The organism is Streptomyces sp. NPDC028298, from assembly GCF_055565895.1.
Window position 1 is genome coordinate 71256 of record NZ_JBVHTL010000011.1, and the last position, 57671, is coordinate 128926.

Here is a 57671-nt window from a genome sequence, read left to right on the forward strand (position 1 = left end):
CGTATACGACAGAGAGGGCCGGATCCGACGACGGATCCGGCCCTCTCCCGTTTCCCTCGGGGTCCGGCCGTACGTCCGGACCCCGCGGTCAGATCACCGAACCGCTCGACGACGTCGGCACCGGGCCGCTCGCGGAGTCGGAGGTGGCCGGGGTCGTCGAGGTGCTGGGCGACGGCGACGGGGACGCCGACGGGCTCGCCGGCTTCGTGGAGGACGTCGACGGCGAGGGGTGCGTCGTCCTCGTGGGGGTCGAGGACGGCCGGTGCGTGGGCGACTTCGTCGGCGTCGGCGTCGGCGACTTCGACGGCCTGCTCGTGCCGGTGCGCGTCCCGCTCGGGTCGGCGGACGGCTGCCGGGTCGCCGTGGCCGTCGGCGTCGGGTCGTCCGAGGTGCCGTACGTGCCGTCCGGGCCCGGGTCGGTGGGCTTGGCCGGGGCTCCGGAGGAGGAGTCGTCGCCCTTCTTCGGGGTGTCCGCCCCCAGGCTGTCGTCCTGGGTGTCCTGGGTGGCCGACGGGTTCACCCCGACCTTCTCGGACGGCGTGCCGTTGTCGTGGTCCGAGGTCGCGCCGAGGGTCACCACGGTCCCGAGGACGGCGACGAGGAGCGCGCCCGCGCCCGCGGCCACCAGGTTGCGCCGGGTGCCGGCGACGAGCCGGCCGGCGACGCTCCGCGGCTTGGCCGCGGGTATGCCGAGGCCGCCGGGCCGGGCGAGCACCGTGATGGTGTCGTCCGACGGGTCGGTGCGCGGGAAGGCGGCCGGCACGCCGCCGGGGGGCGACATCGACTCTTCGTGGCGCGCGTCGGGCACCTCTTCGCCCGACGCGCTGCCCCCGCTGGTGAGCTGGAGGGTTCCGGAGCGGTCGGCGACCAGGGCGAGCGCCCGCCGGCCGGCCGTGGTGCCGCGCTTGTCGGCGAGTTCGCCGCGCATGGCGACGGAGGCCTCCAGCTCGGCGCGGGCCCGGTCGAGCTGGAGCCCGCACAGCGCGAGGACACCCAGCTCGTGGTGGAAGTAGGCCTGTTCGCCCAGGTCGTCGGCGAGCTCGGAGGCCTCGACGCCGAGACGCAGGACGCGCTCCCAGGCGCTCCAGTGCAGTCCGGCCGCGAAGGCGGGCGCCGCCGTGCGGGCGAGCTGGACGGAGACGCTCTCCTCCTCCTCGTCCTGCGGGACGGTGGTGACGGGGACGAGCACGTCCAGCGCGGCGAGCACCGCGTCGGCCTCCGCGCACACCCGCTCCGGGGTGACCGAGGGGTGCCCGGCCCACCAGGTGTAGTGCCGGGCCGCGGCCAGCGCGCTCTCCTGGAGGGTGTCCGCGTAGCCGGAGGCCTCGAGCTGGGCCTGCACACCGGCGGCGAGCCGGTAGCGGGAGCCGACCGGGGAGACCAGCGCGGAGGCCGCGAGTTCGGCGAGCGCGGCATCCGCGTGGGTGTCGCCCACGAGCGCGGGCAGATGGGCCTGGTGGGGCACCTCGCCGCCGAGCGCGACGGCGAAGCGCAGGGTGGCGCGCGCCGATTCGCTGAGCCGGGAGGCGAGCAGCGCGGCGGGCGCGGCGCCCTCGGCGAGGGAGGGCAGCGGCACGTCGGCGCCGTCGCCGGTCTCGAAGGTCGCGTCGGCCGGGGCTTCCTGGAAGACGCCGTAGTCGTCGAAGGCCTCTTCGCTGGCCTGCATCCGGTCCCGCTGGCGCAGCAGCGCCCCGGCCTGGATGAAGCGCAGCGGCAGTCCCTCGGACTCGAACCAGAGGTCGCCGGCCCAGTTCGACTCGTCCTCGGTCAGGACGCGTCCGACGGCGCGCTCCAGCAGTTCGAGGCCGCCGCTGCGGTCGAGGCCGCCGAGGAGGACCTCGTCGAGCTGGGCGCGGGCGGACGGGGCCGGTATGTCGGGGGTGGCGGCGACGACGAAGGCGCACTCGGGGGTGGCGTCGAGCAGCACGTCGAGGTCGGCGCCGCCGATCTCCGCGTCGTCGAGGACGACGACCGCGCCGATCTCGCGGACGAGCCGGAGCAGTTCGTCGTGGTCCGGGCGGTGCAGGGGCGCTTCGTAGACGGCGGCGAAGAGGTCGTGCAGCACGTCGCTCGCGGTGCGTCCGTAGCCGGAGAGGCGGACGACGCCGTCGGGGGCGAGGTCCGCGCAGTCCTCGGCGACGGCGTCCAGCAGGACGGTGCGGCCCGACCCCGAGGGTCCGGTGAGCCGCACCGAGCGGCCGCGCGCGAGAAGGCGTACGACCTGTTCGCGCTCCTCGTGGCGCTCCAGGAGCGGCAGCCGGGGCTGTGCCGGGCCGGGCGGTACGGGCGGCTGGGCCGCGCGGGCCAGTTCGGCGCGTTCGGCGGCGGCGCGCTTGACGGGCGGTCGCGGCCGTTCGTACGGCGGACAGTTCTCCAGCTCGCTGCCGTCGACGGGGTTCACGGTGAGCGCGAACTCGCCCGTGACGAGCCTGACCGTGCGGACGAGTACGGGCTTGTGCTGTCCGAGATCCGCTGCGAGCGGGTCGCGCGGCGGGCGCGGACGGGTCACCTGGCTGTCGTCCTGACGGCCGTACTCGTCGGGTCCCCGGTTGATCGGGTCCATGTTCCAAGCCCCCCAAAAGCGTCGTGTGCCGATGCCCTCCCGGCCTGGCTGCACACCGCTTCGTCGCTTCTGGTCCGGTGCCCGCTCGTAGGGTTTCGGTCGGCGGGCAGCCGAACCCTAAACCTTCGCACAGTATCTACGAACAGGCGGGGTACCGCGCCGTCCGAACCGTCACGGCTTCGTGAGGATTGTGCACGGGGAGCGGAAAGGTGCGCCGGTCGGGACGCGTACGCGGTCGCGCGCGCGGAGCGACGGGGGCGCGTGCCCGGGTCACACCCGGGGCAGGGAGTCGACCCCGATTCCACCCTCGATCGCCAGGATCCGGTGCAGCCGGGTGGCCACCAGCAGGCGCTGCATCTGCGGCGGTACGCCGCGCAGCACGAGCCGCCGGCCGCACCGCCCGGCGCGCCGATGGGCCCCCATGATGACCCCGAGTCCGGTGGCGTCCCAGGAGTCCAGCTCGGACAGGTCGAGCACCAGGTCGCCGGCTCCGTCGTCGACGGCGGTGTGCAGGACCGTACGGGCGTCCGCCGCGCTGCGTACGTCGAGGCGGCCCCCGACGACCAGTTCGGCGTGGTCGCCCCTGATGTACATATGCGCTCCCCGAGAATGCGTCTCGTAACTCCGCGTGTGTCTGTTTCCGCGTCTTCGCGTCTGCATGTTGTGCATGGTCTGACTGCCTGAGGGCCGCGGAGGTTGCCGTCTGTAAGCGAACCGATACCGAATTCACCTCATGGAGTGACATCCGAGAGGCGTGCACGGCGTCCGTGGCACATGCGGCGACCGGTGTCCCGGTCGCCGCATGATCGTTCAGTGCTTGTAGAAGCCCTGCCCGCTCTTGCGCCCGATGTCACCGGCGTCAACCATCCGGCGCATCAGCTCCGGCGGGGCGAACTTCTCGTCCTGGGTCTCGGTGTAGATGTTGCCGGTGGCGTGGAGCAGGATGTCGACGCCCGTGAGGTCGGCGGTGGCCAGGGGGCCCATGGCGTGGCCGAAGCCGAGCCGGCAGGCGAGGTCGATGTCCTCGGCGGTGGCCACGCCCGACTCGTACAGCTTCGTCGCCTCGACGACGAGGGCCGAGATGAGACGGGTGGTCACGAAGCCGGCGACGTCGCGGTTGACGACGATGCAGGTCTTGCCGACGGACTCGCTGAACGCACGCGCGGCGGCGAGCGTTTCGTCGCTCGTCTTGTAGCCGCGCACCAGCTCGACGAGCTGCATCATCGGCACCGGCGAGAAGAAGTGCACGCCGACGACCCGCTCCGGGCGCTCCGTGGCCGCCGCGATCTTGGTGATCGGGATCGCGGAGGTGTTGGAGGCGAGCACGGTGTCGGGGCGCACGATCTTGTCCAGGGCCTGGAAGATCTCGTGCTTGACCTCGAGCTTCTCGAAGACCGCCTCGACGACGATGTCCGCGTCGGCGGCGGCGTCCAGGTCGGTGGTCGCCGTGATGCGCGCGAGGGCCGCGTCCGCGTCGGCGGCTTCCAGCTTGCCCTTGCTCACGAACTTGTCGTACGAGGCCCTGATGCCGTCGAGGCCGCGGTTCAGCGCCTCGTCGGTGACATCGCGCAGAACGACGTCCCAGCCCGCCTGTGCGGAGACCTGGGCGATACCGGACCCCATGAGTCCGGCTCCGATGACGGCGAGCTTCCCAGCCACTCAGACTCCCTTAACACGCTGCTTGTGTATGCCTCTTCGGCGGAGAGTAGCGTTCGGAAGGGGGCGCGAAACCCGTAAGTAACGCGTGTCACGGTCTCAGGGCGTGAGACACCCGTCACGTCGCGTCCGGCGGTCCCGGCGAACCCTCACCGGACGGGTCCGCGCCCTGTGATCCGCACGACGCGGGCACGGCGTCTCCCGGGCGCGCGGGGCCGTCTAGATTGACTCCATGGTCAATCTGACGCGCATCTACACCCGCACCGGCGACCAGGGCACCACCGCCCTCGGGGACATGAGCAGGGTCGCCAAGACCGATCTGCGGATCTCGGCGTACGCCGACGCCAACGAGGCGAACGCGGTGATCGGTACGGCGATCGCGCTGGGCGGCCTGGAGGACGAGATCGTCCAGGTCCTCACCCGCGTCCAGAACGACCTGTTCGACGTGGGCGCGGACCTGTCGACGCCCGTCGTCGAGGACCCGAAGTTCCCGCCGCTGCGGGTCGAGCAGTTCTACGTCGACAAGCTGGAGGCGGACTGCGACCTGTTCAACGAGCGGCTGGAGAAGCTCCGCTCCTTCATCCTGCCCGGCGGCACCGCCGGCGCCGCGCTCCTGCACCAGGCGTGCACGGTCGTACGCCGGGCCGAGCGCTCGACCTGGGCGGCGCTGGAGGTCCACGGCGAGGCGATGAACCCGCTCACCGCCACCTACCTCAACCGTCTCTCGGACCTCCTGTTCATCCTGGCGCGCACGGCGAACAAGGACGTGGGCGACGTGCTGTGGGTCCCGGGCGGGGAGCGCTGAGCGGCTCCCGGACTCTTCCGCCGAACACGGTCAGGGCGTCCGCGCCGGGCTCGAAGCGATCTTCGGGCCCGTCGCGCGGGCGCCCTTCGTCGTCCCCGCCGGGGGCTCCGGACCGATCACGCGGGCGGACGCGAAGGCCCACGTCAGCCGCCTGCCGGTCCGTCAGAGCGGTGCGACCGGCCGTCAAGGTGTGCCGCCCGTACGGGAGTTGAGGATCAAGAGGAGCAGGGAACTAGTGGTCCAGACCTATTGACCTGTGGTCCAGACCTTCCTATTCTCACGGCACCGTGGGTGTGAAGGCTCAGTCACGCCCCTCCCTCCCCAACTCCCCCCGAGGAGGCGCGGAATGCGCTTCAGACAAAGAGCGACGGCAGGGCTCGCCACGCTGCTGCTCCCCCTGGCCGGCCTGGTCGGTCTCGCGAGTCCGGCCCATGCCGCCGACAGCGCCACCGCCACCTACACGAAGACCCAGGACTGGGGCACGGGCTTCGAAGGCAAGTGGACCGTCAAGAACACCGGTACCACCGCGATCAGTTCGTGGACGATCCAGTGGGACTTCCCCTCCGGCACCGCCGTCACCTCGGCCTGGGACGCGGACGTCACCAGCTCGGGCAACCACTGGACCGCCAAGAACAAGTCCTACAACGGCAGCCTCGCCGCGGGCGCCTCCATCTCCTTCGGCTTCAACGGCTCGGGCAGCGGCTCCCCGTCGAACTGCACGCTCAACGGCGGCAGTTGTGACGGCGGTACCACCGTCCCCGGTGACAGCGCGCCCTCCGCGCCGGGCACCCCCACCGCCTCCTCCGTCACCGACACCTCGGTGAAGCTCTCCTGGAGCGCGGCGACCGACGACAAGGGCGTCAAGAACTACGACGTCCTGCGCGGCGGCAGCAAGGTCGCGACCGTGACGACGACCTCGTACACGGACACCGGCCTGACCGCCGGCACCGACTACTCGTACACCGTCCAGGCCCGTGACACCGCCGACCAGACCGGTCCGGTCAGCGGCTCCGTCGCCGTCCACACCACCGGCGGCACCACGGACCCGCCGCCCAGCGGCAAGAACGTCAAGCTCGGCTACTTCACCGAGTGGGGCATCTACGGCCGCAACTACAACGTCAAGAACCTCGTGACGTCGGGCTCGGCCGCCAAGATCACGCACATCAACTACGCCTTCGGCAACGTCACCAACGGCCAGTGCGCCATCGGCGACTCCTACGCCGACTACGACAAGGCCTTCACCGCCGACCAGTCGGTCAGCGGCGTCGCCGACACCTGGGACCAGCCGCTGCGCGGCAACTTCAACCAGCTCCGCGAGCTGAAGGCCAAGTACCCGAACATCAAGGTGCTGTGGTCCTTCGGCGGCTGGACCTGGTCCGGTGGCTTCGCCCAGGCGGCGGCCAACCCGACCGCCTTCGCCAACTCCTGCTACAACCTGGTCGAGGACCCGCGCTGGGCCGACGTCTTCGACGGCATCGACATCGACTGGGAGTACCCGAACGCCTGCGGTCTGTCCTGTGACAGCAGCGGTGCGGCGGCCTACAAGAACCTGATGCAGGCCCTGCGCGCCAAGTTCGGCTCGAACAACCTGGTCACCGCGGCCACCACCGCCGACGGCACCTCCGGCGGCAAGATCGACGCCGCGGACTACGCGGGCGCCTCGCAGTACGTCGACTGGTACAACGTGATGTCGTACGACTTCTTCGGAGCGTTCAACGCGCAGGGCCCGACCGCCCCGCACTCCCCGCTCACCTCGTACAGCGGCATCCCGACGCCGGGCTTCACCACCGCCGACGCGATCGCCAAGTTCAAGTCGAAGGGCGTGCCCGCGAGCAAGCTGCTCATCGGCATCGGCTTCTACGGCCGCGGCTGGACCGGGGTCACCCAGTCCGCGCCCGGCGGCACGGCGACCGGCCCCGCGGCCGGCACGTACGAGCAGGGCATCGAGGACTACAAGGTCCTCAAGACGTCCTGCCCCTCCACGGGCCTCGTCGCCGGCACGGCGTACGCCTACTGCGGCAACAACTGGTGGTCGTACGACACCCCGGCCACCATCGGGACGAAGATGGCGTGGGCCAAGAGCCAGGGCCTGGGCGGCGCCTTCTTCTGGGAGTTCAGCGGAGACACCAGCAACGGTGAACTCGTCAGCGCCATCAACAGCGGCCTGAGCTGATCTCCGGCCGGCACTGAGCACCGCTCCACCCCGCACCACGAAACGAACCGCGGGCAGACCTCCAGGGGTCTGCCCGCGGTTCGCTGTCCGGGTCCAGGAGAGCGCGAAGGGCACCCGTACGGCACACCGCAGCGCCCGTACGGCATGCAGAAGGGCCCGTACGGCATCAGGGAGCCGACGGGCTGGCAGAGGGAGCCTCAGGCGACGTTCACCCGCTGGCCGGGCGGTGCGGCCTCCAGCCAGGCCAGGAATCCCGTCAGCGCGTCCTCGCTCATCGCCAGTTCGAGGCGCGTCCCGCGGTGCAGACAGGCCAGGATGATCGCGTCGGAGAGCAGCGCGAGCTCCTCCTCGCCCTCGGCGGCGCGACGGCCGGCCACCTCGATCGCCGAGCGTTCGAGGACGCGGCGCGGGCGGGGCGCGTACGAGAAGACGCGGTACCACTCGACCCGGTCGCCGTTGTAGCGGGCCACGCCGTAGCTCCAGCCCTTGCCACTGGGGTCACCCTTCTCCTGGACGTCCCAGCGCAGGCTGCAGTCGAACGTTCCGCCGGAGCGCTGGATGAGCCGGCGACGGAGGCCGAAGACGAACAGCCCCACCACCACGAGCGCCACTACCACTCCGCACACAGTCAGAGCGAGGACCATCGACACCGACCTCCTCGTCTCCTAGGTAACGGAAAAGAAAAAACGTCCGGATTTGCCTCAGCCGCGGCCAGGGCCGGAGTGATCCGGTCCCAGCCGCGGCTGAGTCAAAGCCTTGCACAGTGCTCCCCCAGCGCCTGCAGGGCTGGGGTCGCACCAAGGGTCAGCGGGTCGCCACCGCACGCAGACGGACGTCCGCGCGACGCTCGGCGGACGCGTCGGCGTCCGACTTCGCGCGCTCGAGCGCCCGCTCCGCACGCTGGACGTCGATCTCGTCCGACAGCTCGGCGATCTCGGCCAGCAGCGACAGCTTGTTGTCGGCGAAGGAGATGAAACCGCCGTGCACCGCGGCGACGACCGTTCCACCATCACTCGTACGAATGGTCACCGGGCCCGACTCCAGCACACCGAGAAGCGGCTGGTGACCGGGCATGACGCCGATGTCGCCGGACGTGGTACGCGCGACGACCAGGGTGGCCTCGCCGGACCAGACACTGCGGTCCGCGGCGACGAGCTCGACGTGCAGCTCAGCAGCCAAGGTGGGCTCCTCGGGTCACCACCCGGCGTTGCTGCCGGGTGTTGGGTCAAAGTCTAGTAGGCGTACGGAGGGGGAAGGACCGCACCCCGCGAGGTGCGGCCCCGCCCCCTCCTCAAGAACACGAGGTTCAGGAGACGCCGAGCTCCTTGGCGTTGGCCTTGAGGTCCTCAATGCCACCGCAGAGGAAGAACGCCTGCTCCGGGAAGTGGTCGTACTCGCCGTCGATGATCGCGTTGAAGGCCGCGATCGACTCGTCCAGCGGGACGTCCGACCCGTCGACGCCGGTGAACTGCTTGGCGACGTGGGTGTTCTGGGACAGGAAGCGCTCCACGCGACGGGCACGGTGGACGGTGAGCTTGTCCTCCTCGCCCAGCTCGTCGATACCGAGGATCGCGATGATGTCCTGAAGGTCCTTGTACTTCTGAAGAACCGACTTGACGCGCATCGCGGCCGCGTAGTGGTCCGCCGCGATGTAGCGGGGGTCCAGGATGCGGGACGTGGAGTCCAGCGGGTCCACGGCCGGGTAGATGCCCTTCTCGGAGATCGGACGGGAGAGAACCGTCGTCGCGTCGAGGTGGGCGAACGTGGTGGCCGGGGCCGGGTCGGTCAGGTCGTCCGCGGGGACGTAGATCGCCTGCATCGAGGTGATCGAGTGACCACGGGTCGAGGTGATGCGCTCCTGGAGGAGACCCATCTCGTCGGCCAGGTTCGGCTGGTAACCCACCGCGGAGGGCATACGGCCGAGCAGGGTCGAGACCTCGGAACCGGCCTGCGTGAAGCGGAAGATGTTGTCGATGAAGAACAGCACGTCCTGCTTCTGCACATCGCGGAAGTACTCCGCCATGGTCAGACCCGCGAGGGCCACGCGCAGACGGGTGCCCGGGGGCTCGTCCATCTGGCCGAAGACAAGGGCGGTCTTGTCGATGACGCCCGAGTCCGACATCTCCTCGATGAGGTCGTTGCCCTCACGGGTGCGCTCGCCGACACCGGCGAACACGGAGACACCGTCGTGGTTGTTGGCGACGCGGTAGATCATCTCCTGGATGAGCACCGTCTTGCCGACGCCGGCACCACCGAACAGACCGATCTTTCCACCCTTGACGTACGGGGTGAGAAGGTCGATGACCTTGACGCCGGTCTCGAACATCTCGGTCTTCGACTCGAGCTCGTCGAAGCGCGGGGCCTTGCGGTGGATGGACCAGCGCTCGCCCGAGTACTTCTCGTCCGAGTTCAGCACCTCACCGAGGGTGTTGAACACCTTGCCCTTGGTGAAGTCGCCGACCGGGACGGAGATGCCCGTGCCCGTGTCGGTGACGACGGCCTGGCGGACCAGACCGTCCGTGGGCTGCATGGAGATCGTACGGACCAGGCCGTCACCCAGGTGCTGGGCGACTTCCAGGGTCAGCGTCTTCTTGGCGCCGGCGTCGGCCGGGTCGGCCACCTCGACGTGAAGAGCGTTGTAGATGTCAGGCATCGCGTCGACGGGGAACTCCACGTCGACGACCGGGCCGATGACCCGGGCGACGCGGCCCGTGGCAACGGCCGTCTCAGAAGTCGTCGTCATTACTTGTCACTCCCCGCGGTCGCGTCGGCAAGGGCTGCGGAGCCGCCGACGATCTCGCTGATTTCCTGGGTGATTTCGGCCTGGCGGGCCGCATTGGCAAGTCGGGAGAGCGTGGTGATCAGGTCTCCCGCGTTGTCGGTCGCCGACTTCATCGCGCGGCGCGTGGCGGCGTGCTTGGAGGCAGCCGACTGGAGCAGCGCGTTGTAGATACGGCTCTCGACGTAGCGCGGCAGCAGGGCGTCGAGGACGTCCTCCGCCGACGGCTCGAACTCGAACAGCGGGAGGATCTCGCCCTTGGGCGCTTCCTCCGCGACCTCTTCGAGGCGAAGCGGCAGCAGCCGGCCGTCGATGGCCGTCTGCGTCATCATCGAGACGAACTCGGTGTAGACGATGTGGATTTCATCCACGCCGCCGTCCGCCGTGTCCTTCTCGATGGCCTCGATGAGCGGACCCGCGACCTTCTTCGCGTCCGCGTACGTGGGCTCGTCGGTGAAGCCCGACCACGACTCCACGACCTTGCGCTCGCGGAAGTTGTAGTGGGCCAGACCGCGGCGGCCGACGATGTACGTGTCGACCTTCTTGCCCTCGGCCTCGAGACGGGCGGTGAGCTGCTCCGCCGCCTTGATGGCGTTGGAGTTGAAGGCGCCGGCCAGTCCGCGGTCGCTCGTGAGGAGCAGCACCGCGGAACGGGTCGCCGTCTCCGCCTCCGTGGTCAGCGGGTGCTTGGTGTTCGAACCGGTGCCGACCGCCGTGACCGCGCGGGTGAGCTCGGTCGCGTACGGCGTGGAGGCCGCCACCTTGCGCTGCGCCTTGACGACGCGCGAGGCGGCGATCATCTCCATCGCCTTGGTGATCTTCTTGGTCGCGGTGACGGATCGGATGCGACGCTTGTAGACCCGGAGCTGGGCTCCCATGAGTCAGGTCCCTTCCTTACGTCACTTGGCGGCGGCCGGAGCGTCCTCGCCGAGAAGCTTCCCGTCCGAGGTCTCGAACTGCTTCTTGAAGTCCGCGATGCCGTCGGCGATGGCGGTGAGCGTGTCGTCCGACATCTTGCCGCCCTCCTTGATGGAGGTCATGAGGCCCTGCTCCTTGCGGTGCAGGTACTCCAGGAGCTCCTTCTCGAAGCGGCGGATGTCGGCGACCGGGACGTCGTCCATCTTGCCGGTGGTCGCGGACCACACGGAGACGACCTGGTCCTCGGTCGGCATCGGCTGGTACTGAGCCTGCTTGAGCAGCTCCACCAGACGCTGACCGCGCTCCAGCTGCGACTTCGACGCGGCGTCCAGGTCGGAACCGAAGGCGGCGAACGCCTCCAGCTCGCGGTACTGGGCCAGGTCGAGGCGCAGACGGCCGGAGACCTGCTTCATCGCCTTGTGCTGGGCGGAGCCACCGACGCGGGAGACCGAGATACCGACGTTCAGGGCCGGACGCTGGCCGGCGTTGAACAGGTCGGACTCCAGGAAGCACTGGCCGTCGGTGATGGAGATGACGTTGGTCGGGATGAACGCCGACACGTCGTTCGCCTTGGTCTCGACGATCGGCAGACCCGTCATCGAACCGGCGCCCAGGTCGTCGGAGAGCTTCGCGCAGCGCTCCAGCAGACGGGAGTGCAGGTAGAAGACGTCACCGGGGTAGGCCTCGCGGCCCGGCGGACGGCGGAGCAGCAGGGACACGGCGCGGTAGGCGTCGGCCTGCTTCGAGAGGTCGTCGAAGATGATGAGGACGTGCTTGCCCTCGTACATCCACTGCTGACCGATGGCCGAACCGGTGTACGGCGCAAGGTACTTGAAGCCGGCCGGGTCGGACGCCGGGGCGGCGACGATGGTCGTGTACTCCAGCGCGCCGGCCTCTTCGAGGGCGCCACGCACGGAGGCGATGGTCGAACCCTTCTGACCGATGGCGACGTAGATGCAGCGGACCTGCTTCTTGGTGTCGCCCGAGCGCCAGTTGTCGCGCTGGTTGATGATCGTGTCGACGGCCAGCGCGGTCTTGCCGGTCTGACGGTCGCCGATGATCAGCTGACGCTGGCCACGGCCGATCGGGGTCATCGCGTCGACGGCCTTGTAGCCCGTCTCCATCGGCTCGTGCACCGACTTGCGGACCATGACGCCCGGTGCCTGCAGCTCGAGGGCGCGGCGGCCGGACGTCTCGATCTCGCCGAGGCCGTCGATCGGGTTGCCGAGCGGGTCGACGACGCGGCCGAGGTAGCCCTCGCCCACGGCGACGGACAGCACCTCACCGGTGCGCTGCACCGGCTGGCCCTCTTCGATACCGCTGAACTCGCCGAGGACGACCGCACCGATCTCGCGCTCTTCCAGGTTCAGCGCGAGGCCGAGGGTTCCGTCCTCGAACTTCAGCAGCTCGTTCGCCATGGCCGAGGGAAGACCCTCGATCTTGGCGATACCGTCGCCGGCGACGGTGACCGTACCGACCTCCTCGCGCGAGGCCGCGTCCGGCTGGTACGACTGGACAAAGTTCTCCAGTGCGTCCCGGATCTCCTCCGGCCGGATCGTGAGCTCCGCCATCTGGGTTCCCTGCTCTCCTTGTTGGGCCCGAAGTTTCACTTGGGGGGATGGGGGACTCCCCCCGATGAGAGGTGAATCCTCTGCACGGCCCAACCAGGGCCGTAATTGCGTACTGCTTGTGTGTTACTAGCTCGCCATGCGGCGGGCGGCGTCCTCGAGTCGGTCCGCGATGGAACCGTTGATGACCTCGTCGCCGACCTGCACCCGGATCCCGCCGAGGACATCGGGGTCCACGTCGAGGTTGAGGTGCATCGGGCGGCCGTAGAGCTTGGCCAGGGCGGCGCCGAGGCGCTGCTTCTGTCCGTCACTCAGCGGCACCGCGGAGGTGACCACGGCGACCATGCGGTCGCGGCGCTCGGCGGCGAGCTTGGACAGGGACTCGAGTCCCGCTTCCAGGCTACGTCCGCGGGGCGCGGTCACGAGACGCGTCACCAGACGCTCGGTCGTCACGTCGGCCCGGCCGCCGAGCAGGCTGCGCAGCAGCTCGCTCTTGGCCGCCGTGGTGGCGGCCCGGTCGGTCAGCGCGGCGCGCAGCTCGGTGTTCGAGGCGACGATCCGGCCGAAGCGGAACAGCTCGTCCTCGACGTTGTCGAGAGCGCCCGTCCGCTGCGCCGCCGTGAGGTCGGCGGTGGCGGTGAGCTCCTCCAGCGCGTCCACCAGGTCGCGGGGCTGCGACCAGCGGGAACGCACCATGCCGGACACCAGGTCGGCGGCGCTGCCGCCCACCTGGCCGCCGATCAGGCGCTGGACCAGCTCGGCCTTGGCCTCGCCGGGCTGCGCCGGGTCGGTGAGGACCCGACGCAGCGACACCTCGCGGTGGAGCAGCGCGGTGACCGCGGCCAGCTCGTCGGCGAGCCGGGCCGCGTCCACGGACGTCGAGTCCGTCAGCGCGTCGAGACGCTCACGTGCGGCTGCGGTTGCCTCGCGGCTCGCTCCGTGTGCAGTCATCGAGCCGCCTCGGCCTTCTCCTCAAGCTCGGAGAGGAAACGGTCGATGACACGGCTCTGGCGGGCGTGGTCCTCGAGGGACTCGCCGACGAGCTTGCCGGCCAGGTCGGTGGCAAGGGTGCCGACGTCCTGACGCAGCGAGTGAGCGGCGGCCTTGCGGTCGGCGTCGATCTGCGTGTGGCCGGCGGCGACGATCTCGTCGCGCTGCCGCTGGCCTTCCGCGCGCATCTCGGCGATGAGCGTGGCGCCCTGCTCCTGTGCCTCCTGGCGCAGGCGCGCGGCCTCGTGACGGGCCTCGGCGAGCTGAGCCTTGTACTGCTCGAGAACGCTCTGGGCCTCGGTCTGCGCGGCCTCGGCCTTTTCGATACCGCCCTCGATGGCCTCGCGACGCTGCTCCAGAACCTTGTTGATGTTCGGGAGAAGCTTCCAGGCCAGGAAGCCGAAGACGATGACGAAGGCGAGCAGGCCGATGACAAGCTCGGGGATCGGCGGGACGAGGGGGTTTTCCTTCTCCTCGGCCGCCAGAATGAGCAGGTGGCTCATGTCAGTGCCTTTCGTCTAGTGGGCTGTCGCTGATCGGGTGGATCAGGTGCCGTAGACGAACGGCATGACCAGACCGATGAGGGCGAGCGCCTCACAGAAGGCGAAGCCGAGGATCTGGTTGGCGCGGATCAGACCGGCGGCCTCGGGCTGACGGGCGAGAGCCTGGGTGCCGTTACCGAAGATGATGCCGACGCCGACGCCGGGGCCGATGGCCGCGAGGCCGTAACCGATCGAGCCGAGCGAGCCGGAGACAGCGGCAAGGGTCTGGGACATGCCAGTTCTTCCTTTTCTTTACGGACCGGTGGGGGGTGGCCACCGGACGAATGCGGGGTGGAGGGAGGGGCGCTCAGTGGTGCTCGGCCAGCGCGCCCTGGATGAAGGTGCAGGTCAGCAGCACGAACACGTACGCCTGCAGGGCCTGGATGAACAGCTCGAAGGCCGTCATGACGATGACCATGATGAACGAGACGCCCGAGTAGACGATCCCGAAGCCGTTGAGCAGGTACCAGGTGGCGATCGTGAACAGCAGCAGCAGCGTGTGGCCCGCGAACATGTTCGCGAAGAGTCGCACCGCGTGCGTGAACGGCCGGACGATCAGGTTCGAGAGCAGCTCGATGAACATGGCCAGCGGGAGAACCGGGCCGAGCGACTTGTCGTAGCCGCTGAAGTTCTTGAACGCTCCGACGAAACCGTGGCGCTTGAACGTCAGGGACACCCAGACGATGTAGACGATGCCGGCCAGTACCGCGGGGTACGAGATGATCGCCGTCACCGGGAACTGGGCGACGGGAATGATCGACCAGAGGTTCATCATCCAGATGAAGAAGAACAGCGAGACGATCAGCGGAACGTACTTCTCGCCTTCCTTCTTGCCGATCGTCTCGTAGACGACGCCGCGGCGGATGAAGTCGTAGCCGGTCTCGGCGACCATCTGCAGCTTGCCCGGGACGACCTTCGGCTTGCGGAAGGCGGCCCAGAAGAAGGCGACGATGACGATCGAGCCGAGCAGCGCCAGGAGCATCGTCTTGTTGAAGTACAAGTTGCTGTCCCCGTCGCCCCAGAGAGGCTCGAACAGGAACGAGTGCAGGCCCGGTGCCGGGAAGCCACAACCGTCGAAGATGTGGCAGTCGGTCTCGAAGGCGAGCACCTGCGTCGGGTCAGCACTCACCGCGGGCTCCTTCAGCGTGGCGCATAGGTACGGCATCCTCGTTGTGTCGGCGCGGCGCGCAGCCGCGGTTCGGCACTGGGCTGGTGTTACGGATGTGGGGGCGGCAGAGGGGCATCAAGCCTCGCGATCGAACAGGCGTCAGCTCAGATGCCCGCGCCCGCGATGCCGCAGTTGGCACCGGACGATAGCAGGATCTCCTGCGTGCACTTATCCCGGCCCTACCCCTCACGACGAGTGCCCCTTGTTCTCGGGCTTTTCGGCCTTCGAGGAGTCGGGTTCGACGTAGAGGATCTTGGCCTTCATATGGGCACGTGCCTGTGCGCCGATCCACACGAGCGTGGTGACGACCAGGGTGAGCGCGAAGGACTTGGGATTGAACAGCGATGTGTTCTTGAACGCGGCGACAAAGATGAACAGCAGAAGGATTTGTGCCGTGTAGAGCAGGAGACCCATCGCCTGGAACAAGTGCGGAAGCGATTTGGCGGTGCGCTGCAGGACGTAGAGGCCGAGCCCCATGAAGAGAAGCACCACCAGCGTCGCGACGACCGCCCCGAGCGCTCCCTTGCCGCCGGCGACCACACCGCTGACGACGGCGGCAATCGCGCCGACGGCAGCCGTGGGTACGGCGGCCTGAAGGAGGATCCGGGCGTCATTGGACGGCATGGCGGCAACTCCGCTTGCTAAGGGGGGCGTGTCGTCATGGACGAGCGTAGTCCCGGGCTGAGAGAGAACCTCACGCCAAAGGACCGTCGTACAGGGGTCCTTCGGCTCTGCCCTGGGTTCTCGTGAACCGTATCACAAACTATTTGATGAGGTCTTTACCTGGTTGGTGTGCTGACTGTCACACATGAGAGTGAAGCTGCGCGTCTGTGCATTTCAAGCGCCCCTTTGTCTGATATTGGGGCGCTTTACTCCCCCACGATTTGGTCACGCGTTAGTCAGATTCTTACCTTCGGCTCAGCGCGAGGACTCGGCCTCACGCCGGTCCAGAAGTCTCGGACGGGCACCGATCGCCGTCGCTCCGTTGACTCCTGAGACTCCGGCAGCAGCCGGAGCACGGTGCTCACGCGCCTCGTCCGGCTCGCCCTCCGGCGCCGCCTCGTGGGTCACGGGCGCCACGTCCCGGGCACCGGCCGCCGCGGCCCTGCGGCGGCGGTAGCGCGGCGGCAGGAGGTGCTCGGCCCAGCGCGGGGCACGCGGCGTGAAGCGCGGCAGCAGGAGCAGCACCAGACCGACCGCGCTGAGCGCCGCGATGGTGAGAACGCTCCACATGGCACCGGAGTTGACCGAGTACGCGAGAGCGCCGAACGCGATCAGCGCCGACCAGAAGTACATGATCAGGACCGCGCGGCTGTGCGAGTGGCCGACCTCCAGGAGGCGGTGGTGCAGATGCCCCCGGTCAGCGGCGAACGGCGACTGCCCGCGCCAGGTGCGCCGCACGATCGCGAGCACCAGGTCCGCGGCCGGGATCGCGATGATCGTCAGCGGCAGCAGCAGCGGGATGAACACCGGCACCGTCTGGTGCACCGTGTTGCGCTCCGAACCGGAGAACAGGTTCATCACATCGGGGTCGATCTGCCCGGTGATGGAGATGGCGCCGGCGGCCAGCACCAGCCCGATGAGCATCGAGCCGGAGTCGCCCATGAAGATCCGCGCGGGATGCATGTTGTGCGGCAGGAAGCCCAGGCACATGCCCATCAGGATCGCCGCGAACAGTGTCGCCGGGGCGGCCGCCTCGATGCCGTACGAGTACCAGATCCGGTAGGCGTACAGGAAGAACGCGGCGGACGCGATGCACACCATGCCGGCGGCCAGGCCGTCGAGACCGTCCACGAAGTTGACCGCGTTGATCGTGATGACGACGAGCGCCACCGTCAGCAGCGTGCCCTGCCACTGGGTCAGCGCGACCAGGCCGACCCCGGGGATCGGCAGCCACAGGATCGTCAGACCCTGCATGACCATCACGCCCGCGGCGATCATCTGTCCGCCGAGCTTGATCAGGGCGTCGATCTCGAACTTGTCGTCCAGCACACCGATCAGCCAGATCAGCGCCGCGCCGGAGAGCAGCGCGCGTGGCTCGTTGGAGTTCTGGAAGACCGCGTTCAGGTTCTTCAGATGGTCGGCGACCAGCAGGCCGGCGCACAGACCGAAGAACATGGCGATGCCGCCGAGCCTCGGCGTGGGTTCACGGTGCACGTCGCGCGCCCGGATTTCCGGCATGGCTCCGGCCACGATCGCGAATTTACGTACCGGCCCTGTCAGCAGGTACGTCACCGCGGCCGTGATGCAGAGCGTCAGCAGGTATTCACGCACGGGCTTCCCCACAGGTCTCGCTGGCCATCACAGCCCCACACCCTAGCGATGCACGCATATGGTTGAGGACTTTCGGGTAGCGACGATGGTTGCACGTGTGGCTGTGCGCCTCGGTACGCGTACCCCCGGTCAGTCCGGATAAGGCGGAAATCTTCCCGTCAGCTCCCGCACTTCCTCACGTGCCGTGCGGCTGTCGACCTCGTCCCGCAGCACCCCCGCGAACAGGGCCGCGACCCGCGCCATCTCCGGCTCGTCCATCCCCTGCGTGGTCAGCGCCGCGGTGCCGAGCCGCAGGCCGCGGGCGTCACCGTGAGGCAGCGCACAGGTGTCGAGGACCATACCGGCCGCGGCCAGCCGGCCCCGCGCCGTCCGCCCGTCGACGCCGAGCGGCGCCGGATCCGCGACCAGCAGATGCGTGTCGGTGCCGCCCGTGGTGACCGCGAGGCCCTCCGCCTCCAGACCGGCGGCGAGCACCCGCGCGTTGGCGGTCACCTGGTGGACGTACGCCGTGAAGGCCGGGGTCGCCGCCTCGCCGAACGCGACCGCCTTGGCCGCGATGGCGTTCATCTGCGCACCGCCCTGCGTGAACGGGAAGACGGCCCGGTCGACCCGCTCGGCCAGCTCGCCGCCGCACAGCACCATCCCGCCGCGCGGCCCGCGCAGCACCTTGTGCGTGGTGGCGCACACGACATCGGCGTACGGCACCGGGTTCGGCGCCGCTCCCCCCGCGACGAGCCCGATCGGATGGGCGGCGTCCGCGATGAGATAGGCGCCGACCTCGTCGGCGATCTCCCGGAACAGCGCGTAGTCGATGTGCCGCGGGTACGAGATCGACCCGCAGACGACGGCCTTGGGCCGACGGGCGCGGGCCAGCGTGCGCACCTGCTCGTAGTCGATCAGCCCCGACTCCGCCTCGACGCCGTAGCCGACGAAGTCGAACCAGCGGCCGGAGAAGTTCGCGGGCGACCCGTGCGTGAGGTGACCGCCGAAGGGCAGGCCCATCGCCAGCACGGTGTCACCGGGCCGCAGCAGGGCGGCGTACGCGGCCAGCACGGCCGAACTCCCGGAGTGGGACTGCACGTTGGCGTGATCGGCGCCGAAGAGGGCCTTGGCGCGGTCGACGGCGATCCGCTCGGCGACGTCGACGATCTCGCAGCCGCCGTGGTGGCGTGCTCCGGGATAGCCCTCGGCGTACTTGTTCGCCAGCGGCGAGCCGAGCGCGGCCAGCACGGCGGGCGAGGTGAAGTTCTCCGCCGCGATGAGCTGCAGCGTGGTCGACTGCCGGTCCAGCTCACCGCGCAGGATCTCGGCGAGCTCGGGATCCTGGCGGCTCAGTACATCCGCATCGGGCAAGGTGGCGACCGGCATGGTGGGCTCCGGACATCTGCGGGGGGACGCTTACGTCCAATGTAGAACCGGGACCGGTGGCACGCCCGGTGTCACGTCCGCGCGGGTACCCCCGTCAGAGCGGTGACGACCGGATCCAGCGCCTCGTTGATCTCGTCCCCGATGGACCGGAAGAACGGCAGGGGCGCCCCGTACGGGTCGAACACCTCGTCCGCCTCCGCGGTGGGGGCCAGCAGCCAGCCGCGCAGCGCGGCGGCGGCCCGCACCAGGGCGACGGCACGCTCGACCACGCCGTCCCGCAGGGGCGGCAGGGTCGCGGGGTCTATGGCGCGCACCAGCCGGGTGAACTCCTTCAGCGTGAAGGTGCGCAGACCGGCGGAGTGCCCCATGGAGATGACCTGGGCGCGGTGGTCGCGGGTCGCCGTCAGGACCAGGTCGGCGCGGATGACGTGGTCGTCGAGGAGCTCACGCCCCACGAAGCCGGAGGGGTCCGCCCCGAAGTCGGTCAGCACGGTCGCCGCGTTGGCCTCCATCGGCGCGCCCTCGTGGCCCCAGGTGCCGGCGCTCTCCACGATGAGACCGCCCCACAGCGGGTCGCCCAGCCGGTCCGCCAGGGCATGCCGGGTCAGCCGCTCGGTGATCGGCGAGCGGCACACGTTGCCGGTGCTGACATAGAGGATGCGGAAGGATCCGCTCGGGGATCCGCCGGTCCCGGTGATCCCCGTGCCTATGCCACGCATGGGGCCGCTCCCTGCTCCGGCCGAGCGGGGAGCCCGAAGGACTCGGGGGCTGTCAATTCGCCACCTCGAGGTCGGGTACGACCTTCCGCAGCTCCTCGGCCGACAGGGCGCCGGCGCGCAGCAGGACGGGCACCTTGCCGGTGACGTCGACGATCGAGGAGGGCACGTTGCCGGGGGTCGGGCCGCCGTCCAGGTAGACCGAGACGGAGTCGCCGAGCATGCCCTGGGCGGCGTCGCAGTCCTCCGGCGCGGGGTGGCCGGTGAGGTTGGCGGAGGACACGGCCATCGGGCCGACCTCCGTCAGGAGCTCGATGGCGACGGGGTGCAGCGGCATGCGGATCGCGACCGTGCCCCGGGTGTCCCCCAGGTCCCACTGGAGCGAGGGCTGGTGCTTGGCGACGAGGGTCAGGGCACCCGGCCAGAACGCGTCGACGAGCTCCCAGGCCATCTCGGAGAAGTCCGTGACGAGGCCGTGCAGGGTGTTCGGGGAGCCGATGAGGACGGGGGTGGGCATGTTGCGGCCCCGGCCCTTGGCGTCGAGGAGATCGGCGACGGCCTCCGCGGTGAACGCGTCGGCGCCGATGCCGTAGACGGTGTCGGTGGGGAGGACCACCAGTTCGCCACGGCGGACGGCGGACGCCGCCTCACGCAGACCTGTGGTGCGGTCGGTCGCGTCGTTGGTGTCGTATCGCCGTGCCATTTAGCGGGCCTCCTCATACACGTACTGCTGGCTGGGGGTGCGAAGAAACGCGATGCGGGCGGACGCGGTGCGCGTCGGCGCGAGGGCGTCGCGCGCCGGTGCCGCGTGGGCCGTGCTCACGGCATCGCCTTGCGGGCGGTCGCGAACCGCGGCCGGTTGTTGAGGTCCGGGTGGTCGGCCGCGTCGGCCCAGCCCCGCTCCTCGGTGAAGATCCAGGGCACCTGTCCGCCCTGGGTGTCGGCGTGCTCGATGACGACGACGCCGCCGGGGCGCAGCAGCCGGTGCGCGGTGCGCTCGATGCCGCGGATGAGGTCGAGTCCGTCCTCGCCGGAGAACAGGGCGAGTTCGGGGTCGTAGTCGCGGGCCTCCGGCTGTACGTACTCCCATTCGGTGAGCGGGATGTACGGAGGGTTGGAGATCACCAGGTCGACCTGGCCGTCGAGGTCGGGGAACGACGTGAGGGCGTCTCCCTGGCGCAGGTCGACCCTGGACCCCTCGACGTTCTTGCGCGTCCACTGAAGGGCGTCCTCGGACAGCTCCACGGCGTGCACGCGGGAGCGCGGGACCTCCTGGGCGAGGGCGAGCGCGATGGCGCCCGAGCCGGTGCACAGGTCGACGATCAGCGGTTCGACGACGTCCATCGCGCGGACGGCGTCTATGGCCCAGCCGACGACCGACTCGGTCTCCGGACGGGGCACGAACACGCCGGGTCCCACCTGGAGTTCGAGGTAGCGGAAGTAGGCGCGCCCGGTGATGTGCTGGAGCGGCTCGCGGGCCTCGCGGCGCGCGGTCACCTCCCAGTAGCGGGCGTCGAAGTCCACGTCCTTGACGCTGTGCAGCTCGCCCCGCTTCACGCCGTGCACGAAGGCGGCGAGCTCCTCCGCGTCGTTGCGCGGCGAGGGCACGCCGGCGTCGGCCAGCCGCTGGGTGGCCTGGGCCACTTCCGCGAGCAGCAGGTTCACGCTGGTCCTCCGGGGCTGAGCTGTTGTCGTGTGGTGTACGGCGCCGAACTGTCGTCGTGTGTTACGCGGCGGCGAGCTTGGCGGCCGAGTCCGCGTCGACACAGGCCTGGATGACGGCGTCGAGCTCACCGTCGAGGACCTGGTCCAAGTTGTACGCCTTGAAGCCGACGCGGTGGTCCGAGATGCGATTCTCCGGGAAGTTGTACGTACGGATCTTCTCGGAGCGGTCGACCGTGCGGACCTGGCTGCGGCGGACGTCGGAGGCCTCCCGCTCCGCCTCCTCCTGCGCCGCCGCGAGAAGCCTGGAGCGCAGGATACGCATCGCCTGCTCCTTGTTCTGGAGCTGGCTCTTCTCGTTCTGGCAGGAAGCGACGACTCCGGTGGGAATGTGCGTGATGCGCACCGCGGAGTCGGTCGTGTTGACGGACTGGCCGCCGGGGCCCGAGGAGCGGTAGACGTCGATCCGCAGGTCGTTCGCGAGGATCTCGACCTCGACCTCCTCGGCCTCGGGCGTGACCAGCACGCCGGCGGCGGAGGTGTGGATACGGCCCTGCGACTCGGTGGAGGGCACGCGCTGCACCCGGTGGACGCCGCCCTCGTACTTCAGGCGGGCCCAGACGCCCTGGCCGGGCTCGGTGGCGCCCTGGCCGCCCTTGGTCTTCACGGCGACCTGGACGTCCTTGTAGCCGCCGAGCTCGGACTCGGTGGCGTCGATGATCTCGGTCTTCCAGCCGATGCGCTCGGCGTAGCGCAGGTACATGCGCAGCAGGTCACCGGCGAACAGGGCGGACTCGTCGCCGCCGGCGCCCGCCTTGATCTCCAGGATGACGTCCTTGTCGTCGCTCGGGTCGCGCGGGACGAGCAGCAGGCGGAGCTTCTCGGTGAGCTCCTCGCGCTGCTTCTCCAGGTCCTTGACCTCGGCGGCGAAGTCGGGGTCGTCGGCGGCGAGCTCCTTGGCCGTGCCGATGTCGTCCCCGGTCTGCTTCCAGGAGCGGTACGTCGCGACGATCGGGGTCAGCTCGGCGTAGCGCTTGTTGAGCTTGCGCGCGTTGGCCTGGTCGGCGTGGACCGACGGGTCAGCGAGCTTCTTCTCCAGATCGGCGTGCTCGCCGATCAGTTCCTCGACCGCCTCGAACATCTCCGGCTCCAATGGACTGTCCCCGGCTCCGTGCAGGGTGCGGGGACGTAGGTACGGCGTGGGGTTCCCCTTGCTCGAACGCGTCGAGAGCCCGGGGAGGGGGCTGGACCGCAAAGCGCCGGTCCCGGCGTCCCCGTGCGGGGGACTCCGAAGACCGGCGCTGTGGGCTCGCTACTTGTTGGCAGCGGCAGCCTTGCCGAAGCGGGCCTCGAAGCGGGCCACACGGCCACCGGTGTCGAGGATCTTCTGCTTGCCCGTGTAGAACGGGTGGCACTCGGAGCAGACCTCGGCGCGGATGGTGCCGCTGGAGATCGTGCTGCGGGTGGTGAACGACGCGCCACAGGTGCAGCTGACCTGCGTCTCGACGTACTCGGGGTGGATGTCGCGCTTCAAGGTGTCTCCTAGTTTCGGGAGGGCGCCGGGTCGCCGCCGCTGGATGCGGATGCGTGAACCGGGGCCGACGTACCAGTCTGCCAGCACTGGCCGTATCCCCCAAAACGGGGGGACGCGGCGATGTATTCCCCGAGGCCGGGGCCGTGGCCGGACGGCGCTGACCTGCACGCCCGCCGGCCGGAGGGCTCGGCGGGGCCGCGTGCCCGCACGTCGGCGGGGGCCCGGCGGTCCTCCCCCGGGCCCGCGGGAGGGGCCTCAGCCGGGGCTGACGACGCCCTTCGCGGTGCCGGTGGCCGTTCCCTCGGTGGCCGCCTTCGGGATCGGCCGGTCGGCCTTCAGCGCCTTCCACACCAGCTCGGCCTTGGCCTTGTCGACCAGGACGCGGTTGCCGTCGGCCGGGTCGTACTGGACCGGCATCGTCACCATGGTCATGTGGGACGAGCCGATGCCCTTGAGGCCGCCCGCGAAGGAGGCGAGGTCGGTGACGCTGCCGAGGTCGGAGTCGGCGGTCACCGTCTTGGTCGCGGTGTCGGCGAGGTCGTACAGCTTTTTCGGGTTGGACAGGAGCCCGATGTGCTTGACCTGGTCGACGAGCGCCTTCATGAACGCCTGCTGGAGCTGGATGCGTCCGAGGTCGGAACCGTCGCCGACGCCGTGCCGGGTACGGACCAGGCCGAGCGCCTGCTTGCCGTCGAGCTTGTGGGACCCGGCCGACAGGTGCAGATGGCTCTCCTTGTCGGAGATGGCCTTGGTCGTGGTGACCGTGACGCCGCCGAGGTCGTCGATCAGCTTCTGGAAGCCGCTGAAGTCGACCTCGATGTAGTGATCCATGCGGATGCCGGTCATGGACTCGACGGTCTTCACCGCGCAGGCGGCGCCGCCAGTGGAGTAGGCGGAGTTGAACATCGCGGCGGAGGCCGCGCCGTGGACGGTGCCCTGGGAGTCGGTGCAGGAGGGGCGCTTGACGAGGGTGTCCCGGGGGATGGAGACCACGCTGGCCCGCTTGTGGCCCTTGTACACGTGGACGATCATCGCGGTGTCGGAGCGGGCGCTGCCGTCGTCGGTGCCGCCGCCCAGCTTCTTGTTGGTGCCGGAGCGGGTGTCGGAGCCGAGGACCAGGATGTTCTCCGAGCCGTTGTCGACCTTCACGGGCCGGTCGCTGCCGAGCGCCTGGTTGATGTCGACGCTCTTGAGGTTGCCGTTGAGCTTGAAGAACAGATAGCCGGCTCCGGCGCCACCGAGCGCCACGACACCCGCCGCGGTCCAGGCCGTGATGAGCAGGGCCTTGCTCCGCGCGCTGCGGGGCTTGCGCCGGCTGCCCTTCGGGCGGGGCGGGGTGCTGTTGCCGGGGTCGCCCGGTATCGCGGGCTCCGGCGTGCTCTCGGCGGGCATGTGTACCTCGGCTTCCTCTTTGCGGTCGGTTACCCCCTGCTTTCAGGGACAGGCCCATCTGGTCGTGACGAGGCGTACCGCTCCATGGTCACTCCGTACGGTCAGACGGGGAAACTCGGGAAAGGGTTGCACGACGAAAAGTGCCCACCGCGTGACGCGGTGGGCACTCCGTGTGCTCGACTTGCGCTCGGCCGGAGCGGGGAGAACCCCGCTCACCTGCGATGTCAGCCGAAGATGTCGTACTGCTTGAAATCGGTACCTACCGAGATCCTTGTGGCAAAGATCTCGCTGGTGGCCTTTCCGGTCCCGGGGTACAGGTACAGCGTGCCGCCGGGGGTGCGGGCCAGGAAGTCGGCCTTGCCGTCGCCGGTGATGTCACCGACCGCGTCGAAGGCGTTGTAGCCGGTCCAGGCGCTGCGCACCTTGATCCGGGAGGAGAACGCCTCGGAGCCGGTCTTGCCGGTGCCCTTGTACAGGTACAGGTCGTCGCTGCCCGACTGGCGGGCGAGCAGGTCGGCCTTGCCGTCACCGGTGAAGTCACCGTGCGCGCGGATGGAGTTGTACTGGTTCCAGCCGGTGCGGACCTGGACGCGCGCGGAGAAGGTGCCGTTGCCCTTGCCCGGGTACTCCCACATCGCTCCGGCGGAGTCGACGGAGAGCATGTCGGGCAGAGCGTCGCCGGTGATGTCGCCGGGGGCGATGATCCGGGTGCGGGTCTTCCAGTTGGTGAAGATCTTGTCGGTGACCGAGCGCCCCGTCGTCGGCAGCACGTGCACCCAGTAGACATCGCCGGTGGTGCTGTCACGGACCACGAGGTCCTGGTAGCCGTCCCGGTTGAGGTCGGTCTGGAGCACGACGTTCAGGCCGGCCCACGAGTCCATCGACTTGCGAGCGGCGAACGAGGTGCCGTTGGAGTCCTTCTCGTAGCCCGTCTTGGTCGACGAGTTGCGGACGAACAGGTCGGCCTTGTGGTCACCGTTGAAGTTGGTGTCCTCGACCCGCGGCCAGGCGGCGCCGACGTAGGTGCTGACCTTCGAGAAGACGCTGTACGCGCCCTTCGCGACGCAGTCCTCGACGCCCCAGGAGACGACACCGACGATGCGGCCGTTCACGATCAGCGGGCCACCGGAGTCGCCGTTGCAGGCCGTGGTGGTGCCGGCGTCGGTACCCGTCGCCTTGGTTCCCGCGCAGACCATGTGGCCCGCGACGAAGTCGGTGCCGTACGTGGTCTTGCAGGTGGTGTCCGAGTTGATCGGCAGCGTGGCCGTCTTCAGCGTCTCGGAGATGTCCTGCGTGGTGGACGTGGTGCGGCCCCAGCCGTAGAGCGTGGCCTTGGTGCCGGACGCGTACGACGTGGTGTCACCGGACGTCGTCATGCGGATCGGCGTGGCCTTGACCGGGCTGTCCAGCGTGATGACCGCGATGTCGTTGTCGATGGTCGTCGAGTTGTACGACGGGTGGTTCCACTGCCGCCACGCGGCGGTGACCGTACCGCCGTGCAGGTTGGTGTTGCCCGCGGAGTCGCTGGTCGGAAGCTGCGAGGTGCCGGTGATGACGGCGCCGTTGGCCTTCCAGTCGTAGCCCTTGACGCAGTGCGCGGCGGTGAGGATCTTCGTCGGCGACACGACCGAGCCACCGCAGAAGAAGCCGAAGTCGTCGGCCTCGCTGGTGGTGCCCTTGTCGTCGTAGTACCAGAGCTGCGCCATCCACGGGGCCGTGGTGATGGTGGTCGTGGTGCCGCCGATGATCTTCGGATCCACGTGCGCCGGGGTCGTGGAGGCGCTCAGGGACGCCTTCTGCGTCGTGCGGCCCGCGGTGTCGTCACTCGCGAGCGCGCCCGCGACCCGCTTGGCCAGCGTGGCCTGGGACGGCGTGGAGGCGGCGAGGTTCGCGGCGGGCAGGGACACCGTCGGCGTGCCGGGCGCGGCGTTCGCGGACGACATCAGAAGCGCACCGGCGACCACAGCGGCGAGGCCCGCCGCGGCGACCGGAACGGCGATCCGTATACGGCGCCTGTGCCTACCGCCCCCGGACGTGGACGTATCCACTCAAGTCCCCCCTCAGAGATAAGAGTTCAGATCTGCTTCAGCAGTTGTTCAAGGGCGCGATCGTACACGTGTGCCGAGCAGGGCAAAGGGCCGCCCCCGTCACCTGGGTGACGGGGGCGGCCCTTTGCGGTTTCTGCCCTGCGAACTACGGTCGCGGACGACCTCGGTCGCGAAAGACGTCAGTCGTTGTTGTTGCCCACCGACGGCGTCGTCTTCTGGATCTGGAGCAGGAACTCGGCGTTCGACTTCGTCTGCTTCATCTTGTCGAGCAGCAGCTCGATCGCCTGCTGCTGGTCGAGCGCGTGGAGCACGCGACGCAGCTTCCAGGTGATGGCGAGCTCGTCGCTGCCGAGCAGGAGCTCTTCCTTGCGGGTACCGGACGCGTCGACGTCCACCGCCGGGAAGACGCGCTTGTCGGCGAGCTTCCGGTCGAGCTTGAGCTCGGCGTTGCCGGTGCCCTTGAACTCCTCGAAGATGACCTCGTCCATGCGCGAGCCGGTGTCGACGAGCGCGGTGGCCAGGATGGTCAGCGAACCGCCGTCCTCGATGTTGCGCGCGGCACCGAAGAAGCGCTTCGGCGGGTAGAGCGCGGTCGAGTCGACACCACCGGACAGGATGCGGCCGGAGGCCGGGGCGGCGAGGTTGTACGCACGGCCCAGACGGGTGATCGAGTCGAGCAGCACGACGACGTCGTGGCCCAGCTCCACCAGACGCTTGGCCCGCTCGATGGCGAGCTCGGCGACCGTGGTGTGGTCCTCGGCCGGACGGTCGAAGGTCGAGGAGATGACCTCGCCCTTGACCGACCGCTGCATGTCGGTGACCTCTTCCGGACGCTCGTCGACCAGGACGACCATCAGGTGGCACTCGGGGTTGTTGTGCGTGATCGCGTTGGCGATCGCCTGCATGATCATGGTCTTGCCGGTCTTCGGCGGGGCCACGATCAGACCGCGCTGGCCCTTGCCGATCGGCGCGACGAGGTCGATGATGCGGGTCGTCAGCACACCCGGGTCGGTCTCCAGACGGAGCCGGTCCTGCGGGTAGAGCGGCGTGAGCTTGTTGAACTCCGGCCGGCCGCGACCGGAGTCGGGCGCCATGCCGTTGGTCGAGTCCAGGCGCACGAGCGCGTTGAACTTCTCGCGGCGCTCGCCGTCCTTGGGCTGACGGACCGCGCCGGTGACGTGGTCACCCTTGCGCAGACCGTTCTTGCGGACCTGGGCGAGGGAGACGTACACGTCGTTGGGACCCGGGAGGTAGCCCGACGTACGGATGAACGCGTAGTTGTCGAGGATGTCGAGGATGCCCGCGACGGGGATCAGCACGTCGTCGTCGGCGACCTGCGGCTCGGCGATCTCGTCGCGTCCACGACGCCCACGGCGGTCCCGGTAACGACCGCGCCGGCCGCGGCGGCCGCCCTCGAAGTCGTCGTCGTCCTGCGGTCCGTTGTCACGCGGTCCGTTGTCGCGCGGCCCGTTGTCGCGCGGCCCGTTGTCGCGCGGCTGCTGACGGTCCTGACGGCCGCCGCCCTGCTGCTGACGGTCCGGGCGGTCCTGGCGCTCCTGACGGTCCGGGCGCTGCTGGCCGGCACCCTGGCCGCCCTGCTGCTCGTCGCCCTTGGCCGGACGGCGGTCGCGGTCACGGCCGCCCCGGTCGCGGTCACGGCGGTCGCGGCGCTCACGACGGCCCTCGGCGCCCTCGGCGTCGCCCTGCGTCTCGGTCTTCGCCTCGGCGGTGACCGTCTCGGGGCTGCCCGCCTCGGCGGTGGCACGGCGACGGCGGCGCTCGGCGGGGGCGTCGTCCGCCCCGCGGTCGGCCTCGCTCGTACGGGAGGGGCCGCCGGCCGGCTGGCCGGGGATCTCGATCTGCTGCGGGGCCACGGCCTTCTCGGCGGCCTTCTCGGCCTTGTCCGCGGCCGGGGCGGCGGACTCGTCACCCGTACGGGCCTTGGAGGTGGCGCGGCGCTTCGGCTTGGTCTCGGCGGCGTCGTCGGACGCGGCCTTGGCCGGGGCACCCCCTCCGGCCTGGGCCTCCTTGATGACCTCGATCAGCTGGCTCTTGCGCATCCGCGCGGTGCCCCTGATGCCGAGGCCGGATGCGACCTGCTGCAGCTCGGCCAGCACCATGCCCTCGAGGCCGGTACCGCGGCGTCGCCTGGAGCCGGCACCGGTGGCAGGCGCGGAGGCGTCCGTGGCGGGCGCGGCAGCGGTCTCCTCGACACGTGCGCCCATCAGATCGGTGGTGTCGCTCACGAAGGGTCCTTCCCTGGAGCGGACGTCGGCCTGTCTGGCTCGGCGACCGGTTGTGCTGTCCGGCATTGGCCCTTGCTGTGTGGACCGTGCCGGGGCGGTGGTCCGCCAAAGCGGCGGAAGACATTGCTGGTGATGACGATTCCGGAGCCGTGGCACTGAGGTTCGGTGTCATCGGCTCGGTCACGCCGGTTCCGGAGCGTGCTCAGCACTGCTCAGCGCATAGCACCCAATGCAAGGCACGTAGCAGTTTGGGAGGCTCCCGGAAGAATGGGTGTCCCGGACAGGGACGCGAAGCACCTCGCCATGGTGGGGTCGGGTGCAGACTTGAGGTTAACACTACCGGATCCAACAAACATTCCCCCTCTCCAAATCCGGCAACCGTGCGTCGTCAATCGACCTCGACAGGTGCCAGGGGCAACACGCACGCCCCCTGGGCGTCGAGGTCCAGACGGTTGGCGGCCCAGCCCTGACCTGCGAGATCGGCCACCTTGTCGGCCGACGCGCGGTCCGCGAGCGCGAGGACCGTGGGTCCCGCGCCGGAGATCACGGCCGGGATGCCGTCGGCGCGCAGACGCTCCACGAGCGCGGCGCTCTCCGGCATCGCCGGGGCGCGGTATTCCTGGTGCAGACGGTCCTCGGTGGCGGGCAGCAGCAGCTCGGGGCGCCGCGTCAGCGCCTCGACGAGCAGTGCGGCGCGGCCCGCGTTGGCGGCGGCGTCGACATGCGGGACGGTGCGCGGCAGCAGACCCCGCGCGGTCTCGGTGAGCACGGGCTTTCCGGGGACGAAGACCACCGGAACGATGGAGTCCGCGGGGTCCATCCTGATGGCGCGCGCGGCGCCGGACTCCATCCAGGAGAGCGTGAATCCGCCGAGCAGACAGGCCGCGACGTTGTCGGGGTGTCCCTCGATCTCGGTCGCGAGCTCCAGGAGCGCGGTGTCGTCGAGCCTGCTGTCCCCGCCTATGGTCACCGCGCGGGCGGCGACGATGCCGGCGCAGATGGCGGCCGACGAGGAACCCAGGCCCCGGCCGTGCGGGATGCGGTTGGCGCACACGATCTCGAGGCCGCGCGGCTGTCCGCCGAGCAGGTCGAAGGCGGTGCGCAGGGAACGTACGAGGAGATGCTTCTCGTCGCGCGGCAGCGTCTCGCTGCCCTCACCCGCGATGTCGATGTGCAGTCCTGAGTCGGCCACCCGGACGACCACGTCGTCGTAGAGCCCCAGTGACAGGCCGAAGGCGTCGAAACCCGGGCCGAGGTTGGCACTGGTGGCGGGGACGCGCACCCGGACGGCGGCGGCGCGGAACGCTGGACCGGCCATCGCTCGATGACTCTCCTTGAGCTGCGTGATGTACGAGATTTACGAAGAACTGCGAGATGAACCACGACGGACGGGCACGTGGACCCGGGGTCCGCAATGACCGCGCGACACCGCGGCATATGCGGCGGGCGGGTTCGGTACAGCCTATCGAAGGAAGGTTCTGTGGCGACATAGGGCGCACAGGAGGCGCACGATGCGTGTCGTAAGCCCCTCGTGCACCCCCTGTCGGGTCGTCATGGGGATGCCCCCCGCGAGCGGAGGGATTCCGACGGCTTTCCACCGGTTTCCCGCCCGTTCGCGGCGAGTTCCGTGCGGTGGGCCGGCCCCGGGCCGCTCCGGGCGGGGCCACCGGCCCCACCCCTGCGCGTCACCGCGACCCGCCTGTCGCCGACGGATTCCCGCCAGAAATGGCTTGGGTTCCCGCCATTCCGGGCCCGTTTCACGCCACCGGTCGGCCCTGTCGTCACCCGGAACCGAACCCGGCCTCGAGCCGGACGAGTCCCGACCTCCACCCGAACCGGCCCTGGCCTCCAGCCGAACCGATCCCGACCTCCACCCGAACCGGCCCTGACCTTCAGTCGAACCGATCCCGACCTCCAGCCGAAGCGGCCTGGCTGTCGTTCGAACCGGCCCTGGCCGTCGGTCGAGCCGGTTTTGAACCTCGACCGGACCGCCGCCGAACGCGGGCCGGCCCGGTCCCGGCCCACGACCGTGCCGGACCCGGCTCACGCCAGGCCTCACACCAGGCCTACGCCAGGCCGAGCCGTTCCGCCGCCGTCGCCGCGTCCACCGGGACCGTGACCGGCTGGGGAGCGCCCGCGACGGCCCAGTCGGGGTCCTTGAGACCGTTGCCGGTGACGGTGCAGACGATGCGCTGACCCGGGTCGACCTTGCCCTGCTCGGCGGCCTTCAGCAGACCGGCGACGGACGCCGCGGACGCGGGCTCGACGAAGACACCCTCCTGCGCCGCCAACAGCCGGTAGGCGCGCAGGATCTCACGGTCCGTCACCTCGTCGATGAGACCGCCCGACTCGTCCCGCGCGGCCAGCGCGAACTGCCACGAGGCCGGGTTGCCGATCCGGATCGCGGTGGCGACGGTCGACGGGTCCTTGACGATCTCGCCGCGCACGATGGGCGCGGAGCCGGACGCCTGGAACCCCCACATGCGCGGGGTCTTCGCGGCGATGCCGTCGGCGGCGTACTCCTTGTACCCCTTCCAGTACGCGGTGATGTTGCCCGCGTTGCCCACCGGAAGGACATGGATGTCGGGCGCGTCGCCGAGCATGTCCACGATCTCGAAGGCGGCCGTCTTCTGGCCCTCGATGCGCACCGGGTTGACCGAATTGACCAGCGCCACCGGGTAGTTGTCGGACAGCGAGCGCGCCAGCGTCAGACAGTCGTCGAAGTTGCCGTCGACCTGGAGGATCTTGGCGCCGTGCACGAGGGCCTGGCCCATCTTGCCGAGCGCGATCTTGCCCTGCGGCACGAGGACGGCGCAGACCATGCCGGCGCGTACCGCGTACGCGGCGGCGCTCGCCGACGTGTTGCCGGTGGAGGCGCAGATGACGGCCTTCGCGCCCTCCTCCTTCGCCCGCGTGATGGCCATGGTCATTCCGCGGTCCTTGAAGGACCCGGTCGGGTTGGCACCCTCCACCTTGAGGTGGACCTCGCAGCCCGTGCGCTCGGAGAGCACCTGCGCGGGCACGAGCGGCGTACCGCCCTCGCGGAGCGACACGACCGGCGTGCTGTCGGACACCGGAAGACGGTCCCGGTACTCCTCGATGATTCCGCGCCACTGGTGGGTCATTGCTGGTTACTCTCCTTCAACCCGCATGATGCTGGAGACACCCCGCACGGTGTCGAGGCCGCGCAGCGCCTCGACCGTACCGGCGAGGGACGCGTCGGAAGCGCGATGGGTGACGACGACGAGGGAGGCCTCGCCGTCCTTCCCCGACTGACGCACGGTGTCGATGGACACCCCGTGCTCGGCGAACACGGTGGCGACCTGGGCGAGGACACCGGGCTTGTCGGCCACGTCGAGGCTGATGTGGTACCGCGTGACGACCTCGCCCATGGGCGAGACGGGGAGCTGCGCGTACGCGGAGTCGCCGGGGCCGGTCGCACCGCCGAGCCTGTTGCGGCAGACGGCCACCAGGTCGCCGAGGACGGCGGACGCGGTCGGGGCGCCGCCGGCGCCCGGCCCGTAGAACATGAGCTGGCCGGCGGCCTCCGACTCGACGAACACGGCGTTGTACGCGCCGCGCACGGAGGCGAGGGGGTGGGTCAGCGGAATCATCGCGGGGTGGACGCGCGCCGTCACCGAGCCCCCGTCGGCGGCCCGCTCGCAGATGGCGAGCAGCTTGATGGTGCAGCCCATCCCCTTCGCCGAGGCGAAGTCTGCGGCGGTGACCTCGGTCATGCCCTCGCGGTAGACGTCGTCGAGACGCACGCGCGTGTGGAAGGCGATCCCGGCGAGGATGGCGGCCTTGGCTGCGGCGTCGAACGCCTCGACGTCGGCGGTGGGGTCGGCCTCGGCGTACCCGAGCGCGGTGGCCTCGTCGAGGGCCTCCTGGTAGCCCGCCCCCGTGGAGTCCATCTTGTCGAGGATGAAGTTGGTGGTGCCGTTGACGATGCCCATCACCCGGTTGATCTTGTCGCCGGCGAGGGACTCGCGCAGCGGCCGGATCAGCGGGATGGCGCCGGCGACGGCGGCCTCGTAATAGAGGTCCTTGCCGTGCTCCTCGGCGGCCGCGTGCAGGGCCGCGCCGTCCTGGGCGAGCAGCGCCTTGTTCGCGGAGACGACGGAGGCGCCGTGCTCGAACGCGGTGGTGATCAGCGTACGGGCGGGCTCGATGCCGCCGATGACCTCGACGACCACGTCGATGTCCCCGCGTTTGACCAGGGCGGTGGCGTCGGTGGTGACCAGGTCGGGGTCGATGCCCTCGCGGACCTTGGAGGGCCTGCGGACGGCGACACCGGCGAGCTCGACGGGGGCGCCGATCCTGGCCGTGAGGTCGTCGGCGTGCGTCGTCATGATGCGCGCCACCTCTGAGCCGACAACCCCGCAGCCCAGCAGCGCCACCTTCAGCGGACGCGTACGCATCATCCGACCTCGTTTCCTCATACCGTCTTCGGTTGGACCAGTCTCACCCAGGGGACGGGAGTTTCTACCCTTCGTCCGGATCGTGAGACGTCCATTTCATTTTTCTGGTAGGTGACGACAGGAGATCTTCCGCCCCGGTCCGCACCCGCCGGATCCGGTCCATCCGATCACCTGACGTCACCCCTTGTCACTCGATGTCGGGTGACGTCACCCGACATCGAGACGCAGGAGGTCCTCCTCCGTCTCCCGGCGCACGATCACCCGCGCCGCTCCGTCCTTCACGGCGACGACCGGCGGGCGCAGGGCGTGGTTGTAGTTGCTGGCCATGGACCGGCAGTACGCGCCGGTGGCCGGCACCGCGATCAGGTCGCCCGGCGCGAGGTCGGCCGGCAGGAACGCGTCCTTGACCACGATGTCCCCGCTCTCGCAGTGCTTGCCCACGACGCGCGCGAGCATCGGCTCGGCGTCGGAGGTGCGCGAGACGAGGGCGACGCTGTACTCGGCGTCGTACAGCGCGGTCCGGATGTTGTCGGACATGCCGCCGTCGACCGAGACGTAGGTGCGCAGCCCGTCGAGCGGCTTGATCGTGCCGACCTCGTACAGCGTGAAGGCGGTCGGTCCGACGATGGCGCGCCCCGGCTCCACGGAGATCCGCGGCGTGCGCAGCTTCGCCGCCTCGCACTCGCGCGTGACGATCTCGCTGAGCGCCTTGGCGATCTCGTGCGGCTCGCGCGGGTCGTCGTCGCTGGTGTACGCGATGCCGAGACCGCCGCCGAGGTCGATCTCGGGCAGCTCGACGCCGTGCTCGTCGCGCACGGCGGCCAGCAGCGCGACGACACGCCGGGCGGCGACCTCGAAGCCCGCCATGTCGAAGATCTGCGAGCCGATGTGCGAGTGGATCCCGACGACCTCGAGCGCGTCGAGCGCGAGCGCCCTGCGTACGGCCTCGGCGGCCTGCCCGTCGGCGAGCGCGATCCCGAACTTCTGGTCCTCGTGCGCGGTCGCGATGAACTCGTGCGTGTGCGCCTCGACGCCCACCGTCACCCGGATCTGCACCCGCTGCCGCTTGCCCAGGGACTGCGCGATGTGCGCGACCCGCACGATCTCCTGGAAGGAGTCGAGCACGATCCGCCCGACGCCGGCCTCGACGGCGGTACGGATCTCGTGGGTGGACTTGTTGTTGCCGTGGAACGCGATGCGGTCGGCGGGCATCCCGGCCGACAGGGCGGTCGCCAGCTCACCCCCGGAACACACGTCCAGGTTCAGCCCCTCCTCGTGCAGCCACCGTACGACGGCACGCGAGAGGAAGGCCTTGCCCGCGTAGAAGACGTCGGCGTCGTGCCCGAACGCGGTGCGCCAGGCGCGCGCCCGCTCCCGGAAGTCGCTCTCGTCGAGGAAGTACGCGGGAGTGCCGAACTCCTCGGCCAGCGCGGTGACTTCGAGACCACCGACGCGGACGACACCGTCCTCTCCGCGGCTCACGGTGTGCGACCACACCTTGGGGTCGAGGGCGTTGAGGTCGGCGGGCGGGGCGCTGTAGTGGCCCTCGGTGAGGACGTCGGCGTGACGGGGCCCGGCGGGGTGTGCGGAACGACTCATGTCTGCGGTGCTCTCTACTTCGTCAAAGGTGTTCGGGTGCGCTGATGCCGAGCAGGGACAGGCCACCGGCCAGCACCGCCCCGGCGGCTTCGGCGAGCGCGAGCCGGGCACGGTGGGCGGCCGAGGGTTTCTCGTCGCCGAGCGGGAGCACGGCGTGCTGGAAGCCGAGGAAGGCGTCGGCGGTCACGACGAGATGCCGCGCCAGCCGGTCGGGCGCCCGATGCCGCGCGGCGAGACGCAGGGCATGCGGATACTCGGCCAGCGCCTCGAGGAGATCGCCTTCGCCGGGGACGGGGGTGAGGTCGGTGCCCCTGGAGTCACCGCTGAAGCCGAGGGTGGCGGCGTTGCGGTGGAGCGCCCGGGTGCGGGCGTGGGCGTACCGGACGCGGAAGAGAGGGTTGCTCTCGCGCTGGAGGAGGTGATCGGCGCTGATCCGGGGCCGGTCGTGCGGCGCGGGGTGGAGCAGCGCCCAGCGGGCGGCGTCGTGACCGAGGGGGGCGGGGTCCTCGGGCGCGGGCACGGGCCGGAGGTTCACGGGCTCGGCGTGCAGGACCTCGGCACGTCCGCCCTGGGTGGCGACGATCCGTACGAGGGTGTCGGCGACGATCTCGGCCCGGGTGTCGTAGGGCACGCGCAGCTCGACGACCTGCCCGGTCAGGGAGTCGCCGTGCCCGTAGCGCGGGCCCTGCTCCAGCACGGCCTCCACCAGCTCGGCGAAGGCGCCACCCGCGAGGGTGATGTTGAGGAACCCGGGTCCGGTGACGGTCACGTCGGCGACACCGGGTTCACGCGCGATGTACGTCCGCAGGGTCTCGGCGACCTCGAGCGCCGGCCGCCGGGCCGGCCCGGCCAGCCGCAGCGCGACATTGCTCGCGTAGTCCCCGCACCCCCCGGGCCCCGGCGGCGCGACGACCACGCCCTCGGGCAGGGAGACACCCCCCAGCTCCCCCACGTCGACAGCACGACGCACCGCGCGCAGCACGGTACGGGAGAGCTCGACGGGAGTCACGGGACAAGCCTAGGGGAGGAGGGGGGTGGGAAAGCGAGCCGGTTTGGGGGATGGTCCGGGATGTGGACCGGGGGTGGCTCCGCCGGGGGGCCAGGAGTCGGGGGGACCGGGTGCCGGGGGGGGGAGGACCGGGTGCCGGGTGGAGTGGGGCGGGGTGGAGTGGGGTGGGATGCGGTGCCGGGTGCCCGGTGCTCGGGGCGGGCGGGGTGCGGCTGAGCTCGCGGGGGTGCGGGACGGAACGGGCCGGGCCGGGGGCCGAGCGGGAATGGGATCCGTGAACGGTGCCGTGTTGGACGCTCGACGGACGGCGGACGGCGGAGCCTGCGCGCAGGGATGGACGCACGCGTGGGTCACGCGACGGGGCGGGACTTGTGCTGGTACTGGTCTGGTGGTGGTGCTGGTGACTACGACGCGCCACGCGCCACGCGTCCCGGTGATCGGGACCGGGGCGGGGATTCAGAACCGGACGGGAACGGCACAGCCTCCGAGCCCGACGCCCGAAACCCGGACCGGCATCGGAACTGGGGCCGGAACCGCCACGGTCCCCTCGCCCGACGAGCAGGACCGACCCTTCCGATCCCCTACGACTCCGAACCTCTACGACTACGAACCCCTACGACTGCGAACCCCTACGACACGAGTCAGTGACCGGCACGCCCGGACGGCTCGGCCTGCTCGACAGCGCCACCCGCGCCCCCACCGGGGCCGGAACCCGAGTCACGCCCCTCGATCAACTGCCTGACAAGGCTGACGAGTTCGGACGGCTCGAAGGGCTTGGCGAGAAAGGCGTCGACGCCGACGTCGAGGCCAGTCTCGACCTCGTACTGCGTACAGGCGCTGACGATGGCGAGGGGAAGGTTCCGGGTCCGGGGGTCGGCACGCAGCCGAGCGGCGGTACGCAGACCGTCGAGCCGGGGCATCACGACGTCGAGGGTGACCACATCGGGCCGAACCTGATGGACGACGTCCAGACATTCGGCACCGTCAGCGGCGGTCACGACCTCGAGACCCTCCAGCTCGAGGTTGACCCTGATCAGTTGCCGGATGACCTTGTTGTCGTCCACAACAAGCACCCGACCGGACACGCCTGGCACAACTCGAGAGTAGGTCCGCACCCACCACCGCGTCCGGCTTTTCCCCACTTCCACCCCGACCGACCCCACCCCTCGAGCCGCCCCCCGCCCCACCACCTCGCCCGCCTCCCACCCCTACTCCCCCACTCGCCCCTCCCCTCTCCCTCCCGCCCCCGCAACACCACCCACCCCCGACAAAAAGACGTGGCGATCACCCCTGAAAGAGCTGGTAGGGTTCTACCCGTCGCCGCACAAAGCGCCCGACACGCCCCCGTAGCTCAGGGGATAGAGCAACGGCCTCCGGAGCCGTGTGCGCAGGTTCGAATCCTGCCGGGGGCACCCCTTATGAGGTGCCCAAAGACCCCGTCACCAGCGGAAACGCTGAGGCCGGGGTCTTCGCGTATGTGCAGGTAGATGCAGCCCGAGGCGGCTCTATGTCGGGGTCTGTGGACAAGGCGTGGACGGGATCTTGAAGCATTCCCGCAGGTGACGCGCCGCATAGAAGCCAAGCGGCTGCGCCGCTCGTTATCGTCGTCCTGGTATTGGATGGCTGCGGGGGCGGGAAGCCTGAGCGCTGCTCGGTGCTGCCGCGCCGTCTTCGACCGCCGCCGGCGGACAGACGATCGGACGAGGTGGGGGATCTCGTGGACGTGACCACGCTTGTAGTCGCGCTTATCGGCGTAGGCGGAACGCTGGGTGGAACTTTGGGTGGGGCACTGCTCAGCCAGCGCGTCACCCAGGAACAAAACCAGCGTGCCGATCGCGAACGAGCTGAGGACCGCCACGACCGAGCGCAGGAAGCCAGACGGGATCTCTACGCCCGCCTGAACACCACGGCTCGCGCTTACCGGATCGCTGCACAAGACGCAGTCCTAGCGGCCGAGCGCGGCGAAATCATCGAACCAGCATCCCTCGATGCTGCGAAGGAAGCCTGGTCAGAGCAATACTCCTTGGCGCAAATGGCTCTACCGAAGGACGTCCACCAGGTCGCCTCGTCCCTCAACAGGGCACTCGGGGTCGGGTACACCGTTGTGAAGCAGTTGCCGAACAGCACTGACCCCGGCAGGTCATACAGCCGGGCCAAAGATTGGTTCAGCCGCGCCTTGTCCGACGGGGTATATCTACTGCGGGTCACCCTGCGCCATGATCTCGGCGTCGAGGTCGACCCCGGCTTCCAGCACACACGTGCGCGGATGCTCGATGCCCTCAGGGCAGAACGCAGGAGTCTCGAGCGGCTACTAGCCTCCGAACAGGCTCAGGCCACAAGGCCTGCTTGACAAGCCTGGTAGCCGACGAGGCTCCCGGGCATCACGCCGCAGACCTCGAAAACGAGCAAAGGGCTATGTCACCTGAACCTGATTCCAAGCCTGGCGATGGCGAGCAACGCCGTACACCTGCTCGACCTGCTCGGCCGTCAGCACCCCTGAAAGCGGCGCCAGTGCCGACACCTCGCGCTCCCGGTACACGCGCACGCTGAGCTGTGTGGCGGCCACCTTCAAATCGGTCACGCCGACGAAGACGAGCACCGGTTCCACCGGTACAGGAAAGCCGCAATAGTGCTCAAGTACCCGCGCTACTCGCTTGGCCTCCGCCCGGCTCTTGCGCGCGTAAGGCGCCGGCTTTCCATGATCGACCTTCACCGAGTCGTCACCGACCCATACAGCTCGTTTGTGGGTGGTGCTTCGTATTGATGCTGAACACGCCACCGGGCCCGATCAGCAAGTGATCCACATCCACCCTGTCGGCCAAGAGAATGGAATGCAGGACTCGCCAGCCGTGCCGCTCCAGGCGGTTCAGCTCGGCTCCCACCCGCTGCTCCCCCGCCAAGCCCTTCCGCCAGGAGTCCCACTCAGCGGGGCGCCGCAGGATTTGTAAGACGACTCGCTTGATCAGGCCTGGCCCAGATTTGTCGCGCAGAGACTCACCGGGACGGTTGGCGGACAGGTCGTCGGCCGCCGTCAGTGGCGGCAGCAGCGCGGGCGCCCCAGCCTTGGGTGTCCTGGGCGTCTTCTGCGGCGGAACCGGTTCGGGGTTGTTCCGTAAGTGATCTGTCAGCACGGCGATCACGTCGTCGCGATACTCGGCGACCAGGACCGTGATGTCCCCCGTCTTCACATCCGCCCAGCCGACCGCCGTGCCATCAGGCAGGTTCGCGTACAGGCGATCATGTCCGTACCGCTTCCAGCGCGTCACCTTCAGCTCCACGAGTCCCCCCTCGTCCGCTCTCGGTTCGAAGCGTCGCAGCAGGTAGGGCTCAAGACGAGAGAGGCCCCGGACAAGTTGCCCGGGGCCTCGATGGGATGCAGCGTGTCTCACTCGTATTCGCGGAGCAGATCCTCGATACGCCGGTTGGCGACGTCCTGCCGTCCGTCGAGGCACTTCGCGTAGCGGGTCAACAGGACCTCGACGCTGTTACCGGCGCGCTCGGCCACCTCGGTCGGGTCGACCCCCGCGTTGAGCCACGTCGACAGCGCCGAGTGCCGCAAGTCGTACGGACGGCTCGCGAGCGGCGAGGAGGCCACAGCTGGCGGGAGCGCAAGGAGACGGGCCTCCTGCCACACCCGGTAGTAGGTCGAGGACGGAACGACCGAACCCTTCTCGCTGAAGAAGAGCCGTCCGTCGTCCGCCGTGCCGAAAGAGGCCAGGTGCTCGCGGAGAGCGCAAACCAGGTGGGGCGGGATCGGCACCCGCCTGACGTCCTCAACCGGCCGGTTCTTCAGACCGCGGTCGTCGTGGGTCCCCCCCGAATCGGTCCACCGCTTGCCGACCGACGGACGAGTCCGGTGAAGCAGCGCCGATCCCCACCCCTGTTCGGGCAGGTTCAGGTCCGTCTCAACGAGGCCGACCGCTTCAGCCGGCCGGAGACCGCCGAAGTACATCGAGGCGAAGAGACCCACCAGACGCCGACCACGGGCCCGCCGGTATCCGCCCACGTAGGAAACGGCCGCCAGGAGATTCCGAGCCTGCTCAGGGTTCGCGACAATGCGAGGGTCGACCTGGTTGGAGACCTTCGGTTTCTGCCAGCGGACGGCCGTAATCGGGTTCTCGCGCAGCTCCCCTAGGTCGACTGCATAGTTGGCAGCGTTGACGAGAGTCCGCCGCTTACGCCGCACGGTTTCGGCTGCCGCAGCCGTACCGTCGAGCTTGAGTTTCAGCGAGTCCAGCACCGCACGGGCCGTAGCCGGTTCAGCGAGATCGGCCAGCGGTCGCGATGCCTTCGACACCCAGTGAAGGACGTTCCGCACGTCGTCCGGGACGAATCGATCATCGGGCCCCGGCAGGACGAAGGCCCAGTTGCGGAGCGCCTTACGGATGGCCTGATCGGACGGCCGTCCAGCCCGCTCGTCCAAGAGCTCCACAGTCACGCTGGTGAGCGATTCATTGATGCCGTCGCGCGTATTGGGAGCGGCATGGGGCCACTTCATGGCGAGGTACCGAAGAGCGAAGTCGTACCAGGACACAGCCGACTTCTGCGGTTCCATCGAGTCCGGAAGCCCGGATGCCTTGTCGAACTCCTCGCCGTCACGCATCGCGCGCATCAGCTTCGAACGGTAGTGATCGGCAAGCGCCTTGGTTCGGAAGGAATCGGAGAAGACGTTGCCCGCCACGGACCACCGAACGCCGTACGAGGGCGTCTTCGTATCGCGCTTTCGAACGGCCCAGACCTTCACGTCGAGAGACTTCACGCCGCGGCCTCCAGCTCTCGCAGCCACGTGGAGAAGTCGCTCCGCCACACCCGGAGCTCCCCGTTGGGCAGCTTGAATGCAGCCGGCCCATGCCCCAGCTCACGCCAGCGGTAGAACGTCCGGCGAGAGACCCCACCCAGCTCCTCCAGGACCTGGCGCACGGTCATCAGCTCGTCGCGCTGTGGGCTCACGTCGGTTCTCCTTCCGTACCGAGAGCGGGTTCGAGGGAGGCAGCGAGCCAGGCTTCAACGGCGGACAGACCGATTCCGGCGAAGACCCAGTGCGAAAGAACGAGAGTCGTATCTGGCTCGCCCTCGGTGGTCTCGGCCACTTGGGCACGGCGCCACTCGGCGCGAGCGTCACGGAGGGCGCCGAGGGTGGTCGAGTAGCGGCGGGACTTGGTGGAGAAGTGACCGCGGAAGCCGAGCATGTGGGCCCAGGCCCGAAGCCGAAGCTCGCCTAACTCCTTGCGTGCTCCAAGAGTCCAGGCCATTCGGATCATCCGGCGCGCATGGTCGCTGACGTCGAGTTGGGCGAGTTCGGCAAGGAACTTCAGCGGGCGGTCGAGAGCTCCCGTGGCAGTCTCGGCGCCCTTGGTGGCGTACTTGGCGATGTACGAGGCGACAGCCCGCTCGGTCAGCTCTTGGCCGCCGTCGAAGTCGGCGGAGCGAATCGCACGTACGTCGATCTGCTTGCCGAAGGCGAACGCGTGCGAGCGTCCATCGATGACGGGGCCATCGATACGGGAGTGAGCAGCAGCGGCGCCAATCGCGTCGGTGAGCAGCTCGGCGGTTGCCCAGGCCGGAGGCGGGGTGTCGCCGCCCTCGGGACCATCGATGCGGATCACGGCGTGGAAGTGGACGGCACCGCGCTTCTGGTACTCGGCGACCTTGGCGAAGGAGACCCGGGCGAAGTCAGCGAAGTCCCTCTGAGTGAGGCCGGCCCGCTTGGCTATCTCTCGGCGGAGGTAGATGGAGAAGCGCCGCCAGAGCATCCCAGCGTGCGCGTTCCAGAGGACGGCAGCTTCGTAGTCGTACGTCGCTGGGTCCAGGGGCGTGCCGAGCAGTTCGGCGTCGGTCTCATGGAGGAGTCCACAGCGGCAGGCTCGGACGGCACCGCGTCGGTCTGTGGGTCGGTTGTGGACGGGGCCGAAGCCGGGGGCGGTGAAGGTGGCGAACACCTTCGGGTGGCGGGTGACGGTGTCGGGAGTGCCTTTGCCGCCCCGCAGTCCGGCGGTGATCAGGTGGAAGGTGTCTCGGCGGTAGGTCTCCGCGCAGGCCTGGCAACGGGTCTGTCGGCGATTGTTGCAGCGTACGAGGAGGTTGCCTGCCGGGAGTGAGGCCGAGTCGAGGCGGTGGAGAACGCGGCCGATCTCGCCGGTACGTGTGTCGACTGCGTGCTCGACACGGTGGCCGTCCAAGCGCACAGGCTGTGTACAACCGCCGATGCCTCGGAGCTGTTTGACGAGGGTGGGCATACCGCCCAGGGAGACGAGCGCGCCCAGTTCTTTGACCGGGGGCGGAACGCGTCCGGTAGTAATGGGAACTGTCCTTTCGGTTTCGGTCGGAAGGTCCGCGCCTGCCGGGGCGGCGGGATGCTTGGCGGTATCGAGACCGCCCCGGCAGGCGGGTCAGCGCTTGTGAGCGCTGTTGAGCAGGGAGCGCAGCACCAGGGCCGCGATGGAGACGGAGACAGCCGTGATGGCGACCGTGGCCAGGAGCGCGGTCAGCACGACGCCGACGACGAGGACCGCGGCAACGGCGCTCACCCCGCGGCTGATGAGGGGCGCGACCGGACGGCCGGCGGACATCATCGACGCGTGAGCACAGGAGCAGGTCACCGGGGTGTGGTGGTGCTCGGTGGGGCGAGCCGGCGTCTGTGTGATCGGTACCGGAGCGGCGTCGGGCATCTTCGGGCGGAGCAGCATGGAGTTTCTCCCTTCAGCGATGGGTGCCGTCGACGACGCCGACCCCGGAGCGCGTGCCGGACTCGATGGCCGGGGCGAGGAAGGTCTGAGAGAGCAGAAAGCCGAACAGGGCGATCACGACGGCCACCCACATCCGGACGCCGAGGAACTTGATCGCGGCCCAGGCGATGACACCGAGGACGAAGACGAGAGGCAGGCTGAGGGTCACGGCGGTCTCCTAGCGGCTCGAGCAGCGGTGGGTACGGGCCGCCAGCTCGGCGGCGGCGCGGCTGTCGTAGTCGGTCGAGAATCCGCAGCGAGGTGCCGTGCAGGCGGCAGCGTGCTTCTCGCGGCCCCGGCCGTCGTAGTACGTGGCGACCTGGACGGGGCCGATGCGGACGACCCGGCGGAAGCGAGGGTTGGCGGGCATCAGGGGAGCTCCTTCGGTCTCGCGGTTCTCGCCGACGAAGTCGGCGACGTGGTCGAGCAGCCACCGTCGGATCTCCGCGCCCTCGGTGTCGTCGGCGACGAGGATCACGGGTTCGGCGATGAGCAGTGCTTCGGTGAGGCGGTTCTGACGGGTCAGCTCGGCGGCCCGGTTGAGGGCGCGGAGCGTGGACGGGCGCATGGGCGGAAGGTCTCCTGGGGTCAGGTGAGTTGGGCGGCGATGGCTTCGGCGAGCGGGCCCGGCACACCGAGGCGGGCTCGCAGGGTGTCGGTGTCGATGGGCGCGCCGGTTCGGGTTCGGTGCTCGGCGGCCACCTTTCGGGCGTGGTCGAGGAGCGCGGTCGGGAGCCGACCTGTCGGTGGAACGGCAAGCGCGGGACGCGAAGCAGGGGCAGCGGGCCGGGACACAGGCGCGGACGCAGGGAGTGATCCCTGTTGCGCCGCCTCGTTCGTCGGCTCGTCGTTCTGTTCACGCGGGTCCGGGGCTGGATCGGCGGGTCCGTGCGCAAGCAGCGTTCCGCCGAGGAAGGCGACCGCCGGCCAACCGGCCACGACGATGCGGAGCGAGGCAGGAACGTGGTGGAGGTCCAGGAGCCCGGCCGTCGCGATGTTGGCGCCGAGACTGGCGGTGAGCGCGACCAGGAACCAGCACCACCCGGCCGCTTTGGACTCCCCCGACCTCAGCCGCCTCCAGGCCGCCACCAACAGCAGATCGACGCTGATCGGGTAGGCCCACGCCTTCCAGCCGTCCTGTCCCGCCGCGACGGCCAGATCATGAAGGTGGGCGAAGGACAGCGCGGCAGCGATCACCGCTTGAACCAGTACGGCGTCCACGCGGACCGGAAGGGCACGCGGTGCGGAGCGCTCGGCCACGCTGATCACGTCCTCTCGTTCGGTTTCGGGCATGGCGGGGGTAGGACTTGGCGCGAGGCGGTCGCGCCGGCCGGTGGGTTGGTGGGTCAGCCGGTCGCCGGGTGCGGCTTGGTCACACTGGTCGGGATGTCCGCGGGCAAAGCCGGGACGTGCGGCCGGAACGGCTTCAGGGCCGGTACGTCGGGGGCGAGTTCGGCAGTCTCGCGGCAGAGGGCCGCAGCGTCGCCGAGGGACAGGTACGGGGTGCGCATGCGTCCCCAGCCGCCGGACGTATCGCCGGACACGGCCAGGCCCGGACGTTCAGCGGGAATGGTGGCAGCGACGCCCACCGCTTCGGGGGCGATGTCGCCAAGGGCCATCTTGGCCGAGGCCTCGTCGTTGACGCGGTGGCAGACGCGTCCGGTGAGTTGAGCGCGAAGCATGGTCGCGCCCTTACCCAGCTCCGCACCGAAACGCTGGCCGCAGATCTCCAGGTAGATACCCGCGGCCCGCCCGAGCTGGGCAAGTCGGATCAGCTGGGTCACCATCTCGTCGCGCCGTTCCTCGTCCTTGCGACTTGCCACGAGGAAGAGTTCGGCCACCTCGTCGACGAACAACACGATGGGCGGCGGCCGTTCGTCGTCCGGCAGGCCCCACACGTCAGAGGTGATCTCCTCGTCGGGCGTGCCGGACGCGATGCCCTGGCGTGCCTTGATCAGGTCGTAGCGGTCCTCCATTTCCCTGACGAGGACGGGCAGCAGCTCGGCGGCTTCATCGGAGTCGGTGGCCAACGCCGACAGCCGCGGAGCGAAGGGCGCCAGCTCGACGCCTCGCTTGCAGTCGATGCCGACCAGGGCGACCGGTTGACCGGCCAGCCGTGTCAGCAGATTGCGGAGGAACATCGACTTCCCCGACAGGGTGGCGCCGAGGACGAGTTCGTGAGGAACGGCCCGATAGTCGCGGACGAACACGGTCGCGTCCTCCCGCAGAGCCACCGGTACGGCGAGGAGGTCGTGCCTTGCGCTGCGAGGCATCTTCACCTTGCGCAGCACGTCGAAGCCAACCAACCGCAGCTCGACCATGCCCGGCTTGATCTCACGGACGTGGACCGCGTGAACGCCCCAGGCGTGCCGCAGCCGCTCACACGAGGCGGCCACGTCCGCCGGCTCCTGGCCGGGGGCGAGCCGAAGCCGGACCCGCAGCCCCGTGGAGGTGGGACGAATCAGCCCTCGGCGCGGAGGTACCGGCCGAACCTCACGGCGGGTGGTGGCCCGCACCGCCAGGGCCCGCAGACGAGACGGCTGGACCGTCAGCCCGCACGCATCCATGGTCGAGCTGTACGAGCCGACCAGCCGGGCCACCGATGAGGGCAGCCCGACCGTGGCCCAGTAGACCGCCGGATGCGCCTTCCGGGCGTAGACCGCCCCGCCCAATAAGGCGAGGGGGCCACCCAGCTCGGCCATGGTCATCAGCTCGGACACGAGATCAGTTCTCCTGTCCGACGGGGAAAGCACCCGGCACGACAGCGGCCGCCCGGTAGGCGATGCCGTGGCGGGCCTGCCCGCTGAAGACGCTCTCCCACGGACGAGCGACGAGGCCGGGTAGGGAGACCGGGGCGCCGACGGCCAGGCCGTCCGTGATTCCGCTCTCCGGGACGGTCACCGCGATGAGCGACGACTCCCCCTCGTCGATGTAGACGACGCCGACCTTCATCAGCGCCTCCCCACTGACCGCGTCCTTGGCGATCTCGCCCGTCTGCCGGTCCTTGACCTTCGGCTCAGGGGCTTCGGTCAGCAGGATCGTCGCGGACGAGGTCTCAACTCGGATTGCACGCACAGAACTTCTCCTTCGTAGACACCCGCCAGACAACCTGACAGGTTGACTTAGCAAGTTTGAAGTTAAGGAAGCCAGGTTGACTTGTCAAGCCACTGGAGGGCTCAGCGACGGCGCAGACGCGATCACGAGCGCACGATGAGAACAGCGCCTCCCGGAAGGACATGCGATGAGCGAAGCCCCCGACAACCAGAACCCGCAGGCTCAACCACCGCAGGCTTGGGGCCCACGACCAGCCGCTACGCCACCACCTCAATCGCGCCAGTGGGGCGAACCTCCGCAGGCTCCTCCTGAGAACCGGCCACCCACGAGACCGCCGGCGCCTCCCAAGAAGCGCCACCGAGTCTTCTTCTGGTTCTTCCTCGCGGTGCAGATCCTCTTCCTGGTGTGGGTCATCGCAGGCGCCGCCAGCGGAAACGGGCCAGATGAATCCTGCTCAGGCCTGACCGGCGACAGCCTGAAAGCCTGCCAGGACGCCGGCGACGTGGGCACCACGATCGGGGTCGGCCTGATCGTCGCTTTCTGGGTGGCCACGGACTTCATCCTGGCCCTCACCTACGCGATCTATCGGTTCGCCACCAGGCAGCAGCGAGCGTAGGGCCGACAACGCCGAGGCCCCCATGATCAGGGTCAGCCGAGGCGATAGGTCTCTTCGAGTTCTTGCCGGTCAGCCGGCAGCAAGACATCCGTGACCTGCAAGGCCTGCCCCGACGCGTCGCATGCAAGAACAAGCACGGACAGAACCGGTTCCCCTTCAGGCATTTCGAGGAGATCCGCTTCCTCCTTGCTCGGGATACGCGCCGAAACTCGCTCCGTTACGTGGTCGAATCGGACCTTCTTGCGCGCTTCCAGATGCGCACGCAGCCCCTCGCCGAGCAGAGCCGAGTCGGCGAGCTCAGTACCCTCCGCCATGTCGACAGAGAAGTAGGAAGAGGAGAGCTCAACCGGTTCTCCATCCGCTTCGATCAGCAGCCGTCGAAGGAGAACCTGCGCCTTCCCGGGCACCCCCAAAAGCGCCGCGACTCGGGGCGGAACAGGCACCTGACGGACTTCGATGAGGCGCCCCGGGGCCTGGCCCTCCTGGCGGTCGAGCACATCCCGGCCGCGTTGGACTCTCTGCCCAGTCGTTTCCGGCCGCCCGCGGACGATGGTGCCGAACCCCTGGCGGGATTCCAGCCAGCCATCCCGCTTCAGCAGCTCCAGCGCGCGGACGACAGTGGGCCGGGACATTCCGAAGGCTTGGACCAGCTGATTTTCACTCGGGACCCGGCTCCCCGGAGGATACGTGCCGTCCTCGATACGCCCCTGGAGCGTCTGCGCCAGCCGCACATACTTGGGTGCAGCCACCTCGTACGCCATAGCCCCGCCTAGTGAGAATCCGCCAAGTCAACCTGTCAACCAGCCTACTCACGTGAGTGGGTACTGAACAGCCGCGGACACGCAGGCGCCACAGGTCGGGGTCGACTCACGGCTTCCACGCTTCGTCGATCTGGAACCACACGACGGTTCCACCGAAGCGGCTGGGGCCGGCGGCCCAAGAGTCCGCCAGCGCGTTCACCAGGCAGAGCCCGCGGCCATGCGCGTCATTGGCCCTGGGGTTACGGAGCCGGACGTCCGCCGGGAAGCCCGGGTTGTGGACGTCGACCCGCAGGGACTCCCCCAGGCGCGACCACTCGACCCGGACCCGCCAGGGTTCTTCGGCCTCCCCGTAGAGGATCGCGTTAGTCACCAGCTCGGAGAGCATCAGTACGCAGTCGTCGATCGGGCAGGCCAGGTTGTACCGGGCGGTGAACTTCCGGAACCATCGCCTGGCCCGAGCCACGGACTCGGGCACCGGATAGAGGGTCATACCCCCGATCGGCTTCGGTCCGGCAACCGCGGCTTCGGACTCTTCACTCGCATCCGCCATGAGCGCCACTACTCCCTACCGGTGCCGTCACAGTCGAGACAGCGCCGCTTGGACGTGGCACGGACGCGAGCATCCGCAGCGGAGAGTGCCAGGGAGGAGCGGGAACCAACGTGCTTCCACCCTCGCCCCCGGCATCCACGGCAGACCACTTCCGGCGAGACCTGCCGTAACTCTCCGCGCTCCTGACTCACGCCGTGCCCCCTTCCGACCAAGTGGCCTTAGCCACTTAATGGATAGTGGCATTAGCCACTCGAAGCCACAAGCGGTTCGCAGAGAGAAGGCCGACTTTCTAGCTGATCGGGTAGCCCTGCTCGAACGCCCAACGCCCAGGCGGGTACGTGGCCTCGGCGAACTCAAGAGGTCGATCCTGCATGTCGTACACCACGTGATGGACAATCAGGACAGCCGCACCGGGCTCAAGTTCGAGATCAGCAGCCTCGTCCTCGGTCGCCAGCCGGGCGCACATCCGGTCTTCGGCATAGCTGCCCTGGCGACCCGTGACGCTCTCGACGTACATGAGCGTCCCCTCCTGGATCCGGTCAGGATCACAGAGCTTGGGCGCCCGCTCGCCGACATCGGTACCGAACCACGAGGTGGAGATGGTGATGGGGCCCGACTCGTTCTTGGTGACGCGGCGACGGTGAACGGCCCGGCTTCCAGCCGCCAGACTCAGCGCCTCGGCCACGTAGTCGGGAGCCTCCAGCCAGCCGGCGGAGGTGATTACCGCGTACTCCCCCGGCGTGTAGATCTTGCCGGTCTGCTTGGCGCGGCCGTAGAGCTCCCGAGCACGCCGATTGACCGCAAGGCCCCGCACGTAAGTACCCGACCCCTGACGCTTCTCCACCAGGCCTTGATGACTCAGGGCCTCCAGCGACCGAGCCGCCGTCGGGCGGGAAACGCTCCAGTCTGCCGCCAGTTGACGCTCCGACGGGACCTCGTCGCCAGGCCTCAAGTCGCCTCGCAGGATCTGATCGCGGATGTGGTGCGCGATCTGGAGGTACTTGGGCTGGGTCTCTTCGATCTGTGGCATCGGAGTCCCTCCCTAAGTGGCTACGACCAGTAGCCACTATAGGGTGAGTGGCCAGCAGGCGAACCCGTACGCTGCAAGGGTGACCCGCTTGATCGTGGCAGCAGGAGGAGGGGGCGACGCAGTCGCCGCCGCAATGCTCGACGCAGCCCTCTACGGGGGTGACGACAGTCCGGCGATGATCCTCACCTACGCCTGGGACCGCCTCCTGATCGACCCCGTACCAGGCCCCCGAGGCCCGGAGAACTTCACGGGCCTACGCCCCCTCACGCAAAGCGTCTGGACCGTCCCGGCCGACGCGAAACCCATCGCCCCCGCTGGCTCGACGCTCCCCCGCCTGGCAGCCGAACTCCCTCACGCCTTCGCCCTGATCGACCCCACACACGGAGCCGAAGGCATCACACGCCAGCTCGAAGAGCTCATCGAGCACCTGGCCCCCGAGTCCATCGACCTCCTGGACGTGGGCGGCGACATCCTCGCCAAGGGCGACGAACCCACCCTGCGCAGCCCGCTCGGCGACGCCCTCACGCTGGCCGCGTGCTGCCAAGTCAACGCACCTGTGCGGCTCCTGGTCGCCGGTCCTGGCTTGGACGGAGAGCTCCCAGCTGGGCTTCTTGCCGGCCGAATGGGCCCGCCAACGCTGACGCTCACGGCTGAGCACGTCGAACCGATCAGCTCGGTCCTGGAGTGGCACCCGTCCGAGGCGACGGCAATGTTGGCGGCCACAGCCCGTGGGGTACGCGGTCTCTGCGAAGTCAGAGACGCCGGCCTGCCAGTCCCGCTCACCGATAATGGTCCCGCCATCCACGAAGCGGACCTGGACGACGTCCTCAACCGCAACGAGCTCGCACGCGCCATCCTCGCAACGGAGACCCTTGCCGAGGTGGAGCAGTACAGCCGCGAGGTCTGCGGGTACTCGGAGATCGACTACGAGCGCAACAAGGCCAGTTGGCTCGGCAACCAGCCGGAACAGAAGCTCGAGCCGGAAGCCGCCCTCCACCAGCTCGACCAGTTCGAGGCCCAGGCCCGCGACCGCGGCATCACGCACACGACGTTCCGCAGGATCACCGAAGCCCTCGGCCTCAACGGCAAACAGCGCCAGGACCTCCGGGCCCTACTGCTCAGCAGCCGTCCAGACCAGTACGAAGCCCCGCTGTGGCGCATCACGTGAGAGACGATCACAGACTTCCAGCTGCCGTCGACCTGCCCGATCCCCGATCAACACTCACCCGAACCAACTGGGCCGCACTCCAGCATGCTTACGGGCCGGCCACAGATGCACCCGAGATCCTGACCTCGCTACTGGATGCAGACCAGGGTGTGAGAACCAAGGCGCTGGACAACCTGTTCGGCATCCTGCACCACCAGAGCACGATCTATGAGGCGACGGTACCCACGGCTCAGTACGTAGCCGCAATCCTGCCCGATCCTCGAACAAGGCTTTCGGTCGACAAGACCCACCGATCCTTCCCCGGATGCATACGCGCCGATCTGCTGGCTTGGCTCGGATCAGTCGCCGACTCGGTGACCGACGCGGTTGATGAGGTAGGCCAACGACTCGGGTTCCCTCTCGACGATCACCCGCCTGCCGTAGCCATGCGTGAGATACGACCCCTGCTGCTGTCGGCTGTTCTCCCCTACGTCGACGACAGCGACCGCGCCGTGCGCGAAGGGGCGATCGCAGCATGCATCCCGCTCCTCGACGACGTTCGGTTGCTGCACCACCGAGCAGCACTGGTGCCCCTGGTCCGCCAGGTGCTCGGAACCAGCGAGCTCTGGCAGCACCGCGAGCGGGCCATCGATGCTCTCGACGCATGGGGCGAAACCTCCGCAGGGCTTGAGGGCCAGCGGAATCCCTTCCTGTTCTGCGACACGGACCTATCACCAGACAGCACCCCATGGCCTTCAACCGCGAGCAACACCGAAGGATGGACCGAAGCTCCACCGTTCTGACACGACCGGTCCATGATCACCAGGCTCTGCCAGCTGTTGAGTAACAACCTTCTTTACGGGTTCAAGGCGGCTCGCTCCGCTCCCCGCGCGGCCCGGCCCCCGGCCGGGCCTGCGCTCCTGTCTCCGCCCCGCTCCAGCCCGGCCGGCGCCCGTGCCGCGCGCACGTAATCAGCCGCCTGATGCCAGAGAAGGGGTATGTCGTGGCTGGGGCGGTCGGCTCCACGGCTTTACGGAGCCACTTTGGCGCGAGCCTCGAAGATCATGGCCCCAACGTCGTGCTTTACCGGGCAGGTCCACAGACTGCCCGACGCGCCGGAAGCTTACGGGGCCATGATCACTCGCGCCAAAGCAGCGCCACCCCAAAGCCGCTCCACCGACCTGAGTTGACATCGACAGGTCTCGATGGCTAACAGACCGTCGGACGCCAGCGTTTTCACCGGATGCTGAGCAACCTCCCGACCTCAACTTTCAGTTGATTACCTGCTAGTAGTCCATCGGAGAGGGCTCTGGGGCCCCTATGATGTGGCGGTTTCTACACGTGCGAATGAGGGGGAGCCATGTTCGAGACGGCCAAAGCTGCAGGCGATGAACAGGATGCCGTCGTGGACGGGCTCGACGTTCTGGTGTCCATCGACGACGCTGAAGGGCGCGCCGACTCAGGAGACATGGGTATATTCAGGCGCCGGAGCGAGGACGCCTCGGTCCGGAGAATCCCCACCGCCGTCCTGCGCGAGAACCTCCAAGACGCAGTGCGAGCCTTGCAGCAGGTACTCACGGACCTCAGGGTGCCCGACGGCGGGATGCCGTTGCAGCAGGCGCAGGTCTCATTCGAGATCACCGCGACCGGAGGTATCACCATTGTGGGAACTACGGCCCAAGTGGGCGCCAAAGGGGCGATCACACTGACTTTCGGCTCCTGATCAGCCGGAGAACACGATGAACCCCTCGTGCCGCGCCCTGCTGATCGGGGTACCGACGTACCGCGACCCCAATATCGACGACCTAACCTTCGTCACGGATGACATGGCCGAGCTGGCGGAGGCGCTCTCCGCCGTCGGGTACGAGGTACATATCCACGACGTCGAAGAGACCGACCGGGAGAGCATCGACTACGCCGTTGAGACGTTCTTCCAAGGCGCCGCTCCGGACGAGACGCTGCTCCTCTACCTCAGCGGCCACGGGATCCACCACGGCGGCAAGGACTATCTCGTTCCCAAGGGTGCGCGCACGGCCTCCCACGATTTCCGCGGCAAGTGCCTCTCGCTCGACTTCAGCGGCTACGTCGAGCGCAGCAAAGCTGGTGACGTGGTCGTGTTCGTGGATGCCTGCCGTGAGGGTATCGATCTCAGGGAGATGTCGGTAGGAAACGCCGTCGGCTGGTCCGATATGCGAGTCGCCCGCGTCGGCGAGCGCCACTACTGCCACGTATACGCCTGTTCGCCCGGTGAGCGCGCCCGCTACACCCGTGCGGGAAAAAGCACCTTTAGTATCTTCTCTCGCGCCCTCAGCACCGTCATAGCGGACGAGGCAGGCCCCAGCACGCTGCGCGAACTCAAGGAACAGCTGCAGAGCACGGTGGACGCACTGACTGCCGAACACAAGCTGTTTCGTCAGCAGATCAGGGTTCGCACCGAGACGGAGACTGACGACTTCATCGTCTTTAGGCGGCCTGACCAGACCGCAAACGGGACCGCAGGTGATCATTCCTGGACAGCAGCGGCCCTCAACCACCCGGCATGGAAGCAGATCGGCGACGTCCCTGGCGCCGAGGCCATGCGCGCTGCCACCGTGGCCCTCGTCGCCGAGATCGCTCCGCAGGCCGTCCGGGACGAGGCCCTTCTAAGCGAAGACCCCTGGCGGCCCGTCGACTTCGCCGAGCGGATGACCGCCGGGGTGGGCTGGCTATTGTCGAAGGTTCTCAACCCGGAGAAACTGGCTCTGTCTCCGGCCGAGGCCGCCCTACTGGTCGCCGTGCCCTACCTCTACGTAACGTGTGCGAACCGCGCTGCGGTACAGGCGCTGGACGCTCAACCCACGAACCTCGACCACATGCCCTGTCCAAGCCCCGCACGGGCGAACTACGAGCAGTTCTTCAACAGCCGACAGCGGCTGGTGCGCCGAGCCGTGCTCGCGGCTCAATCGCCCGTCGAGGACGATCGTGCGGCCGACATCGCCTGGTGGCTGTTCCGCCGCTGGCTGGCCAGAAAGCCCGGGGGAGCCCAGGAGAGAATCCTGGACAGCCTGCTCGGCCCCGTGGAGAGACTACTGGTGGACATTCCGGACGAGGCCGACCGCAAGTTGGTCACTGAACTGTTCGAGCTGAACACCTTGCCGATGTTGCTGCGCTCTCTGCGCGCCTCGTTCGATTCGACCGCCATCCGACCAAAACGCCAGCTGGCAGGCGGTGCCGAGGCGGAGCAGCACATCCGGGAGCAACTACTGGTTGTCCTGCTTACGGTAGCGCACCACTTGGCCATCGATCCGGTCCTGCTGTCGGACGTCGTCGTGGAGCACCTTGGCATCAGCTACTCCGTAGACATAGAGCAACTCCACCGGACCATTCAGACGGCCCGCTGGGACCAGCACGGCCGTACCCGCGTCCTCAACGCTGCCTGTCACCATCCGGCGATAGGCCTGGCTCTGCGGCAGCAGGCGGCCGCCCTGGACGCCCTGTTCGGCGCGGTCGATGTCCAAGCCGGCAGTGAACCCCAGCTGGAGCCATTGCAGGATCTACCAGCGCACGCCACTGCCGACCAGGTGCGGCCGGCCGTCGATGCCGGAGGGGAGCCCGCGTACGAGTCGACGGACCTGCGTTTCCGTCTCGCCGACGACCGCATCCAACAACTGCTCATGGGCGAGCAGTTGTACGGAGATCCATCCCTGGCCATCCGGGAGCTTTACCAAAACGCCCTGGACGCCTGCCGCTACCGGGGAGCACGCACGCAATACCTGCGGCTGCGGCACCCCGACCTCGCGCCTTGGTCGGGGCGCATCACATTCAAGCAGGACGTAGACGAGCACGGCCGGGCCTACATTGAGTGCACCGACAACGGCATTGGCATGGGGGAACGTGAACTTCGTGAAGTCTTCTCACACGCCGGTATGAGCTTCGCCGACCTCCCCGAGTATCTCGATGAGCGAGCTGAGTGGCGTGAGGCGAATATCGAACTGCACCCCAATAGCCGATTTGGCATCGGCGTACTCAGTTACTTCATGATCGCCGATGACGTCTCGGTGACCACATGCCGCTTGGACCGCGAAGGTCACCCGGGACAGCGCCTGCGGGTAGACATCGCCGGACCGGGGTCCCTCTTCTACATTCGGGACCTTGGACGGGGGTTCGAGGCGGGCACCACTGTACGTTTGTATCTCCGCCCATCCGCCAAACTGCCCTCTTGCACTGATCTGTTGCGGCGATTGCTGTGGATCTCCGAGTATTCGGTAGTTGCACAGGACGCAGAGACCCGCTTCGAGTGGGAGCCAGACATGTTGTCGCCCGTGGCGCCGCTAGGCGCCACTGATCCACATCAACCGGGTGCGGTGCGCGCAACCGACATCGTGGTCCATGCCACGACCCGTCAGGATGTGTGGTGGACGACTACCCTTGGCGGCGTCCTCGCGGATGGAGTGTGGATCGGCGTTCCGCTGTTCGGAGCAGTGGTCAACCTCACCGGTACGCATGTGCCGCAGCTGACCGTCGACCGCAGGAGCACGCTCTCCTACGACAAGGTTCATGTCATGCAGCGGCTGTGCGAGGAGATCCCGGCGCTACTGCGAGAGGGAGCCGAGGTCTTCGGCCACGATTGGCTGTCGGCACTGGTGGCCTACCACCCGGCGCTGGCGGACGAGATAGCGGAGGCCGCGGTGGCCTGTCGGTACACCCCCTGGGTGGTGGGCGGGCAGGAGTTGGACATCGCCTCGTCAGGTTGCTTCTCGATGGACACACAGATTTTGGGTGGGGATGCTTGGTTGGGCGTGGTCCCCGGGAGGCTCCCGGGACCACTCGTCACATGGCGAGTCAAGGTCTGGGTAGCGGCCGGAGCGTTTCCTGGTGTGACGCTCACAGATCCCGAGTCAGTGCCACGCGCACGACCCACGGACATCGGTCTGTTCGTCGAATCGGGATTCGACGAGGGCCCGGGGAGCATGTTCAGCTCGGAGAGGCGCTACCCGGACGACTGGCATGATGACGACCTTCCAGTGAACCTGGGGCACGTGCTGAAGTTCTCATACATGGTGCAGTGCAGTCCGCAAGAGGTGGCAAACAGGCTCGTGCAGCTCGGCTTACGGCTTGAGGATGGTGTGGTCCTTCCCGAGACCGTCGTGGCTGACGACCTGCTCATTCTCAGTCGTGATCTCGATCGGGAACCGCCGTGGCTGGATGTAACCGATCCGGTCCCGTTGGGACATGTGCTCGCGGTAGCTGAGCGGACAAAGCGTCGTCCCGCGGAGGTGATCGCCAGGCTCACAGAACTTGGGCTGCGGCTCGTCGAAGGAGCGGTGTTGCCCGAGGCCGTCGAACCGGGGGATGTGGACGTCCTCTTCAGAAGAAATCGCCCAGGGCAACGCGTGTGGCTGGATGTAACCGATCCGGTCCCGTTGGGAGATGTGCTCGCGGTAGCTGAGCGGACAAAGCGTCGTCCCGCGGAGGTGATCGCCAGGCTCACAGAACTTGGGCTGCACCTGCATGGCGAAGCCGTGCCGCCAGCGGTCGCGGAGCCAGACGACCTGCTCATCTTGAAGCAAGGCCTCGACCCGAACAGGCCGTGGTGGGATATCAGGACGCCGGTGCCGTCGGCGCACGTTCTCCTGGCCGCCCACGTGGTGGGGCGGTCTCCTGAGGATGTGGCGGCCAGGCTGGTGCAGCTCGGCCTGCGCCTACATGAGGGGGCTGCGCCGCCCGCCGCCTTGGAACCTAGAGATCTCGTCTTGCTCAACGCGGGCACCGAGCATCAGAGAGAATGGTTGAACTTCGCGAGACCGGTTCCGTTGGGGCATGTACTGGCGGTGGCCGAGCAAACAAAACTTCGTCCCGCGGAGGTAGCGGTCAGGCTTGAGGAACTCGGGCTGCGCCTTCCAGAAGCCGCTGTGCTGCCTGAGATCGTTGAGTTCGACGATCTCCTCATACTCAGCAGAAGGCACAAAAGGAATGGTCCCTGGCTGGATGTGGCCTACCCGGTTCCGTTGGGGCATGTAGTTGCGGTGGCCGCGCGAATCAAGCGGCGTCCCGCGGAGGTAGTGGCCAGACTTGCGGAGTTCGGCCTGCGTCTTGCGGAGGGGGTGGTGCTGCCCGAGACAGTCGAACCGGATGATCCTGCCATTCTCAGCGTCGATCTCGATCGGGTACACCCATGGCTAGACGAGACGACACCAGTGCTGCTGAGCCATGTGTTGCGCGCGGCTGACCGATTGGGGCGTCGCCCTGGTGAAGTGGCAGCCCGACTCGTGGCATTTGGTTTGCGGGTTGCAGACGGACCGCCCCAGCCTGAGAAATTCGGACTTGAGGATCTCCGGATGTTCAGTGACCGCGAAGGGATGAACGAATGGGTAGACAAGAAGGTGCCGGTCGAGCTGTGCCATGTCTTCCAGAGTTCCGTTTTCAGCGGAAGCCCTTTGCCGGAAGTCGCGCGTCGTTTCCGCGAACTCGGATTCGCTTTGACCGACGACGTGATCTACACCCACGACTAGCAGCGTGCCGTTACGCCGCATAATTTCACCCACTGATGAGTTTTTTCTGGAATCGGTACAGAACCCAGGCTAAGAGGCTGTCTCACGTGGTGCTCCAGCTACTCGACCGTGCTCGTGAGGAACGTGTGGATCTCGGCGGCGAGGTTTCGCATCTCCTCGCCGGCCATGTGCACGGTGGTGGTCTCGAAGTGCCACTCCTCGGACGGAGGCCGGTCGTGGATGCCCCACGTGAGGTGGACGTAGCCGCCGGGCCGGTGTTCCGCCGAGATTGTCAGGTCGTGTTCCAGGGAGCGCCAGGTGCGCGCCCCTTCCCAGCCGCGGAAGTCCTCGGCCAGCGTCGAGAGGAATGTGTCGATGCCGTCGCCGTCCCACGTCCGCACCAGGGTCTCGACGCTCACCCATTGCCCGCGAGCTTTCAGAAGGAAGTCGAGTGTGGGATCACCCCCGAACGGTCTTGTCGGCTCGGAGAAGAGCAGGTGGACCGCTCGCGGTCCGGGGTCTCCCACGCGTACCACTGCGCCATCTTCGATCATTCGAGCAGGTTAGAAGTCGTGAGAGTCGCTGACCAACTGCTATCCCCGCAACGCAGTGGCCACTTGGGGCATGATCGTCCGCCATGGCTGTAGATCTTGCGCGGGACCTGGTCCCCTATGGGCTGTGGAAGATTGCCGCGCCGCTGATACCGCCGTTCCGGCCCAGACGGCAGGGTGGCGGGACGGTGCCGGTGGCGGATCGAAAGGTGTTCACCGCAGTGGTGTACGTGCTGACCAGCGGTTGCGCCTGGCGCTACCTGCCGCCGGCGTTCGGCACTTCGCCCGCCACCGCGCATCGCCGGTTCACGGCGTGGACCAAGGCCGGTCTGTGGCGTCGGCTGCACCGGGCCGTCCTGGACGAACTCGGTGCCAGGGGCGAACTGGACTGGGCCTCAGCGATCATCGACGCCGCGTCCGTCCGCGCGAAAGGGGGCCCGCTGACTGGACCGAACCCGGTCGATCGTGGCAAGAAGGGCAGCAAACTGCATGTGCTGTCCGAAGCCCAGGGCATCCCGCCGGCCGTCGCAGTCTCCGGCGCGAACGTGCACGACAGCCAGGCGTTCAAGCCGCTGCTCCTGGGCATTCCCTCCATACGCTCCCGGCGCGGGCCACGACGACGGCGATCGGTCAAGGTTCGTGCCGACAAGGCGTACTTCTCCGCCGAACACCTCGCCTGGCTCCGCTCACGAGGACTCATCCCGCGCATCGCACGCCCGGGCATCGAGTCCGGCGAGAGACTCGGCCGGCACCGCTGGAAGATCGAGCGGTCCATCGCCTGGTTCTTCGGCTACCGCCGGCTCACCATCCGATACGAGCGGAAAGGCTCCCACTTCCTCGCTTTCCTCGGCCTGGCCGCCGCCCTGACCTGCTACAAGAAGCTCGCGAAACTCGCCACGTGAGACACCTTCTAACTGCTCGGGGAACGCGACGATCAAGGACACCGGCCGCAAGCAGAGCGGTAAGGGCCCCAGCGAGGCCGTCAGCACCAGGGTCAGGCTCCAGCTGGTCGGAATTTCTCGATCAGCGCCCAGAACGCGTCCTCGCCCATGCCGGCCATCATGGCACTCGGATCCGACAGCGGGAGGCTGCCGGCTGTCGCGAAGGGCGCACCACAAGCGCACCAGATTGGGCGGGGAACAGCGGGGAATCACGGTGAAGGCAGCCGAGCCCGACGCGGCAGCGCCCCGCCCGTTCGTGCAGGTCAGCCTCCGAACCGGCCGCAAATGATCGCAGCTTCCCAAGCTGATGGCTCAGCGGTTTGGACAGCTCCTGTCTATCGGGACGCCCGCGGCCCCTCGGCATCCCTTCGGCTGGACACGACATGCCGCGCGAT

52 protein-coding genes, 1 tRNA gene and 1 pseudogene (1 of these 54 only partly in view) are annotated in these 57671 nt (G+C 68.7%); 10 read left to right on the forward strand and 44 right to left on the reverse strand.

Annotated features, from left to right (window positions below):
• Positions 1-88: 88 nt before the first annotated feature.
• The 3 genes from ACZ4TO_RS36650 to ACZ4TO_RS36660 form a co-directional block, all read right to left on the reverse strand.
• Positions 89-2563, reverse strand: a complete 2475-nt coding sequence (locus tag ACZ4TO_RS36650) for an ATP-binding protein (protein WP_468026446.1) — start codon at positions 2561-2563, stop codon at positions 89-91.
• A gap of 270 nt (positions 2564-2833) precedes the next feature.
• Positions 2834-3157, reverse strand: a complete 324-nt coding sequence (locus ACZ4TO_RS36655) for an STAS domain-containing protein (RefSeq protein WP_382787343.1) — start codon at positions 3155-3157, stop codon at positions 2834-2836.
• 216 nt (positions 3158-3373) lie between these two features.
• A complete protein-coding gene (locus ACZ4TO_RS36660) occupies positions 3374-4222 on the reverse strand; it encodes a 3-hydroxyacyl-CoA dehydrogenase family protein (RefSeq protein WP_382787345.1) in 849 nt (282 codons plus the stop codon).
• A 229-nt stretch (positions 4223-4451) separates the two neighbouring features.
• On the opposite strand from ACZ4TO_RS36660, the gene ACZ4TO_RS36665 reads away from it, so the two are divergent.
• Positions 4452-5024: a cob(I)yrinic acid a,c-diamide adenosyltransferase gene (locus ACZ4TO_RS36665; RefSeq protein WP_385043073.1), complete on the forward strand. Its 573-nt coding sequence runs from the start codon at positions 4452-4454 to the stop codon at positions 5022-5024.
• Between the two features lie 346 nt (positions 5025-5370).
• Positions 5371-7197 carry a glycosyl hydrolase family 18 protein gene (locus tag ACZ4TO_RS36670; RefSeq protein WP_468026447.1) on the forward strand — a complete coding sequence of 609 codons (1827 nt, stop codon included), beginning with the start codon at positions 5371-5373 and terminating at the stop codon, positions 7195-7197.
• 197 nt (positions 7198-7394) lie between these two features.
• Here ACZ4TO_RS36670 and ACZ4TO_RS36675 read toward each other — a convergent pair whose 3' ends face one another.
• The 26 genes from ACZ4TO_RS36675 to ACZ4TO_RS36800 all read right to left on the reverse strand — a co-directional run bounded on the left by ACZ4TO_RS36675 (position 7395) and on the right by ACZ4TO_RS36800 (position 36573).
• Positions 7395-7841 (reverse strand): DUF2550 domain-containing protein, encoded by a 447-nt coding sequence (locus tag ACZ4TO_RS36675; protein ID WP_468026448.1) that lies wholly within the window; start codon positions 7839-7841, stop codon positions 7395-7397.
• A 160-nt stretch (positions 7842-8001) separates the two neighbouring features.
• Positions 8002-8376 carry a F0F1 ATP synthase subunit epsilon gene (locus ACZ4TO_RS36680; RefSeq protein ID WP_037624931.1) on the reverse strand — a complete coding sequence of 125 codons (375 nt, stop codon included), beginning with the start codon at positions 8374-8376 and terminating at the stop codon, positions 8002-8004.
• 127 nt (positions 8377-8503) lie between these two features.
• On the reverse strand, positions 8504-9940 hold the full coding sequence (atpD, locus tag ACZ4TO_RS36685) for a F0F1 ATP synthase subunit beta (RefSeq protein WP_151472280.1): 1437 nt from the start codon (positions 9938-9940) through the stop codon (positions 8504-8506).
• Entirely contained in the window at positions 9940-10854 is a 915-nt protein-coding gene (locus ACZ4TO_RS36690) for a F0F1 ATP synthase subunit gamma (RefSeq protein ID WP_382787355.1), read from the reverse strand. The genes atpD and ACZ4TO_RS36690 overlap by 1 nt, the downstream gene beginning before the upstream one ends.
• 21 nt (positions 10855-10875) lie before the next feature.
• Positions 10876-12465: a F0F1 ATP synthase subunit alpha gene (atpA, locus tag ACZ4TO_RS36695; protein ID WP_382787357.1), complete on the reverse strand. Its 1590-nt coding sequence runs from the start codon at positions 12463-12465 to the stop codon at positions 10876-10878.
• 126 nt (positions 12466-12591) lie between these two features.
• Complete coding sequence (locus ACZ4TO_RS36700) at positions 12592-13413, reverse strand: F0F1 ATP synthase subunit delta (protein WP_382787359.1); 822 nt, start codon at positions 13411-13413, stop codon at positions 12592-12594.
• A complete protein-coding gene (locus ACZ4TO_RS36705) occupies positions 13410-13955 on the reverse strand; it encodes a F0F1 ATP synthase subunit B (RefSeq protein ID WP_382787361.1) in 546 nt (181 codons plus the stop codon). The genes ACZ4TO_RS36700 and ACZ4TO_RS36705 overlap by 4 nt, the downstream gene beginning before the upstream one ends.
• 42 nt (positions 13956-13997) lie before the next feature.
• The gene (gene atpE / locus ACZ4TO_RS36710) at positions 13998-14228 is read right to left on the reverse strand and encodes an ATP synthase F0 subunit C (protein WP_028804225.1); all 231 of its coding nucleotides are present in this window, start codon (positions 14226-14228) and stop codon (positions 13998-14000) included.
• Between the two features lie 73 nt (positions 14229-14301).
• Positions 14302-15123 carry a F0F1 ATP synthase subunit A gene (gene atpB / locus ACZ4TO_RS36715; RefSeq protein WP_355760475.1) on the reverse strand — a complete coding sequence of 274 codons (822 nt, stop codon included), beginning with the start codon at positions 15121-15123 and terminating at the stop codon, positions 14302-14304.
• A gap of 225 nt (positions 15124-15348) precedes the next feature.
• Positions 15349-15786, reverse strand: a complete 438-nt coding sequence (locus ACZ4TO_RS36720; RefSeq protein WP_355760478.1) for a hypothetical protein — start codon at positions 15784-15786, stop codon at positions 15349-15351.
• A gap of 294 nt (positions 15787-16080) precedes the next feature.
• Positions 16081-17436 (reverse strand): MraY family glycosyltransferase, encoded by a 1356-nt coding sequence (locus ACZ4TO_RS36725; protein ID WP_382787364.1) that lies wholly within the window; start codon positions 17434-17436, stop codon positions 16081-16083.
• Between the two features lie 129 nt (positions 17437-17565).
• The gene (locus tag ACZ4TO_RS36730) at positions 17566-18804 is read right to left on the reverse strand and encodes a serine hydroxymethyltransferase (protein ID WP_382787366.1); all 1239 of its coding nucleotides are present in this window, start codon (positions 18802-18804) and stop codon (positions 17566-17568) included.
• A 71-nt stretch (positions 18805-18875) separates the two neighbouring features.
• Entirely contained in the window at positions 18876-19523 is a 648-nt protein-coding gene (locus ACZ4TO_RS36735) for an arsenate reductase/protein-tyrosine-phosphatase family protein (RefSeq protein WP_382787368.1), read from the reverse strand.
• A 52-nt stretch (positions 19524-19575) separates the two neighbouring features.
• A complete protein-coding gene (locus tag ACZ4TO_RS36740) occupies positions 19576-20223 on the reverse strand; it encodes an L-threonylcarbamoyladenylate synthase (protein ID WP_382787370.1) in 648 nt (215 codons plus the stop codon).
• A gap of 116 nt (positions 20224-20339) precedes the next feature.
• Positions 20340-21185 carry a peptide chain release factor N(5)-glutamine methyltransferase gene (gene prmC / locus ACZ4TO_RS36745; protein WP_382787372.1) on the reverse strand — a complete coding sequence of 282 codons (846 nt, stop codon included), beginning with the start codon at positions 21183-21185 and terminating at the stop codon, positions 20340-20342.
• A gap of 61 nt (positions 21186-21246) precedes the next feature.
• Complete coding sequence (gene prfA, locus ACZ4TO_RS36750) at positions 21247-22323, reverse strand: peptide chain release factor 1 (protein WP_382787374.1); 1077 nt, start codon at positions 22321-22323, stop codon at positions 21247-21249.
• 171 nt (positions 22324-22494) lie between these two features.
• On the reverse strand, positions 22495-22716 hold the full coding sequence (gene rpmE, locus ACZ4TO_RS36755) for a 50S ribosomal protein L31 (protein WP_382787376.1): 222 nt from the start codon (positions 22714-22716) through the stop codon (positions 22495-22497).
• Between the two features lie 255 nt (positions 22717-22971).
• Complete coding sequence (locus tag ACZ4TO_RS36760) at positions 22972-24108, reverse strand: LCP family protein (RefSeq protein ID WP_468026449.1); 1137 nt, start codon at positions 24106-24108, stop codon at positions 22972-22974.
• 224 nt (positions 24109-24332) lie between these two features.
• Positions 24333-26051 carry a trypsin-like serine protease gene (locus tag ACZ4TO_RS36765; RefSeq protein WP_468026450.1) on the reverse strand — a complete coding sequence of 573 codons (1719 nt, stop codon included), beginning with the start codon at positions 26049-26051 and terminating at the stop codon, positions 24333-24335.
• Positions 26052-26335: 284 nt separating this feature from the next.
• The gene (gene rho / locus ACZ4TO_RS36770) at positions 26336-28402 is read right to left on the reverse strand and encodes a transcription termination factor Rho (RefSeq protein ID WP_468026451.1); all 2067 of its coding nucleotides are present in this window, start codon (positions 28400-28402) and stop codon (positions 26336-26338) included.
• Positions 28403-28790: 388 nt separating this feature from the next.
• Positions 28791-29720, reverse strand: a complete 930-nt coding sequence (gene thrB, locus ACZ4TO_RS36775) for a homoserine kinase (RefSeq protein ID WP_339131544.1) — start codon at positions 29718-29720, stop codon at positions 28791-28793.
• 748 nt (positions 29721-30468) lie between these two features.
• The gene (thrC, locus tag ACZ4TO_RS36780) at positions 30469-31527 is read right to left on the reverse strand and encodes a threonine synthase (protein WP_382787384.1); all 1059 of its coding nucleotides are present in this window, start codon (positions 31525-31527) and stop codon (positions 30469-30471) included.
• A 6-nt stretch (positions 31528-31533) separates the two neighbouring features.
• Positions 31534-32826, reverse strand: coding sequence for a homoserine dehydrogenase (locus ACZ4TO_RS36785; RefSeq protein ID WP_382787387.1), 1293 nt, complete (start codon positions 32824-32826; stop codon positions 31534-31536).
• A 204-nt stretch (positions 32827-33030) separates the two neighbouring features.
• Complete coding sequence (gene lysA / locus ACZ4TO_RS36790) at positions 33031-34422, reverse strand: diaminopimelate decarboxylase (RefSeq protein ID WP_382787389.1); 1392 nt, start codon at positions 34420-34422, stop codon at positions 33031-33033.
• Positions 34423-34444: 22 nt separating this feature from the next.
• Positions 34445-35431, reverse strand: a complete 987-nt coding sequence (gene nrtL / locus ACZ4TO_RS36795; protein WP_468026452.1) for an ArgS-related anticodon-binding protein NrtL — start codon at positions 35429-35431, stop codon at positions 34445-34447.
• A gap of 641 nt (positions 35432-36072) precedes the next feature.
• Positions 36073-36573, reverse strand: coding sequence for a response regulator (locus ACZ4TO_RS36800; protein ID WP_468026544.1), 501 nt, complete (start codon positions 36571-36573; stop codon positions 36073-36075).
• 198 nt (positions 36574-36771) lie between these two features.
• Between ACZ4TO_RS36800 and ACZ4TO_RS36805 the strand changes: the two genes are divergently transcribed.
• Positions 36772-36843 (forward strand) — tRNA-Arg (locus tag ACZ4TO_RS36805).
• 305 nt (positions 36844-37148) lie between these two features.
• The gene (locus ACZ4TO_RS36810) at positions 37149-37781 is read left to right on the forward strand and encodes a hypothetical protein (protein ID WP_468026453.1); all 633 of its coding nucleotides are present in this window, start codon (positions 37149-37151) and stop codon (positions 37779-37781) included.
• A gap of 63 nt (positions 37782-37844) precedes the next feature.
• Here ACZ4TO_RS36810 and ACZ4TO_RS36815 read toward each other — a convergent pair.
• The 10 genes and pseudogenes from ACZ4TO_RS36815 to ACZ4TO_RS36860 form a co-directional block, all read right to left on the reverse strand.
• A pseudogene (locus ACZ4TO_RS36815) lies at positions 37845-38751 on the reverse strand (nuclease-related domain-containing protein).
• 65 nt (positions 38752-38816) lie between these two features.
• Positions 38817-40190, reverse strand: coding sequence for a tyrosine-type recombinase/integrase (locus ACZ4TO_RS36820; RefSeq protein ID WP_468026454.1), 1374 nt, complete (start codon positions 40188-40190; stop codon positions 38817-38819).
• A complete protein-coding gene (locus ACZ4TO_RS36825; RefSeq protein WP_351127918.1) occupies positions 40187-40357 on the reverse strand; it encodes a helix-turn-helix transcriptional regulator in 171 nt (56 codons plus the stop codon). Before ACZ4TO_RS36825 ends, ACZ4TO_RS36820 begins: the two co-directional genes overlap by 4 nt.
• Before the next feature lie 20 nt (positions 40358-40377).
• The gene (locus ACZ4TO_RS36830; RefSeq protein ID WP_468026455.1) at positions 40378-41667 is read right to left on the reverse strand and encodes a replication initiator; all 1290 of its coding nucleotides are present in this window, start codon (positions 41665-41667) and stop codon (positions 40378-40380) included.
• Positions 41668-41820: 153 nt separating this feature from the next.
• Entirely contained in the window at positions 41821-42114 is a 294-nt protein-coding gene (locus ACZ4TO_RS36835) for a SpdD protein (RefSeq protein WP_468026545.1), read from the reverse strand.
• A gap of 16 nt (positions 42115-42130) precedes the next feature.
• On the reverse strand, positions 42131-42325 hold the full coding sequence (locus ACZ4TO_RS36840) for a hypothetical protein (protein ID WP_387201553.1): 195 nt from the start codon (positions 42323-42325) through the stop codon (positions 42131-42133).
• A gap of 9 nt (positions 42326-42334) precedes the next feature.
• Complete coding sequence (locus ACZ4TO_RS36845; protein WP_468026546.1) at positions 42335-42526, reverse strand: mobile element transfer protein; 192 nt, start codon at positions 42524-42526, stop codon at positions 42335-42337.
• Positions 42527-42744: 218 nt separating this feature from the next.
• Complete coding sequence (locus tag ACZ4TO_RS36850) at positions 42745-43449, reverse strand: DUF2637 domain-containing protein (RefSeq protein ID WP_468026456.1); 705 nt, start codon at positions 43447-43449, stop codon at positions 42745-42747.
• 53 nt (positions 43450-43502) lie between these two features.
• Positions 43503-44864 carry an FtsK/SpoIIIE domain-containing protein gene (locus ACZ4TO_RS36855; RefSeq protein ID WP_468026547.1) on the reverse strand — a complete coding sequence of 454 codons (1362 nt, stop codon included), beginning with the start codon at positions 44862-44864 and terminating at the stop codon, positions 43503-43505.
• A gap of 16 nt (positions 44865-44880) precedes the next feature.
• Positions 44881-45231: an SCO3933 family regulatory protein gene (locus ACZ4TO_RS36860; protein WP_266616567.1), complete on the reverse strand. Its 351-nt coding sequence runs from the start codon at positions 45229-45231 to the stop codon at positions 44881-44883.
• Between the two features lie 364 nt (positions 45232-45595).
• On the opposite strand from ACZ4TO_RS36860, the gene ACZ4TO_RS36865 reads away from it, so the two are divergent.
• Positions 45596-45826: a hypothetical protein gene (locus ACZ4TO_RS36865; RefSeq protein ID WP_468026457.1), complete on the forward strand. Its 231-nt coding sequence runs from the start codon at positions 45596-45598 to the stop codon at positions 45824-45826.
• A 32-nt stretch (positions 45827-45858) separates the two neighbouring features.
• Here the strand turns inward: ACZ4TO_RS36865 and ACZ4TO_RS36870 are convergent, their stop codons facing one another.
• From ACZ4TO_RS36870 to ACZ4TO_RS36880, 3 genes are all read right to left on the reverse strand, one after another.
• Positions 45859-46587, reverse strand: coding sequence for a GntR family transcriptional regulator (locus ACZ4TO_RS36870; RefSeq protein ID WP_468026458.1), 729 nt, complete (start codon positions 46585-46587; stop codon positions 45859-45861).
• 106 nt (positions 46588-46693) lie between these two features.
• Positions 46694-47077 carry an ATP-binding protein gene (locus tag ACZ4TO_RS36875; RefSeq protein ID WP_468026459.1) on the reverse strand — a complete coding sequence of 128 codons (384 nt, stop codon included), beginning with the start codon at positions 47075-47077 and terminating at the stop codon, positions 46694-46696.
• Positions 47078-47426: 349 nt separating this feature from the next.
• Positions 47427-48167, reverse strand: coding sequence for a GntR family transcriptional regulator (locus ACZ4TO_RS36880; protein WP_468026460.1), 741 nt, complete (start codon positions 48165-48167; stop codon positions 47427-47429).
• 79 nt (positions 48168-48246) lie between these two features.
• Between ACZ4TO_RS36880 and ACZ4TO_RS36885 the strand changes: the two genes are divergently transcribed.
• The 4 genes from ACZ4TO_RS36885 (at position 48247) to ACZ4TO_RS36900 (ending at position 55805) form a co-directional block, all read left to right on the forward strand.
• Positions 48247-49335, forward strand: coding sequence for a DUF1152 domain-containing protein (locus tag ACZ4TO_RS36885; RefSeq protein WP_468026461.1), 1089 nt, complete (start codon positions 48247-48249; stop codon positions 49333-49335).
• The gene (locus ACZ4TO_RS36890; protein WP_468026462.1) at positions 49320-50117 is read left to right on the forward strand and encodes a hypothetical protein; all 798 of its coding nucleotides are present in this window, start codon (positions 49320-49322) and stop codon (positions 50115-50117) included. The genes ACZ4TO_RS36885 and ACZ4TO_RS36890 overlap by 16 nt, the downstream gene beginning before the upstream one ends.
• 557 nt (positions 50118-50674) lie before the next feature.
• The gene (locus tag ACZ4TO_RS36895; RefSeq protein WP_468026463.1) at positions 50675-51037 is read left to right on the forward strand and encodes a Pepco domain-containing protein; all 363 of its coding nucleotides are present in this window, start codon (positions 50675-50677) and stop codon (positions 51035-51037) included.
• A 16-nt stretch (positions 51038-51053) separates the two neighbouring features.
• Complete coding sequence (locus tag ACZ4TO_RS36900) at positions 51054-55805, forward strand: wHTH domain-containing protein (protein WP_468026464.1); 4752 nt, start codon at positions 51054-51056, stop codon at positions 55803-55805.
• A 98-nt stretch (positions 55806-55903) separates the two neighbouring features.
• On the opposite strand, the gene ACZ4TO_RS36905 is transcribed toward ACZ4TO_RS36900, so the two are convergent.
• A complete protein-coding gene (locus ACZ4TO_RS36905) occupies positions 55904-56338 on the reverse strand; it encodes a DUF6228 family protein (protein ID WP_468026465.1) in 435 nt (144 codons plus the stop codon).
• 83 nt (positions 56339-56421) lie between these two features.
• Between ACZ4TO_RS36905 and ACZ4TO_RS36910 the strand changes: the two genes are divergently transcribed.
• The gene (locus ACZ4TO_RS36910) at positions 56422-57237 is read left to right on the forward strand and encodes an IS5 family transposase (RefSeq protein WP_468026466.1); all 816 of its coding nucleotides are present in this window, start codon (positions 56422-56424) and stop codon (positions 57235-57237) included.
• Between the two features lie 374 nt (positions 57238-57611).
• On the opposite strand, the gene ACZ4TO_RS36915 is transcribed toward ACZ4TO_RS36910, so the two are convergent.
• On the reverse strand, positions 57612-57671 hold the final stretch of the coding sequence (locus tag ACZ4TO_RS36915) for a hypothetical protein (protein ID WP_468026467.1). Its footprint extends 192 nt past the window's final position; only the last 60 of its 252 coding nucleotides appear in the window; its start codon lies beyond the right edge, outside the window; its stop codon occupies positions 57612-57614.

Bases quoted from the DNA above. Each gene is read 5' to 3' on its own strand.
- ACZ4TO_RS36650 (WP_468026446.1), bottom strand. From the start codon at position 2,563: ATGGACCCGATCAACCGGGGACCCGACGAGTACGGCCGTCAGGACGAC.
- ACZ4TO_RS36655 (WP_382787343.1), bottom strand. From the start codon at position 3,157: ATGTACATCAGGGGCGACCACGCCGAACTGGTCGTCGGGGGCCGCCTC.
- ACZ4TO_RS36665 (WP_385043073.1), top strand. From the start codon at position 4,452: ATGGTCAATCTGACGCGCATCTACACCCGCACCGGCGACCAGGGCACC.
- ACZ4TO_RS36670 (WP_468026447.1), top strand. From the start codon at position 5,371: ATGCGCTTCAGACAAAGAGCGACGGCAGGGCTCGCCACGCTGCTGCTC.
- ACZ4TO_RS36675 (WP_468026448.1), bottom strand. From the start codon at position 7,841: ATGGTCCTCGCTCTGACTGTGTGCGGAGTGGTAGTGGCGCTCGTGGTG.
- atpD (WP_151472280.1), bottom strand. From the start codon at position 9,940: ATGACGACGACTTCTGAGACGGCCGTTGCCACGGGCCGCGTCGCCCGG.
- ACZ4TO_RS36690 (WP_382787355.1), bottom strand. From the start codon at position 10,854: ATGGGAGCCCAGCTCCGGGTCTACAAGCGTCGCATCCGATCCGTCACC.
- atpA (WP_382787357.1), bottom strand. From the start codon at position 12,465: ATGGCGGAGCTCACGATCCGGCCGGAGGAGATCCGGGACGCACTGGAG.
- ACZ4TO_RS36700 (WP_382787359.1), bottom strand. From the start codon at position 13,413: ATGACTGCACACGGAGCGAGCCGCGAGGCAACCGCAGCCGCACGTGAG.
- ACZ4TO_RS36705 (WP_382787361.1), bottom strand. From the start codon at position 13,955: ATGAGCCACCTGCTCATTCTGGCGGCCGAGGAGAAGGAAAACCCCCTC.
- atpE (WP_028804225.1), bottom strand. From the start codon at position 14,228: ATGTCCCAGACCCTTGCCGCTGTCTCCGGCTCGCTCGGCTCGATCGGT.
- ACZ4TO_RS36720 (WP_355760478.1), bottom strand. From the start codon at position 15,786: ATGCCGTCCAATGACGCCCGGATCCTCCTTCAGGCCGCCGTACCCACG.
- ACZ4TO_RS36730 (WP_382787366.1), bottom strand. From the start codon at position 18,804: ATGCCGGTCGCCACCTTGCCCGATGCGGATGTACTGAGCCGCCAGGAT.
- ACZ4TO_RS36735 (WP_382787368.1), bottom strand. From the start codon at position 19,523: ATGCGTGGCATAGGCACGGGGATCACCGGGACCGGCGGATCCCCGAGC.
- ACZ4TO_RS36740 (WP_382787370.1), bottom strand. From the start codon at position 20,223: ATGGCACGGCGATACGACACCAACGACGCGACCGACCGCACCACAGGT.
- prfA (WP_382787374.1), bottom strand. From the start codon at position 22,323: ATGTTCGAGGCGGTCGAGGAACTGATCGGCGAGCACGCCGATCTGGAG.
- ACZ4TO_RS36760 (WP_468026449.1), bottom strand. From the start codon at position 24,108: ATGCCCGCCGAGAGCACGCCGGAGCCCGCGATACCGGGCGACCCCGGC.
- ACZ4TO_RS36765 (WP_468026450.1), bottom strand. From the start codon at position 26,051: ATGTCGTCCGCGAACGCCGCGCCCGGCACGCCGACGGTGTCCCTGCCC.
- thrB (WP_339131544.1), bottom strand. From the start codon at position 29,720: ATGGCCGGTCCAGCGTTCCGCGCCGCCGCCGTCCGGGTGCGCGTCCCC.
- thrC (WP_382787384.1), bottom strand. From the start codon at position 31,527: ATGACCCACCAGTGGCGCGGAATCATCGAGGAGTACCGGGACCGTCTT.
- ACZ4TO_RS36785 (WP_382787387.1), bottom strand. From the start codon at position 32,826: ATGATGCGTACGCGTCCGCTGAAGGTGGCGCTGCTGGGCTGCGGGGTT.
- lysA (WP_382787389.1), bottom strand. From the start codon at position 34,422: ATGAGTCGTTCCGCACACCCCGCCGGGCCCCGTCACGCCGACGTCCTC.
- ACZ4TO_RS36825 (WP_351127918.1), bottom strand. From the start codon at position 40,357: ATGACCGTGCGCCAGGTCCTGGAGGAGCTGGGTGGGGTCTCTCGCCGG.
- ACZ4TO_RS36830 (WP_468026455.1), bottom strand. From the start codon at position 41,667: ATGCCCACCCTCGTCAAACAGCTCCGAGGCATCGGCGGTTGTACACAG.
- ACZ4TO_RS36845 (WP_468026546.1), bottom strand. From the start codon at position 42,526: ATGCCCGCCAACCCTCGCTTCCGCCGGGTCGTCCGCATCGGCCCCGTC.
- ACZ4TO_RS36850 (WP_468026456.1), bottom strand. From the start codon at position 43,449: ATGCCCGAAACCGAACGAGAGGACGTGATCAGCGTGGCCGAGCGCTCC.
- ACZ4TO_RS36855 (WP_468026547.1), bottom strand. From the start codon at position 44,864: ATGACCATGGCCGAGCTGGGTGGCCCCCTCGCCTTATTGGGCGGGGCG.
- ACZ4TO_RS36870 (WP_468026458.1), bottom strand. From the start codon at position 46,587: ATGGCGTACGAGGTGGCTGCACCCAAGTATGTGCGGCTGGCGCAGACG.
- ACZ4TO_RS36875 (WP_468026459.1), bottom strand. From the start codon at position 47,077: ATGACCCTCTATCCGGTGCCCGAGTCCGTGGCTCGGGCCAGGCGATGG.
- ACZ4TO_RS36880 (WP_468026460.1), bottom strand. From the start codon at position 48,167: ATGCCACAGATCGAAGAGACCCAGCCCAAGTACCTCCAGATCGCGCAC.
- ACZ4TO_RS36895 (WP_468026463.1), top strand. From the start codon at position 50,675: ATGTTCGAGACGGCCAAAGCTGCAGGCGATGAACAGGATGCCGTCGTG.
- ACZ4TO_RS36900 (WP_468026464.1), top strand. From the start codon at position 51,054: ATGAACCCCTCGTGCCGCGCCCTGCTGATCGGGGTACCGACGTACCGC.
- ACZ4TO_RS36905 (WP_468026465.1), bottom strand. From the start codon at position 56,338: ATGATCGAAGATGGCGCAGTGGTACGCGTGGGAGACCCCGGACCGCGA.
- ACZ4TO_RS36910 (WP_468026466.1), top strand. From the start codon at position 56,422: ATGGCTGTAGATCTTGCGCGGGACCTGGTCCCCTATGGGCTGTGGAAG.